Source organism: Vibrio sp. 10N.286.49.C3 (assembly GCF_041469545.1).
GTDB classification, from domain to species: Bacteria; Pseudomonadota; Gammaproteobacteria; order Enterobacterales; family Vibrionaceae; genus Vibrio; species Vibrio tasmaniensis_A.
In genome coordinates this window covers 1-42,063 of sequence record NZ_JBFRKT010000031.1, presented here as the reverse complement: position 1 = coordinate 42,063, position 42,063 = coordinate 1, and the positions used below count along the sequence as shown (strand labels likewise).

Genomic DNA, 42,063 nt, shown 5'->3' with positions numbered 1-42,063 from the left:
TACTTAACAAGGCGTTATATGTTTTTTCAGCATTGGAGAAATAATGGAAGTTTTAATTGAACAGGAAATCGCTCTACATCAGTATGAGATTAGGCAAGATCCTAATGAAGTAGCAAGGTTGCTTCATTCGAGCTTTAAAGAAGTTGGGCGTTCGGGGTGTAGTTTTGATTACTTTTCTATTTTGAGAATGATGCAAAGTGAAGAACCTTCAGATGGTTATATCCACTCTCAAGATTTTGAGTGTATCTTGTTGGAACCTTCAGTTCAGCTGCTTCTATACAAATCAGCATGGGTTTCAAAATCTGGTGAAGTTAGCGCATTTTCTAAGCGGTCGTCGATCTGGGCGTTCACTGGTCACGGTTGGCAGATGAAATATCATCAAGGAACTCCATGTGAAAAGTTTGAACTTCTGTAATTATTGCTGAAGTTTTAGAATTTTGGGTTGTGTACCCTACATATAACTAATAAGGATTAAGGTGTTGCGTAGCCAACACTAAATCCCAAGTGTTGAACAAGCCCGAAGCCACTTTATTAAGTAAATTGTACGATTGAACTTGAAGGGCACATCGCTTTGAGGCTTTTCTCAAGGCGAGCGAGGTCAAGATAAGGTTGCGATAGCAATCTTATCAACCAGTTAGCTGTTTTTCGTTTCTTTCGTTGTCACATCTCCTCTGTTTTCGTCAATGCCATTCTCCTTATTATCCAATGCCTTTCGGCTAGGTGGGTCGGCTTACTCCAACACATGCCATTTCATGTGCACAGCAAGGGCATACTCGTATCGCTTTGCTCCTTATCGGTGCTGTCACTGGCGGCATCATATAGAGTAGGTTCAACAGCAACAGCTGAATACGAACTCTTAAGGCGTGTGCTTGACCACGTAAAAATCCGTAGTCTCTTACTCGCTGTAACCCTTTGGGGAGCACGTGCTGCAAAATGAGCAGCAAGAACTTAAGGATGGGCAAAGTGCGCGTTCGCCATGTATTGGTTTGGCTCTCTTTATAGCGGAACGTGACCGTATCATCGGTGATATGGATGATGTCTTCATCAGGCAACACACCACGATAGAGATAGCGAGCTAAATAACTCAGTGCAGCCTGACCATAACCAACCTGCCTACAATCGACCACCCATTGCTTGGGTATGCCACTCGGCAGCCACAACGTTGGATGCTGATTAATGGCCTCTAGCATTCTTGCTCGCCAGACTTTGGCCAAAGCAAACGCGTTAAAAAGGTAATGCTTGTTGCCTTTGTGCCACGTTCGCCTTGATGGGTCGTATTGGCCTGCCGCCACAATAATGTGCAGGTGTGGATGCAAGTTTCGTTGTCGGCTGTGGGTATGCAGCACGGCTGTAAACCCAAGTTCACCTTGCATCTGTCTTTTCGCAAAGTCCTTTAAAACCCCCGATGCCACCTTAAACATACCGTTATATGTCGCTCTAGGTTGATGTCTTGCTAAGACTCTTAGTTGATACGGCAAAGTGAAGGTCACCATGAAATAGTGAACAGGTAACCGCTTTTGCTGCTGACGTTGTAGCCAGTCAGAAGTGGTGCGTTGTTGGCATTGAGGGCAGTGTCGGTGACCACAAGAAAGCGGTAATCGGTCGTCGTGATGACAGTGACTGCAAAACCATTGTGACCGACCTTGTTGCTCTGTTTTACAAAGGAGCATCGCCCCAATAGCCCGATGCATATCGCCATTCATCTGCGCATAATAGTGACGCTTAAGCGCAGAGTGATGTTGGCGAAGCAGTTCAATAAAGGTACTCATATAATGCTCCCCGTTAAGTCTAGAGCGTCAGTTAAATGGTTGATGGCCATCGCAGCATCGCGTTGTTTTAGCGTAGTCATTCGGGTGTAACGGGCAGTGGTATTAAGGCTTGCGTGACCCAGCAGCGTTTGCAGTGAACGCAGGTCGACCCCTTGCTCAAGCAAGTGCGTTGCAAAGCAGTGTCTGAGAGAGTGGGGGCTGGCGTGTTTTTGGATGTCACACTCTTTGAGCACAAGCTTCATGGTTTTTTGAATACCGCCTCTGTCCATCGGTGCGTCGTTACCTTTTCCAAGCCCGGGAAACAGTAAGCGAGGGTGCTTGTGGCTGAGCCAGTGTGTGCGGAGTGCCTTAAGCGTTCGCAGAGGAAGCGGCACCATTCGGTCTTTGCCGCCTTTTCCTTCGCGTATGTGAACCCGCATCGTTTGGCTGTCGATATCGTGAACCGTGAGATTGAGCCCTTCACCAAGGCGTAATCCCATGCTGTAAAGAGTTAAGAAGAAGACTTGATAACGGGCTTGTCGCGTGTGGTTAATCAGTGAGCTGACTTGTTGCGGTGTGAGTATGTCGGGCAGTCGTTTCACTTGTGGCGGCTTCACGATATTGAGCCACTCCCACTGTTTACCCTGTGTGTAGCGATAGAAAAACTGCAAGCCATTACGATCGAGTTTAATGGTGCTCCACGAGTGGGTTTGGATGAGAGAAGCGAAGAACTGTTTAAGGTCATTGGTGGTTAACGCATCAGGGACTCGATCAAAATGTGCGGTGATCCGACGAACCGCACGAGAATAGGCATCAATGGTCGCGGGTCGTTTACCTTGCAGCTTTAGGTTGGTAAGGTGTTGTTCATAAAGGGCGTTGTAGCGTTCTAAGTCGGTGGCATTCATAAGTTACTCCTGTCAACGACCGTCAGGGTGATGGTGTTACAAGAGTATGGCTTGCACTCGCTTTACTCTGCCGCGCAGCGGCTTCGTTCAACAAACTGTTCAAAATTGATTCTCAACGCGTGGCATTTTTACTGTGCGTTGGCTTAAGTGATTAAGGTGGTTGCTGCAGCTTCAGTATTGCGTTGCTCACCCCTTAATAGGGCGTGATACAGATAGAGGTGGCCATGTGAGAGATAGCATCTTTTCTTTAGTCTTTTTGAGAAGAAATAATGAGATTTCGTTGGGGAAGTGGATAAAATTCTTACTCTTAGAAATATACCTTGGTGAGCAGTTGCTTGAAATGATTTCCACTACTGCTGCTTATAATGAAGATGATCAATACGAAAAAACAGGTCAGGTTCAATTTGGTGACTCTCTAAATGGGTGGTCTAAACCCCTCGTTTACTACATCCCTTCAACTATGATTAATAAGTGGCTTTGTTCATCCATTCTTGAACTATTGGAATATAAATACGTCGCTCACTACCAGTTACTTACATCTAGAGACGATGTAGCAGATATTGAAAATTGCTATGGCTTAAATCATGATAACATTCATCAACTTACAGAGCTCAAGCTAGCTTATAATAGCATTTGGGTAACTATGAATATTATCGTTGATGTTGTTGTTTACTTGGTTACGAAAAATCTCTCAGCAACATTGGCAACGGGTGCGTTTATAGAGTTTATACGTAGATTTAAGTGGTAAGTATTTGTATGAAAAGCAATCTAAGAGGGATTCTCAACGCTTGGCTTTCTTGCTTTTACTTCAATTTTAGTGGTTACGGTAAAATGCTTTAGGTAGGGTGGTACCTTATTGGGCGTTAGAAAGCTTAGGAGGCTATTTTGGCAAGTATAGGTCAAGTCCGAGGTGCATTACTTGAAGAGTCAGTTTTGCATTTGTTGGGAAAAGTTGGTTACAAGATTATCAGAGAAAGACATGATTCAATTGATCCTAGTGATTTAAGATTGAATAGGGCGGGAATGGAAGTCCAAGGACGTGGTGCTTGGCACCAAATCGATGGTTTGGTAGAGCAATATCATACACCAGCATTCATATATCCGTTGCGTTTGCTCGTTGAGGCTAAGTGTTACCCTAGTGACCCTGTGGGAATTGGTATTGTAAGGAATGCTTTAGGCGTGCAAAAAGATATTGAAGAAAATTACTTCACGAAACATCTAGAACCTTCTGATACTAGCTCAATAAGGTTTAATTATCAGTCAGCGATATTCAGTTCTTCCTCATATACAAAGCCTGCAATGGAATATGCTCTTGCACATCAAATATTCTTAATTGAATATAAGTCGATCGCGATAATTCAGCCTTTGATCGAGGCAATAAACTCGTGCGAGCTAAGTCATTTTGCAGCTGGTCAGCAAGTCAATTTAAGAAGACTTAGAGAAGATTTTCACGGCTTAATCAACGGTACGTTGCAAGTTGATAGTGCGCAGACTATCAGTATTGATGGACGAGAGCATGTTAGAGCCGCTATTAACGGATTGCAGCAAATTCGTGGATCGTATTTTGGCATGCTTCAAGGTCGATGGCCGATGCATTTACTTACTGACAACGAGTTAACATCAGAACAATTTAGTCAGGACACAATAAGATGTGAATTGCACGGTGATGTGGATGGTTGGACGTTTAGTCCTTCTGGAATAGTTGACCGTAATGATCCAAGGTGGTTTGAGCTTCAATTTCATTTACCCCCGCAACTTGTTTTTAAGATGGAATCGCAATGGGGTGATCGTCGGAGAGTCGCACAAACCAAGTCTGAGAATTTTTCGTCTATCTCGTTATCCGGAAAGATTGGGGGGATTTGGAGAAACGTGCGTCTAGAATTAGATGAAGATTGGTTGAGGCGTTATTTATTGTCGACCGCTTTCTAACAAATAAGGATTAAGGTGTTGCGTAGCCAACACTAAATCCCGAGTGTTGAACAAGCCCGAAGCCACTTTATTAAGTAAATTGTACGATTGTATCTGAAGGGCACATCGCTTTGAGGCTTTTCTCAAGGCGAGCGAGGCTAAGATAAGGTTGCGATAGCAATCTTATCAGCCAGTTAGCCATTTTTCGTTTCTTTCGTCGTCACATCTCCTCTGTTTTCGTTGATGCCATTCTCCTTATTATCAATGCCTTTCGGCTACATGGGTCGGCTTACTCCAACGCACGCCATCTCATGTGCACAGCAAGGGCATATTCTTATCGCTTTGCTCCTTATCGGGGCGGTGAGTGGCGGCATCCTATAGACCAAGCTCAATAACAGCAGTTGAAGTCGAACTCTTAAGGCGTGTGCTTGACCACGTAAAAATCCGTAGTCTCTTACTCGCTGTAACCCTTTGGGCAGCACGTGTTGCAAAATAAGCAGCAAGAACTTGAGAGTCGGAAAGGTGCGTGTTCGCCATGCTTTGGTTTGGCTCTCTTTATAGCGGAAGGTGACGGTATCGTCGGTGATATGGATGATGTCTTCATCAGGCAACACACCATTTAGGTACCACATAAGTGTGGTAGATCCTCGGTAGGAGGAGTCTATGTCATTCGTTATATGTCTTATTGAAAGTTGCGTCACAATGCGCAACGCGCTACACTTTTCGTATGATTAAATCATTTAAGCACAAAGGTCTTAAAAAGTTTTTTGAGACTGGCAGTAAAGCGGGCATCCAAGCGAAACATGATCGCAAGTTGAGAATGCAATTAGCCGCGATAGATACTGCAACTATTATTGATGATGTTGATTTGCCGGGCTTCAAACTTCATCCTCTGAAAGGGGATAGAGATGGAATTTGGTCAATTACAGTAAATGGTAACTGGCGTGTTACTTTCGAATTTATCGATGGTAATGCTTACATTTTAAATTACGAGGATTACCATTAATGGCTATGTACAACCCCCCACATCCAGGTGAGTTTATCCATGACGTTTATATGGAACCATTTGGCTATAGTTGTCGTTTTGTGGCTAAACAACTTGATGTTGCTGCTTCAACTCTAAATCGAGTGATAAAGGGTAAGAGTTCAATTTCACCTGAAATGGCATTACGTCTTTCAAAATCACTAGGTCGTACGCCTGAAAGTTGGCTAACAATGCAAGATAATTACGATCTATGGCAAGCAAAACAAAACGTGAATCTAACTAAGGTGCACACGATCAATTTTGCTACGACGTAGTAAAATATAACAAACAAGGATTAAGGTGTTGCGTAGCCAACACTAAATCCCTAGTGTTGAACAAGCCCGAAGCCACTTTATTAAGTAAATTGTACGATTGCATTTGAAGAGCACATCGCTTTTAGGCTTTTCTCAAGGCGAGCGAGGTCAAGATAAGGTTGCGATAGCAATCTTATCAACCAGTTAGCTGTTTTTCGTTTCTTTCGTCGTCACATCTCCTCTGTTTTCGTCAATGCCATTCTCCTTATTATCAAATGCCTTTCGGCTAGGTGGGGCGGCTCACCCCAACGCACGAAAAGCTAGCATTCATAATGCGGGCATCGTGCCCCAATTTATTGAGTGTTCTTGCCCAATAATGTGCACCACCACACGCTTCAATGCCTATATGCACGAGTGGTATATCTGCTATTGTAGTCAGTAATTTAGAGCGGGTTACTGACTTATGAAGTAAGACCTTACCATTTTGGTCTACGGCATGAAGACTAAAGTGGTTTTTAGCTAGGTCGATACCGCAGAAATAAGAATAATCAGACATGCTGCCTCCGATGCATTTAAGTACCACATAAGTGTGGCAGATCCTCGGAAGGGGGAATCCATGTCATTCGTTATGTCTCAACGGGTATTGTGACTTTGATAGGAAAACCTCTATGGGTAGAGAGAAAGAAGAAATGATGCGGCAGGAAGAGCTGCAGCCGATGTATGACTGGATCGAAGAAAACTATGGTGATGACGCTGGTGAAGAAGGATCAGACGAATGGGAGGAAGCGGTATTAGCTTTCGAGGTATATTGTGAGGATCGATCTCGATATGAAGAAGAGTGGTATAGGCACGATGAATTGGAATGGTATATTTATAGCCAATCTCAAATTGGAATGTTTAATACTCAAATACAGAGTGTTAAAGCTCTTCTAAATGTCCAAGTCTATAATGAAACTCAATTTAGCCTGTTAGTGATGTTGCATGGTCATACTGTAGCTTCGCTTGAGTCGTATTTAGCATCCAAGTTCATTCAAAATGTAACTAACTCTCAAGAGTTGATACGAAAATTGGTAGAGACTGACCCAACGTTCTCAAAAATGAAGTTTACTCTGAAAGAGATATACGAAAAACAAGAGAGTTTAAAACTAACAGTGGCAACTTATCTAAAGGATCTTATATTCCATGATCTGAAGAAGGTTAAGCCGATGTTCAAAGATGTATTAGGTTGTGATTTTGGTGATATTTCATGGTTATTTTCAGCGGTAAACCTTCGCCACCACTGTGTACATCGAGCTGGTTTAGACAAAGAGGGTAATCGAATAGCCATATCAGTTGAATCAGTAAAGCTGTTGGTCGAAAAGTCTGAGTTACTTGTAAATTCTATTGAAAATCAGCTTTCTAAGCTTGAACAAGCAGAGTTTTGGTAAGACAGAGACATAACAAATAAGGATTAAGGTGTTGCGCAGCCAACACTAAATCCCGCGTGTTGAACAAGCCCGAAGCCACTTTATTAAGTAAATTGTACGATCGGATTTGAAGGGCACTTCGCCTTGAGATTTTATCAAGGTGAACGGCTAAGGTGTGGCATTTTAAGTTCCTATTGGGTTTTGTGTCTAAAGTGTGTGCCTTTAGGGTGAGTGTGCGTTATCCGCCACTTAGTAAGGTTTTATAAGTCATGAACTCGCTCGAAACTCTAGCTAGAAGATTTGATGTTTCTTTAATCGGCTTGTTTTATATCGGCTTAGTTAAATTTTACGAGGCAATTATGAAGTCTAGACAATGTCCCAAGTGTCGGAAAAATGTGGCATGTAGCTGGTTTTTCTTTAGTTCTCATTGGACTAAGTATCGTTGTATTGGATGTGGTTCGCTGATGAAATGGAGTCGTAGGCGAACCTATCTAGGAGCTGTTTCCGGTGGCTTCGCTGGTCCGTTTGTCATTTCAACACAATCTATTATCCCATCTACTTTTCTTAGAATCTCGATCGCGATTGTTTTTGCAATAGTTTTAGCCATTTTTGTGAATAAGCAGATTGAGTACATCGACGAAACTGAGTCATAACAAACGACTATGGCGTCAATGGCTATTTAGGCGCTATTCCTGTTTTATAGACCATCACTTTTTAGCTTTAAAGCTAAAGCCCTATAAGTTTTCTACTGCCACAACGCCAGCAGAAACACAAAAAGACCAATCCCAAGCGTGACCTTTAGAAGTAAGCCAAGAGGGGCACCACCTTTTGGCGCTTTATTGCAACATCCCATCATTGATTCCTAATTTGTCGTGAATGTCATATCACCTTAAACCTTTCCCTTACGGTAAGGTCAATGCTTTATTAGTCATATAATCTGGAATCCGAAAAACAAAAAAGCGAACCGTTCGGTTCGCCTTTTGTTATGTTGTTCTGCTTAGCGCCGCTACGAATTAGTCTTCGTAGTTGTCGATGCTTGGGCAAGAACAGATTAGGTTACGGTCGCCGTATACGTTATCTACACGGTTAACAGTAGGCCAGTACTTCGAGTTCTTGGTTGCTTTCGATGGGAAGCAAGCCAGTTCGCGAGAGTAAGGGCGATCCCATTCTGCGCCTGAAAGGTCAACTTGTGTGTGCGGTGCGTTCACTAGAGGGTTGTTGTCTAGTGGCCATTCACCCGCTTTCACTGCTGCCATTTCGTGACGGATTGCGATCATCGCTTCACAGAAACGGTCTAGCTCTTCTAAATCTTCAGATTCAGTTGGCTCTACCATTAGTGTGCCAGCTACAGGGAAAGACATAGTAGGCGCGTGGAAACCGAAGTCCATTAAACGCTTAGCAATATCTTCTTCGCTGATACCTGTATCTTCCTTAAGTGGACGAATATCGATAATACATTCGTGCGCTACGCGGCCGTTAGTGCCACGGTAAAGAACAGGGTAGTGAGGACGTAGTTTTTCCATCACGTAGTTCGCGTTCAGAATCGCTACTTTAGTCGCGTCTGTTAGACCAGGTTCGCCCATCATTGCGATGTAAGCCCAAGAGATAGGTAGAATTGAAGCACTGCCTAAATCTGCTGCTGATACCGCGTAGTCAGAACCTTGTACACCGTTTTCGATGTGACCGGGTAGGAAAGGTGCTAGGTGCGATTTAACGCCGATAGGACCCATACCCGGACCGCCACCACCGTGTGGGATACAGAATGTTTTGTGTAGGTTCAAGTGAGATACGTCTGAACCGATGAAGCCAGGTGAAGTTAGACCTACTTGAGCGTTCATGTTCGCGCCGTCTAGGTAAACCTGACCGCCCGCTGCGTGTACTTGTTCACACACTTCTTTCACTTGCTCTTCGTATACGCCGTGCGTAGAAGGGTAAGTGATCATGATGCTTGATAGGTTTTCTTTGTGCTTCTCGATTTTCGCTGCTAGGTCTGTCATGTCGATGTTGCCATCTTCATCACACTTAACAACCACAACCTTCATTGACACCATTGATGCTGTTGCAGGGTTAGTACCGTGCGCAGAGCTTGGAATCAGACAAACGTTACGGTGAGCTTCACCGCGGCTTGCGTGGTAGCGTTGAATCGCGATTAGACCTGCGTATTCGCCAGATGCACCAGAGTTAGGCTGTAGTGAGAAATCGTCGTAACCGGTAATTTCACAAAGCTTCTCTTTAAGATCTTTCGCTAGCGCTGTGTAACCTGCTGCTTGATCAAGAGGTGCGAATGGGTGAATAGAACCAAACTCAGGCCATGTTACTGGGATCATCTCAGCAGCAGCGTTCAGCTTCATCGTACAGCTGCCCAGTGGGATCATGCCGTGCGTTAGTGAGAAGTCTTTGTTCTCAAGCTGTTTTAGGTAACGCATCATTTGCGTTTCGCTGTGGTGCGTATTGAATACTGGGTGAGTTAGGAACTCTGATTCACGACGGCAGTTTTCTGGAATTGCTGCAAACTCGTTTGATGCAATGTCAGAAGATAGTACTTGAACGTCTTCTTTCACGTCGAAGATTGCGAACAGTGCGTTCACGTCGTCGATTGTTGTTGTTTCATCTAGGCTGATACCAATCTTACCAACAAGTCGGCGAAGGTTGATGTCTGCTGCTTGCGCTTTCGCGTACAGTGCATCTGTCTTGTCTTCTGTGTTCAGCGTGATGGTATCAAAGAAGCTGTTGTTCGTTAGTTCGTAACCCGATTTAGTCAGGCCAGCCGCTAGGATAGCTGTCATGTGGTGTGTACGACGAGCAATAGTACGTAGGCCTTCTGCACCGTGGTAAACCGCGTAGAACGACGCCATGTTTGCTAAAAGTGCTTGAGCTGTACAGATGTTCGATGTCGCTTTCTCGCGGCGGATGTGTTGCTCACGAGTTTGCATTGCCATACGTAGCGCTTGGTTACCGTGAGTATCGATAGATACACCGATTACACGACCTGGCATTGTACGCTTATGTTTTTCACGAGTACCCATGAATGCAGCGTGTGGACCACCGTAACCCATAGGAACGCCGAAACGTTGCGCTGAACCGATGACTACGTCTGCGCCCATTTCGCCCGCAGGCTTAAGTAGAGCGGAAGCAAGTAGGTCAGTTGCAACGGTTACAAGAGTCTTGTTAGCTTGAGCTTTCGCAATGATGTCTGTTAGGTCACGAACTTCACCCGTTGTACTTGGGTATTGAAGAAGCGCACCAAATACGTTTTGCTCTGGAAGTGTTTCAAGAGCACCAACCATTACTTCAAAACCGATGTACTCAGCACGAGTTTTAACAACTTCTAGTGTTTGAGGGTGAACATCGTCAGCAACGAAGAATACTTTGCTCTTGCTTTTGCCAGCACGCTTACACAGAGTCATTGCTTCGCCAGCCGCTGTCGCTTCATCAAGAAGGGATGCGTTCGCGATTTCCATACCGGTTAGGTCCATTACCATTTGTTGGTAATTGAGTAGAGCTTCAAGACGACCTTGAGAAATCTCTGGTTGGTATGGTGTGTAAGCTGTGTACCAGCCGGGGTTCTCTAAAACGTTACGTAGAATAACGTTTGGAGTGAATGTGTTGTAGTAGCCTTGGCCAATGAAAGTACGTTTCACTTGGTTTAGGTTAGCGATCTCTTTAAGAGAGGTCAGCATGTCCATCTCGCTCAGTGGCGCAGCAAGTGTCATTGGTTTTTCAAGACGGATTTGTGCAGGAACCGTTTCGTCGATCAGTGCGTCTAGGCTAGTCGCGTTGATCGCTTCAAGCATTTTTTGCTGGTCTGCTTTATTAGGGCCGTTATGACGAGCAACAAACTCGTTTTGCGTACCCAAGTCTTTCAGTAATTGGCTTTGAAGTAATTCAGTCATGATATGTTCTACTTTCTCTCTGGAGCCGTGAGCTAGCCCCTAAAATTAAGCTGCTCCAAAGAGCAGCTTTATCGTAATGAGGTTACCTATTAGTCTTCTTCTACAGAGCTTAGGTATTCTTCCGCATCTTTAAGGTTGTTTAGTTCAGACGCATCAGACATCTTCACTTTAACAATCCAACCGCCTTCATAAGGTTCTTCGTTGATTAGCTCTGGGCTATCTTCTAATTCTTCGTTGATTTCTACAATTTCGCCAGAGATTGGTGCGTAGATATCAGAAGCTGCTTTCACTGATTCAACCAGAGAGAAGCTTTCGCCAGCTTCAATTTCGTCTTCAGTGTCTGGCAGGTCAACAAACACAACGTCACCTAGTAGCTCTTGAGCGTGCTCAGAAATACCAATAGTTACAGTACCGTCTCCGTTGTCTTTAACCCACTCGTGGCTGTCTGCAAACTTTAGTGTATTGTCCATTGCTTATTCTCCAAAAATTTATGAGGTTTTAATTTAAATCTTAAAATTGGTTTAACGGTAAAGAGGGAAGCGTTTGCAAAGCTCTTTAACTTGCTTGCGAACACGTTGCTCAACTTCAGCATTGCCTTCAGGGCTTTCAACTAAGCCATCAAGTACATCGCCGATCCATTCACCGATAAGTTTGAATTCTTCAGTGCCAAAACCACGACTGGTTCCAGCTGGCGTGCCTAAACGGATACCAGAAGTAATCATAGGCTTCTCTGTATCGAATGGTATGCCATTTTTGTTACATGTGATCCCTGCACGCTCTAATGCTTCTTCAGTTACGTTACCTTTCAAGCCTTTAGGGCGAAGGTCAACCAGCATTAGATGTGTGTCTGTACCGCCAGTCACAATGTCACAACCGCGAGTTTGCAACACTTCAGCGAGAACTTTTGCGTTGTCGATCACTGAATCAATATAAGTATTAAATTCTGGGCCAAGTGCTTCGCCAAACGCCACTGCTTTAGCCGCGATAACGTGCATTAGTGGGCCGCCTTGAAGGCCAGGGAACACTGCAGAGTTGATCTTTTTGTTGATGTCTTCGTGGTTCGTAAGAATCATGCCGCCGCGTGGGCCACGAAGTGTTTTGTGCGTTGTTGTGGTAACAACGTGTGCGTGTGGTAGTGGGCTAGGGTGAGCACCTGTCGCGATAAGACCCGCGATGTGTGCCATATCGACCATTAGGATAGCGCCAACTTCGTCAGCAATTTCGCGGAACTTAGCGAAATCAATAACGCGTGGGATAGCACTACCACCTGCAATAATCATTTTAGGTTGGCTTTCGACAGCTAATGCGCGAACTGCTTCGTAATCGATTTCAAGTGTGTCGCGGTCTACGCCATATTGAACTGCGTTGAACCACTTACCAGACATTGCAGGACGTGCACCGTGTGTGAGGTGACCACCAGCATCTAAAGACATACCAAGGATTGTGTCGCCGGGTTGAAGTAGGGCAAGTTTTACTGCACCGTTTGCTTGAGCGCCAGAGTGAGGCTGCACGTTTACGTACTCACATTTGAACAGCTGTTTAGCACGTTCAATTGCGATAGCTTCAACGGTATCTACGTGCTCACAACCACCGTAGTAGCGACGGCCTGGATAGCCTTCTGCGTATTTGTTGGTTAGGCAAGTGCCTTGAGCTTGCATTACTGCTTTAGAAACGATGTTCTCAGAAGCAATAAGTTCGATTTGTTCGTTTTGACGAGTGTTCTCTGCTTGGATTCCAGCAAATACGGCGTCGTCAGTGCCTGATAGGTTCGTAGAGAAAAAACTGTCTAAGCTGTGGTTTTGGTAAGCGTTCATTGTCGAGACCTTTCATTAAGCTAATGGTGATTGTTTTTATAGTCCATTAGGTCTTACGTTGATTTCTGCATCGGTATCGTTTGCGCTATATAGGTACAGACATACGTTGATTGCGTATTAAATATACTCTTACAGCGTCTAAGCGATCGTTGTAGGGTCAATGCAGCACGAATTGGTTCCCAAAAAATCGGGTAAAAAACAGCTCTTACAAATGTTAAATCTATCATTTGCGGCAAGCCGAAGTAGCATCTCTTCATCTAACAAGTCGATAACATAGCTCCGTTAAAATCAATTTTCAACAAAAATTTCCAATAGGAAACAGATTTTCTTGTTTTGCTACGGGGAGCACGCTTTATTTCTCTGTGTGCTCTTTAATCAACAAAGCGCTTTATGCAACAATGAAATTAATAGACAGGAAGTAAAAAATTAGTGAGGGACCTATGTCAGAAGACATTTATGATGAGTACCCATCTCTAACGTTGGCGAAGGAAACGTTAGACCAGAATATTGAACCACTTAGGCTTGGCCAGCGCATTAAAGACATCCGCGGTAAGCTTGGGATCACGCTAGAAGAAGCAAGCCAAAGAACAGGCTTGGCGCGTTCTACGCTCAGTAAAATAGAGAATGAACAGATCTCTCCGACCTTTCAAGCGATGCAGAAATTGGCTATGGGGTTGCAGATAAATATGCCGCAACTCTTTGAACCACCAAGAAAAAAAGTCGCTACAGGACGTCGTGATTTAACCAAAGTAGGCCAAGGTAAACCACACCCAACACCCACTTATGAACACGAATTGCTTGCCACAGAGCTCTCTAATAAGAAGATGATGCCGTTTAAGAGTCGAGTGAGAGCTCGTACTTTTGAAGAGTATAACGATTGGGTGCGCCACGATGGTGAAGAGTTCTTAATGATCATATCGGGTGATGTGATGTTCTACTCAGAATTCTACGAACCCGTGCCAATGAGTGAAGGCGATAGCATGTATTACGATGCGAATATGGGTCATATGCTGATTTCAACTAGTGCTGAAGATGCACTCATTCTGTGGGTGACTGCAAAATAACTGTAGGTCACAGCAAAATAAGCTAACAAGTTTTGAATTTCTTATAGTGGATGCAAACGTTTGCTTTTGTTTTGAACGTTAGCTAATAGACGCGATATTGATGCGAAAATCATCAATATCGCGTTTTTGCATGTACCGAACAATTGTTTTTAAATTGTTAAATGTCACATTTTGAGCTGTTTGACTATTGTTAAGGGTGTAAAACTGACGCAGGCTTGTTTATTATAGTGAACATGGTTTACTCATGTTGATTGAAGTTTACTGAAGTGAATTCTTAGAAAGTGAGTTGTATGGGTTCTGTACAGTTATTCATAATTTATAGAGCCAACGATATAAGCCTATATAAAGGACATCACTTTTTACTATCTACTGTTTCTAACGTTAACCAGTATCGTTAGAGGCGACTCTAAATAGAGATATAAGCGGCAGACTCGATTTTGGACAGCCTGCAACGCTTCATGGAGAATAAAATGACTCAAGAACACGCTAATCAAGACCTACTAACAACACCACTGCATGCACTTCACGTTGAAGAGGGTGCAAAGATGGTTCCTTTCGCTGGCTACGATATGCCAGTCCAGTACCCACTTGGTGTAAAGAAAGAGCATTTACATACTCGTGATGCTGCTGGTCTTTTTGATGTTTCTCACATGGGGCAACTTCGTCTACATGGTGTAAACGCAGCTGCTGTCTTAGAATCGTTGGTTCCTGTAGATATTATCGACCTTCCTTCTGGTAAACAGCGTTATGCGTTCTTTACTAACGAGCAGGGCGGCATTATGGATGACCTGATGGTTGCTAATTTAGGCGACCACCTATTTGTTGTTGTGAATGCAGCTTGTAAGACACAAGATATCGACCATCTAACGGCGCACCTTCCAGCTGACGTCGAAATGGAAGTGATTGATGACCGCGCTCTATTAGCCCTTCAAGGCCCTAAAGCGTCTGAAGTTCTTGCTCGTTTCCAACCTAGCGTTGCAGACATGTTGTTCATGGACGTTCAAAAAGTCGATATCGATGGCGTTGAATGCATCGTGAGCCGCAGTGGTTACACGGGGGAAGATGGCTACGAGATCTCTGTTCCTAACGATCACGCTGAAGCACTGGCACGCAAGCTAACATCAGAAGCGGAAGTTGAGTGGATTGGCCTTGGTGCTCGTGACTCACTTCGTCTTGAGTGTGGTCTATGTCTATATGGTCACGATCTAGATACAACGACAACGCCAGTAGAAGCCAGCCTTCTATGGGGCATTCAAAAAGTGCGTCGTACAGACGGTGAACGTGCAGGCGGTTTCCCTGGCGCTGATATCATCCTTGAGCAAATCGCAACCAAAGATGTTCAACGTAAGCGTGTTGGTCTTGTTGGTCAAACTAAAGCGCCAGTACGTGAAGGCGCTGAGCTGTTCGATGCTGAAGACAACAAGATTGGTGTTGTAACAAGCGGTACAGCGGGGCCTAATGCAGGCAAACCTGTTTCTATGGCATATGTACGCACTGATCTAGCAGTAATTGGCACTGAAGTATTCGCTGAAGTTCGTGGTAAGAAGCTACCAATGACAGTAGAAAAAATGCCATTCGTACCTCAACGTTACTACCGTGGCTAATCTATTTTAAGAGAAACTATTGAGCTAAGCTAAGCTAAGCAAAGCCTACTGTTTGCTTCTCTGTGTAGAGAAGTTCAACGGTAGGCTTTTTTGTTTAAGCCTGTCTCCCTTTTTATGAACGTATCTATTTTTATAAACGTATCTAATTTTAAGAGCGTATAACTTTCTATATCGCTACAAGCCCAGATACCTGAAAGTTCGTTTTTTAAAACGAGACATATGGCTATATCATTAAAATTGCTTACTATAATATTAGTGGTACGTGTTATGGTGACGATTCATCATTTTTGTAAATAAGTAGTAGGGGTTACAAGGAGTTATCTATGAATGTTAACCATACAATGAGTCCGGTTCGTAAAGCCGTTTTAGGGCTGTTAGCTCCATTGATTTACACATCAAGTGTTATGGCGACGGAAAACTCGGTCGAAAGTGCTCCTAATGTCGGTGTTTCACCTTATATTATCAATGGTAGCCCCACAACAGATGCAGAACTAACTAATACTTATCCAACGTTTACTAGCCTGTACTTTCATGATGGTTCAAAATTTTCTAACTACTGTGGTGGAACCATTATAGATGCACAATTCGTGCTTACCGCTGCCCATTGTGTGTATGAAAGTTACGCGTGGATGCTTAATACTTGGGTTGTTCCAGGAATGGCAGATCAAACAAAATATAACAACGGTGGATACCAATCAGCACGAGTCGAAAAGATATATTATCCAAGTGACTATAGTAATAATCTTGATCCCATCAACGGGAAAGTATTACCAAACGATATTGCTATCTTGAAACTCAAAACAGCCTTAAATGTACGAGACTACTCTTCTTCAATTAACTCTACATTCGACAATGTCTATGCATTGAATCGTGGTCAAGATACGTTTAAGGCAGTTGGCCGAGGCTTGACGAGTCATATAACTGATGACCAAGGCAAAACTGTTTCTAGAACTGCTACCAATGTAGTAAATCAAGCGAATTTAACCTTCGATGCTACAAATAGCTGTAATTCAACAGACAAACAGCTTTGTTTTGATGGAGCGCAGTTCAATGGATACAAAAACTCGACCTGTAATGGTGATTCAGGCGGTCCTGTCTATTGGTGGGATGGGGTTAGCTATCAGCAAATAGGCATTACGAGTTACGGGCCAGCTACATGTGGAAGCCTTACTGAAAAATACACGTCTGTTTTTACGGAAGTTTATGATTATGCAGGATGGATAGATCGAGTTGTTTCAGGCACTGAAAACGCAACTTTTGAAGTTAGAAGTACACCGAGTTCTCGTGTTCTCGTACGAGTGAGCGATGGTGAAACCGTTGATTCATCTTCTGCTTTGTTAAATGAAACGTCAATGCCGAAGATAAGCCTATCGGGCGGGTCTAATTCAGGCACCAACTCAGGCTCTAGTAGCGGCGGTTCTTTGGGGTTCTTGTCGATATTCGCGCTTGGTTTACTTATTTTAAGAAGACAATCTATTTAAAGTTAAGTAGACGTTCATCAGCATGATTGAGGGCTATACCTCGACAGGTTGTTCATTTAAGCATTAATGAAAGAAGTCTTAGATTAAGTCGACGCTAAAAAGCATCAGCGTCGACTTGGTTATTTCGGTGTACTATCGCTTCAAACTTGTCGATATGCCTGCTTATTGATTTTCGCCTTCCTGCTATACCTTTCGACAATTTCATCCATTTGCTTTATGGCATCGTTGATATTTTGAATACCACCTTGTACAACACCTTTCTCGCTTTGGTTCAATGCAGAAAAGGCCTGTTTTAATTCTTTATCTTCCAGCATATTTCCGTGTAACAGCACTTCTTTGTAAGTCAGTAATCTCTGCTGTACCGCAACAATTTCATTACGGGTATCTTCTGATTCTAAAGCCTGTTGTATGCAAGGAAATGCCAATTTATAGAGATTCGCAATTTCCAATTTCACGCTATCATTATTCGCAATTTGCAATTTTTCTTATTTCCTAGCTCTTGATAATTCAAACTTATCTGCCCGTGAGTTAACGCCGTTGTAAGTATGAAAGTCCATGAAACGTAACGTTTTTATCGGCCGAATAATATGCCTTTAATCACTTATGTAAACTGTTCTAAGTCAATATGGTCTGCTTCTTGCTGAAATTAGGTCATAACTGTCTATTCTGGAGGTGCTTATGTCACAAGAACCTATAGTCATTGCGCTGATTGAGCGTAGGAAGCTAGGCAATTGGTCTCAAGAAAAATTAGCGGCTAGCGCAGGGATGAGCTTGAAAACCTATCAACGAATTGAGCGGGGAGAGGCTGATATCAAAATGTCTCAGTATCGTTCGATCACGAGAACCTTGAAAGTTACGGACTTGGATGTCGTACTCGACGTTGTAGGAGCGTCTGAAGCAGCAGCGGAAGATGTAGCTGCTGCTAGTCGTTTGTTAACCAGTGAAGAGCGAATGCTGTTGATTAAACTGATTTTGTCGGTCAAAAAACAGAAGTAGCGTTTTGTTCTAATAGACACTTTCTAATCAATAGTATTGCGAATATGTAGCCTCAAAGAACCAGTCTTCGAATAAATTGTCTACGAATTAATAATGTCAGGTATGATCTTTTGTCCAGCTAGTTAGAGCTAAAATGATTGTTTCATGGTGAGGTGCTCACTACGGACATGAAACAATTAGTCTACTCTTCCGCGAAGTTGTTTGGTGGTGCTTCTTTGCTTTTTACTTTCTAAACGTCTTTTTTGAGAGCCGCGTGTTGGCTTGGTTGCTCGTCTCACTTTTTGAACTTTTGTTGCTTCTAAGATCAGCTCTTTCAAACGTACCAAAGCATCGTCTCGGTTTTGCTCCTGAGTTCTGTACTGTTGAGCTTTAATGATAATCACACCATCTTTAGTGATACGACCATCTTTATGTGCCAGGAGTTTTTCTTTATAGAAATCGGGTAGGGTTGAGTGCTTTATGTCAAAACGTAAATGTATCGCACTCGATACTTTATTGACGTTTTGACCTCCGGCTCCTTGAGCTCTGATCGCGGTTAGCTGGAGTTCCCAGTCTTGAATTGAAACAGAGTTAGATATTTGTAACATAAACATCCATTTTGAACAGTAATATGGGGTCATGATACTGAATATTGGGTATGGTATCAGTAACTTTCTTAAAGAGTGGTAGTAGTGATGAAAATTGATTTAACGGCGTATGAAGGATTAATCTTTGATATGGACGGTACGTTGATCGATACAATGCCAGCACATGTGAAAGCATGGCAACAAACGGCGGAAGAGTTCGGCTTTTATTTCGAAGCGTCTTGGCTGCATAGCTTAGGTGGAATGCCGAGTTATAAGATCGCTGGTGAGGTAAATAGTAAGTACGGTTTATCGCTCGACCCACAAGCGGTTTCTACGTTTAAAATGGCTTCGTTTGCAGCTATTGAAGACAAAGGAGATATTATCCCTTGTACGTATTCTCTTTTGATAGACCATCTCGGTGACAAGAAGATTGCGGTTGGAACGGGCAGTCAACGCAAGAGCGCAGAACAACTGTTAGATAAAACGGATATCTTGAGTAAGTTGGATATCTTAGTGACAGCGACAGATGTGAAGAATCATAAACCAAACCCTGATACTTTCTTAGCTGCTTGTTTTGGTATGGGTTTACAGCCAAAGCAGTGTGTTGTGTTTGAAGATACTCACCTTGGTAAGCAGGCAGCCCATGCTGCGAATATGGATTGCATTCTGGTAGTCGAAGGGAATACGCTGGAGTTCTACCCCGCACCAAGTTGATTGTTGAGTGAACGACTCTAGAGTGAAATGAATAAGTTAGCGGGGCGGTGGTGCGATGCAGGCTCCCACTATGCAATTTCGCTCATTTCGCTATCAAGGAACAAACATACACTGTTTCTACCTACTGCTTTTGCTTCGTAAAGAGCTAAATCGGCGCACTTATAATTGAGTGCAGGTTCACCTGTTAGGTTGGTTATTCCGCCACTTATTGTAACGACGTTGTCGAACTCGATACTGATCGCGATTCTCAGCCTATTAAGCACATAGTCGGCTTCTTGTGGTGTCGTGTGAGGCAAGATAACCCCAAACTCTTCTCCCCCAATACGAGCCACGAAATCGGTATCTCGGCATTCACGTTGCAGTACCTGTGCTACGGTTTGTATGGCTTTATCGCCATAATCATGTCCAAATCTATCGTTAATGCGTTTGAAATGGTCAATATCCAATATGGCTAAGCAAGATTGCTCGCGAGTAGGGTAACGACTAACGCGAGAACACTCGTCACGAAGCTCCAGGTCGAACTTTCGTCTATTCCAACAGCCAGATAGTGCATCTTTTTCGCTAAGGTTTCTCAATTTATTCTCGAGCTCTTTGCGTTTGCTGATATCAACAAATGATGCAACATAAAATTGAATCACATCTTTTGAGTCTTTGATGGTTTGTATTCGAAGAATTTCCGTGATGAAGGTGCCATCCTTTCGTCGGTTCACCACTTCGCCTTCCCACATCCCTGTCTCTTTAATGACGCTCCACATTTTAGTGTAGAACTCTTCATTATATCGGCCAGCGTTAAACAATGAAGGCTGTTTACCTTTTACATCTTCTAACTCGTAGCCACTGACACGGGTGAACTCTTGGTTTACTTTTATGATTCGGTTATTTTTGTCTGTGATTAATAGGGCAGACATACCGTTCATTGCCGCTTTGGCGAGTTGGCTTTCGATACTGTTCTTTTTATGATTTCTGTTCCACAGTACGAAACCTGCAGATATCATTGAAATCAATATCGAGAGTATGATTATCTGAACGACTATGGCGTGATTTTCTTGTTGAAACTGAGTGTTAAATTGATGTTCTTCAATATGAAGAACCATATAAATTGGTCCTTCAAACTGCTTAATCTTAGGGCTGATGTCAGAGTGAAAATACCAGTTTTTACCATCAAAATAGCTGGATGAGGTGCCGCTTTGAATATTCTGCCACAGGCCTGGGGCTAGTTTTGCATACGTCTTGTCTGAACGTGATTCAATCACATGCCCAAATGAATCCTCAGGGTCGGGACCCATGATGACATGACCAGTATTATTAAGGATGACCGGAACTGTCGCTGATGTACCTATCTGGTAATGTAAGCGATCATAGATCTCGCGCATATTTAGGTTAGCAATGAAATAGCCAATAATGTGCTCCCCTACAGTGACAGGCGTCATAATGCGAAGTGTCGGCGAAAAGGGGCGAACTAACTCTCCATTTTCAACTTCTAGATCAATGCCTGTAGCTTTAACTTCTCCAATCTCTAATTCTTGTAGCTTTTTGTAGTAATCGCGAGAGGATTTGTTTTGTAACTCGTGGTCTGGAGTGACACTTGCGTGGCCATCTTTATAGTTGACGCGGAATACTTCATTAGCGTCTAGATCTAGGAAACGCAGTTGAGAGTAGTATTGTTGCCCGTGTGCCAATACAACCCACAGATCCTGCAGTGCTTGTTTGTTAGTAACTGAAGGCTCGGAAATGGAACGAAGTAGGGTCTGTGAGGCGGCAATAGAGGGAACCGCGTTTGATATTTGCTCAACAATAATAGCGAGTTGATGGAAGCTGTATTCGATTTGGTTTTGATTAGACTGTTTGATGTTTAGCGCATACTGGGCTTCAACCCGTTCAAATTCAGAGTTTATATAGAGAGCAGGGACTAATCCTAGGACAAACAAGGTACATAGAAATTGGCTGATCAGTTTTTTTATACTCGTATTCATCACTGTCCTCGAAAAATCAGCGCAATACTATATATTTTGTAGGCCTATTAATGTGATCTTGACCCAAAACTTATAATCAGATGTGCATATTATTTCGTTTTTAATGAAATTTATTGCACTTGGGGTGTTAATTGAGCAATTAGGTATCAGAAACGAGACCTGTCCGCAAATATAATGGGGAGCATAGTACGGACAGGTTATTCTAGATAAAGCGGATTTTTAGCCTATGTCTGGTCGTAATTAACTTAAGCCAACGATGTTTCCTTTGCTATCAATGTCCAACGACATAAAAGCCGGTTTATCCGGTAGGCCTGGCATGGTCATTACATTGCCGCACAGCGCGTAAATAAAGCCAGCACCAGCACACAGTTTTAGCTCCCTAACGGGTACGTCAAACTGAGATGGTGCACCTTTTACGTGTGCTTCTGTCGAGATCGATAGTGGTGTTTTTGCTAAACAAACCGATAGGTCGTTATAGCCATGCAGTTTGAATTCGGCCAGTTGTTTTTTAGCCAGTGGAGATAGCGAGATACTTGCTGCGCCATAGCCAACTTCAGCGACGGCCATCAGTTTTTCTTCTAGGCTTTGCTTTGAGTGATACAACGGCTTAAATTCACTCTGTTTTTGGCAAGCTTTTACTACGGCGTGAGCCAATTTAGTCGCCCCTTCGCCACCCTGACCAAATGCTTCGCTTACTTCAACACTAACGCTTGGGTCGAAGTCGGTGATCATCTGTTTCAAAGCATCGAGCTCTTGAGCTGAATCTTGTGGAAATCGATTGATCGCAACAACGGTAGGCACTTGGTATTGCTTAACGCTGTTGATGTGCCATTTAAGGTTCTCAAACCCTGCAATAAGCGCGTCTTGGTCATCATTAAAGATTGAATCTGGTAGCGGAGTTCCTGGTCTCAAATCGTATAAACCTGAGTTGGCTTTTAGACCACGTAATGTTGCGACAATAACAGCACAATCTGGATTTTTTTTCGATGCTTTCACTTTGATGTTACATGCTTTCTCAAAACCCATATCTGAGCCGAAGCCACCTTCCGTCACGACAAAGTCACTTAGCTTTAACGCAACCTTATCGGCAATAATAGAAGAGTTACCGTGTGCGATGTTAGCGAATGGCCCCGCGTGGATTAGGGTAGGAACCCCTTCAAGGGTTTGCATCAATGTTGGCTCTATGGAGTCTTTCATTGTGACTGTCATAGCACCTGCTACGTTGAAGTCATCTGCAGTTAATGGCAAGCCTTGGTTGTTGTATGCGAGTACCACTCGTCCGATACGCTTTCTTAAATCTTGGAGGTCATCAGTGAGAGCAAGAATAGCCATCAGCTCTGAAGCGGCTGAGATGTCAAAGCCATCCTCGCGCTCAAAGCCATTAATTGTTTTGTCTGCTTCGTTCTTGCCAACCGTGATCATACGCAGTGCGCGGTCATTGTGGTCAAGTACACGTCGCCACACGATTCTGCGTGGGTCGATATCCAGAGCTTTTAAGCCTGAGCGAGCCTCAAAGGCTTCTGACCCTTCACGTTGCTCATGATACAAACGAGCGTCAATAGCGGCAGATGCGAGGTTATGAGCGACTGTTACGGCATGAATGTCGCCAGTCAGGTGAAGGTTCAATTGCTCCATTGGGGCAACTTGTGAATAGCCACCGCCGGCTGCACCACCTTTTACACCAAATACCGGGCCCATTGAAGGTTGGCGAATGCAGGCCATAGCGGATTGGTTAATCTTTGCTAGACCTTGTGCTAGTCCGATAGTGGTGACGGTTTTGCCCTCACCAAGAGGCGTCGGTGTGATGGCCGTAACCACGACTAATTTACCATCTTGTTGGCTAGCGAGGCGTTCAAGTGATGTGAGAGACACTTTAGATTTGTATTGCCCTAATGGCTGATGTTCGTTGTGGTGCAGGCCAGCTTGCTTGGCAACTTCACTGATGTTTTTAAGGGGAGTAGAGCGACAAATATCAATATCAGACAGCATATTTGATCCTTATATCAGAACCGAAAGGTGGTACGTAAACGTTTGCGTGGCGATAGTACTGTATAAATTTGCCAAGTAAAGGCAAACCACATCAATTATGTGCTGGAAGATAACAGATCTAAAGAGTCATTGCGCGAGATCAAATCTTAAACGAGAAAAATATTCGATCTGATTACCTTCAGCTGCCGTTATATTGGTGTTGAATACAAAAAGGGCTGCATATAGCAGCCCTTCAAGGAATGGGTAATCCAACTTGGCGTTAACCTCTAAGAGTTAACTACCTAATAGAGTCGCTTAACGATCCCAGTATGTTTCTTCTAAGCTATCTTCGCGTTCAGGTAGTGCACGAGAAAGGCGAGGAGAGTGCTGAGTCAACACTTCATAGCTTACACGGTTTGAGTACTTACAAATTTGAGACAGAGAAGAATACGTTAGACACGAGTGCTCGTGCTTTTCTGAGTTTGGTACATTCACGTGGTGGTAGCTGTTTGCTGCCATGTCGTGTAAAAGTGCAGAAAGTGCACCATCACCAGCACCATTGGTGTTTTTAATTTCGCGCGGGCCACCAAGATAAGGGCCAATGTGAGAGTATACTTTTACCGGATCTTGACAGTCTTGCTTACGCATAGCACGGCTGAACTCGAATTTATTGAACTCAGGAATGTTACCCGGTAATAATGGCAGAGTGGTTTCGCGTTTCGCAGGCTCGTCAGTGTAGCCAGCCATGTATAAACCGATAGGGCCTGCAGTACAGAGAACGAGGTCAACCCACTCAAGTGCTTTGTTAGCAGCTAGAAGCGGATCTTTTTCACCCGTTAACGCTTCACCTTCGTCTTCGTTCATCGCGACGATGGTTACGTTTTCTTTCAGATATTCTTGCCACCATTCCGCATTACCTTCGATCACGTACTTAGTACCAAGTGTTAGTACAACTGGCACATTGTGCGCTTTCGCGTATTCAATCGCTTTTTGTACCGCTTTTGGCATCGGATCTTCAGGTTTGCCGCGCATTAGGTATGACGACACAACCAATGCTGATGCTTTCTCGAACACTTTTTCAGGAACGCTTTCAGGAAGCAGTTGGTTCATGTGGCCTTCGTTGATTGCAAACGTACGTTCACCATCTTCAGAAATAAGCGTGTAGCAACGACCAATAGGACCATCAACCGTTTGAAGGTGATTTAGATTCATACGAGAAGAAGTGCGGCAAAGGTAACGATAACCAAATGAGCCAACTTCAATCTTCTTAGACATAACGCCGAGCAATACAGATTTACTGTCTGCAAGTACGGAATAGTTGTGCAGTGTGTTGCCGATAGTATCGCCAGGGTATTGATGCGTGATCAAACCGCGCTCAACTAACTCTTCGTACAGCGCATCTGCTTTACTCTCTTCCAATACCAGTGAGTGACCTTTACTCAGCTCATATTTTTCAAGGAACGCGTTATCAACACGGGCTTCGATATCAACAATCGTTTGACCAACACCGACAATTGTTGCGCGGTGAAGCTTAGGCGTTTGTTGCATTTGGTTGACCAACGGATCACGTGCGTGAGTTGGAAAGTAGTGTTTAGATTTACGCTGTCCAGGAAACTTCATATGAAAAATACAGTGAAAAAATTTTGCCGAATGATATCACATTTTGTTTCTGATTCTTTCATTTTTATTACATTTAGAATCACCTGTACGATGTCTGTACAGGTGACTCGTTTTACTTTTCGCTTGAGGGCATTTACGTGAGCCTATTCCGCTGGGAGGAGTGTTGCTGGATCAACGTAAGCCTCAGTACCCCATAGGGGAACGGTTGAAAGGCTATGCTTGAAACTGCCTTCTGTTTCTTTGGTGGTGTATGACAAGTAAAGCAGCGATTGATTCTCTACATCGTAGATACGACGAACCTTCATTGTTTTAAAGAAGATACTTTTTGATTGTTTGAACACCACTTCACCAGATTTGCTTTTGTCTATTTTAGCAATCATTTCTGATGTAATTTCACCGGTTTGACGACAAGAAATAGAGCTATCGCTTGGATCGGAAAGGCTAAGGTTTGCTTCGATTGAAGCGATATGACAAGTCACACCTGCGATTTTATCATCATCTAAAGAAGACATTTTGATATCCTTCATTGTGAAGAATCCAAGAGAGACGTCGCCAACCTCGTTGTCCGAACAGCCAGCCAACATTGTGATGATACCCGCTGCTATTAAGGCTTTTTTCATAAGAAGTCCTTTTTATTTATAGAGTTCTGTTTACTATAAGGATATTGAAAGCTTGAATACGAGTGTAGAGCTTTTCGTTAAGTTCTTAAAGGATGTTGTTGGATAATGGAAAATATGAAGCATTTAAAGTACTTGTTGGCCTTGGTCATGCTCTGTATGCTCTGTGCTTGTAGCTCGGCACCTCAGTCGAATATATGTCTTCCAAATAGCTGTGACATTTGGGGATACTAACCGTAGGTACTAAAAGAATGAATAACGAAATACCTGAAATTGTACAGAAGAAAAACCAATGGCTGTTTAGTCAACTCGATATTGCCTACCCCGCAAAAGAGAGCCTGCTAGGCCGAGAACTTTATCAAAGCAAACTCCCGTCCAAGACATACCAACTCCTCACCCAAGATCAAACACCTTCCCAAATTGATGAACTGCATAAAGTCGACTTCCATAAACTGACCGTACTTTTTTCACTTAACCAAGCCAGCGCTTACCAAGATGAAACCGAAAGGGCGTACATGTTAGAGTTTTTGAGTCAGATTATGTTATCTGACGAACATGTCTTATACATAGGGACTCAAAATGGTGATGTAGCAGCGAGCGCTATCGTTACAGAAGCGGAGGATTCTCTGCTAATCTCAGACGTTGTGGTTGGAAGTGGTCAAAGTATCAACGCTTTTGCTAAGCAGATCCTTGATTTTTGGGCACAAGATCATGCTTCTCGCGATAAAGTGTGGGTCGAGAACTAAAGGTTCTTTGAGAAAGCGTTAATCTAAGTAAAATACCCCGTCTTATTTAAAGGGTATTGTATGTACAAGCTATTGTTCTCAATCGCTGTATTGTGTGTTAGCGCTTATTCTTCACTCAGTTTTGCTAATGACTGGGATATCAAACGCATCCTAGTTTTACACTCATACGAACCTTCTTATCAGTGGACCGCTGACTTCCAAAAAGGGATAGACAGTGCGTTCAGCCAATCTCAAGCCGAAGTTAAACTCTCAATCGAGTATTTGGATTCAAAGCGCGTCCATAGCCCTGAGTACTACGATTCTATCGCAAACTACTTACGTACCAAATATGCAGATTATAAGTTTGATGGTGTAATCGCGACTGACGACAACGCGGCTAACTTCCTTGAATCTCTGCCTAGTTTGATCGATCGCTCCACACCTGTCGTTGCTGCCGGTATTAACGATTTCAGTACCGACATGTATTCGGTGTCTGATAGAGCAACCGTGCTTTATGAGAACGATCAGATAGACGTCAATATTGATCTAATTTCGAAGTTAAGACCTAACCTAAAAATACTGTATTTCATCAATGATTACAGTGTCACTTCTGAGTTAATTCGCAAAGAGATGAATCGCGTGATGACTGAGTTCCCTAATATCACATTGGTTGAAATACGCGATTTATCGTTAGTGCGTACCCGTCAGTTTTTGGAAGGTATCTCTGCTGATGACGCGGTTTTGCTCAGTCATTACAATACCGAATTGAATCGAGGCGTGTATCATACTTATCAAGAGGTTTCGGATACTTTGTCTAAAGCAAGTGCTGCTCCAGTGTTTGCTTTGTGGCAGTTCTATATTTCGGGAGATGTACTTGGTGGCTATGTGAATCACTCTCAAAGCATGGGTGAAGAGACGGTTAAGGCGCTCGATAAGTACCTACCTCTTGGTTTCGACGAACCTTTAACTCCAGGTGAGAACAAACGTTTTGTTTTCAATTATCCAGCGATGACAAATTTCGGTATCCGTGAGAGTGCGCTACCTGATGAGGCTGTATTCATTAATGAGCCTTCATCCTTTATTCGTAAAAACTTTCAGTTGCTATTGGGATTGTCGATGGTCATTGCAGGTTTGAGCCTGATTATTTTGATGCAATTTGTCACTCTACGCCAAAAGAAAGAACTGGCTAAAAAGAGCAAACGAATCTTAAAACTTCAGAAGCAAACACTGAATATTCAAAAAGATATGATTCATGTTCTCGGAGAGGCGATTGAAACTCGCTCTGGCGAAACCGGTAATCACGTTAAGCGTGTCGCCAAGTTGTCTGCGTTGCTTGCTAAGTATCGTGGCTTGAGCCATCGCGAGGTCGAGATGATAGAGATCATTAGTCCGATGCATGATGTGGGTAAAATTTCAGTCCCAGAATCAATCTTGGATAAACCAGGTAAATTGACCGAGCAAGAGTGGGAAGTGATGAAGCTTCACACAACGGCAGGCTATAACTTATTGAAGAGTGGAGCCGGTGATATTACCAATCTGGCTGCTATCATTGCCAACGAGCATCATGAACGTTGGGATGGGGCTGGATATCCTAATGGCAAAGTGGGTGACGAAATTCACTTGTTTGCCCGTATTACGGCCGTCGCGGATGTGTTTGATGCACTACTCAGTGCCCGTTGTTACAAAGAGCCGTGGCCATTAGAGATGGTTATCGATTTGTTCGAGAGAGAATGCGGCTGTCAGTTCGACCCTGAGCTTACTCAGTTACTACTGAGCCACTTACCCGAGTTTGTTGCTATTCGTGATTCGTATCCAGATACCATCACCGCGGAATGTCGCATTGAATTAACGGATAAACCTATTGTTATTGAAGAATTGGCCGTGAATTAACGGTTTATTGGCAAATAAAGTCGTGATTGGTGACGCTCAAAGTATATTAATTTAATGAGTACTGTTGCTTATGGTTAGGCATAAAGTGATCCACTGCATATTTCGCGTAGAGAAATAAGAGGCGATAGGTAAAGTGTTACCTTAATCATCACGCGTATTGAAAGAACACTATAGGATAAAACTTGAATTCAATGCGAGTGAGAGAGCTATGCGGTTAGAACAAACTAAATGTGTAATTTTCGATTGTGATGGAACACTCATCGATAGCGAGAAGCTGTGTTGCCAAGCCTTAGTGAATGTGTTTTCTGGCTTTGGGGCTAAGTTAAGCGTTAATGACTGCTATGTGCACTTTCAAGGTGGGAAGCTAGCTGACATCTTAATGGATACGCAAGCACGTTTAGGGCTATCTATCTCCATCGATACACTCGAGCCGCTTTATCGCACTGAATTAGAAGCCTTGTTCCGACGCCATTTAAAGCCGATGGATGGTGCTATTGAGCTTATTGAATTCCTCAAGCAACAAGACATTGAGTTTTGTATCGCTTCCAATGCGCCTAAATCTCGAGTTGAATCCTCATTGGCAATGACAGGAATGCTCGACGACTTCAAAGGCAAAGTATTTTCAGCTTTTGATGCCAATAGCTGGAAACCGGAGCCCGACCTGATCATGTATACCGCAATGAATATGGGCTTTTTACCAAACGAATGTATTTATGTTGATGACACGGTGAAAGGCATTGAAGCAGGGGTTCGTGCGGGTATTCAATCTTTTAGATTGCGACCAACGTTTGAAGGTTCATTGAGTGATAATACCGAAGCCGACATAGCAGCTCAGGATATTTACAGTTTGGAAGAAATATCGATTTGGATTAATGGCAAGCGCTGCTCAAGTGGTGGTATACCGCACTCTGGAGCTTTGGTGGGGTAGAGCCTAATTGAAGGCTGACTACTTTGCTTAATTGTGTTGTGTGGAAACCACATGCAGCACAAGTGAACTTCTCTCCACTTTCTGAAAGTAGATATTCGTCATGTTGGCATAAAGGGCATGTGATGTCGTCGGTGTATGGTGCATCTGTTTTATTCATTATGTGTCACCTGCAGCAAAAGGGTAAGCGAAAATAAGACCCGTTCAAATAGATTACCCCTAAGCTCGATTATTAGACAGTTTTGGCTCCTCTTAATCCCTCCTTTGCGACTTACTTCATGTTAATAACTGAGGAGTATGGATTTACCATGGTTATTAATCGGCACCAATAAAAAGGACTCTATATGAGTCCTTTTTAGGTTTGTTCTTAATTCTGAGCAATAAGCATTAAGTGCAAATAGCTGATAGCTGATAGCTATTTGCTAAGTGCGGTATCTTGCCAAAGTTTGAGACAGAGAAACCGATGCTTCCGTCAGCTTAGATACGCCCTTTGAAGAGTTTTGAGCGACATCTTTGATTACGTCTGATTGGCCTCGTATATCATTAAGCTCAGCAGCGATGGTATTCGCTACGTTGCTTTGTTCATCAGCTGACGTTGCTATTTGTAGACTCATGTCCATTAGCGCTTGTGCGGAATCTGCAATCGAGTTTACGTCATCACCGATATGTGAAATGAGTTGGCTACTGGTTTGCGCTTGATCAACCGTTTGCACCGTGATCTTAGCAATATTTTGACTCTCTTGCTGTAAGCGTTCAATCATCGTTTGGATCTCAACCGTAGCGGATTGAGTTCTGCTAGCAAGCGTTCTCACTTCATCAGCAACAACGGCGAAACCACGACCTTGTTCACCCGCACGAGCTGCTTCAATCGCGGCATTTAGTGCAAGTAAGTTGGTTTGCTCTGAAATCGCGTTGATCGTGGTGATGACTTCGTTGATTTGGCTTGTATTTACATTCAAGCTCGTAACAGAAGATGAGGTTTGCTCAATCAAAGAAGAAAGGGTGGTTATCTCTGAGATTGCTTGCTGAACCATAGCATGACTATCATTGATTTGTTGAGCATCTTGCTCTGCTTGCTCTGTAGAGCGCGCAGAGATATTAGATACTTCATTCGCTGATGCCGTCATTTGGTCCATTGCCGTTGCAACAGAGTCTAGAGATGAATTCTGGCTCATAATCTGTGTTTCACTGCGCTTCATCTCTTTTTCGAAAGAAGCTGACGTTTCACTCAGTGTCGCTGCGTTTTGGTTTACGTTATTGACTAGTTCACTTAGCGTATCCATTGAACGGTCAAGGGCGCAACCAATCGTACCAAACTCATCTCGGCCTGGATGGAAGCCAAGGCGAGATGTTAAATCACCATCACCAATCTTTTGAGTGGTTGAGTAAAGAACCCAAAGTGCGCCACCTAGGAAGGTTGCAACCCAGTAACAGAAAAGACCAAAAGGCAAACACCATAAAAGACTGAGTAATAATGTGTACAGAGCTTGCTGCTTTTGGTTCTGTGTATCAGTAGTTGAAACGGTAAGAGAGTAGTGGTTGCCATCTTGTGCCAGTGCCGTAGCAGTCACCGAACCCGTGTTTGAAATAGTGGTTTCTTGAAGGCGTGTTTGTTGGCTAACAGAACGAACCGAAGTTGGGGAATCTGACGCTGATAAAATGCCTTGCAATTGAAACTCAACCTGCTGTTTTGCACTTGCGTCAATTTGTTCTAGCTTGTTGACATAGTTGAAGCCAGCGAGGCTTGCTACAGCGGCGAAAAAGATCAAGAAAATGACCCAAAACTTGTCGTTAATAGACATTTTAATAAACAGTTTGTCTATCGTTCTAAATTGTACTTCTTTCATAAAAACTCCACGGTAAATCCTTTACCGTGGACTCTAAATAACCGACCTTAATAAAAATGTGATTCCGATCGATTAATTATGAAAATTCATGATAGCAATATATCGTTCATGAGACATCAATCAAGTATTTTTGCTCTCGATGGGTTTATTAGCCTAATGATGGTAATAACCCTACTGAAATAAGGATTTGAATTGCAATGATAAACACGCCAACGCTACCCGCTAAAAACAGCGCTTTGCTTCCACCTAACACTTGGTAAGTTGATTCTGTAGCGTGAGGTTTTACTAATAAATCTGTGTAACGAACTTTGTATACCATCACTGTCGGCAGCAGAATTGCGAGCACTGAAAGTGCAATGGCAGCGTAACCCAAAGCCATGATAAAACCTTGTGGGTAGAACAAGGCAAAACCTAATGGTGGTAAAAAAGTGATAGCGGCCGTTTTAACGCGTTTGGCATTGCCTAGTTTCTTGCTTAGAGAATCACCCATGAATTCAAATAAGCCCAAGCTTACGCCAATAAAAGAAGTAAGAAGTGCAAGGTCCGCGAACACACCGACGATCACGCTCAGGTTGGATTGATGAACAGTTTGCGATAGTGAGACTAGAAGCGCACCCAAGCTAGTATCAGACAATAATTGCTCTTGGCTAACCACACCCAACGTAACACTCTGCCAGAAAACATAGATGACCAAAGGCAGTGCAGAGCCAATAATCATGACCTTACGTAAAGAGCGAACGTCACCATCCAGGTATCGAACAATTGAAGGGATGCTGCCGTGGAAACCAAAAGAGGTAAACACAACCGGTATCGCAGCAACAATCAGGCCTTGCTGCAAAGGCATGCTCATTAGGTATTGAGAGCTGATGTTTGGTGCTAGGAAGCTGAGTACCAGTACCATCGCAATCAGTTTAAGTCCGAATAAAACGCGGTTAACTTTATCAACACTGTGTGTACCAATCGTAACAACTCCCGCAACTAACAGTGTAAATAGGAGTGTAGTGACTTGGCCATTGAGTTCAATGCCTGCAATATCCGATATACGTTGGTTAAACTGCGCTCCGCCACCTGCAATGTATGCGGCACACAAAGCGTAGAAAAGAAACATCACGGCGAAGCTTGCGATCCACTTTCCTTTCGTTCCCAAAATCGTGTGAGCTAACGTGTGTAGAGTTGCGTCTGATTCAGCGAATTGATGAAGCTCTACCATTAATAATGCGGTGAAGGCCATGAGAGCCCATAAGCCAAGCATTAGAAATAGTGAAGTTGAAAAGCCAATTCCTGCAGATGCGAGTGGAAGAGCGAGCATGCCGGCACCAATGGTTGTGCCTGCAATGATCAAAGTACTGCCAAAAACCTTTGATTTATTCATTGTATATAATTCTTTACGTTAGGGTGGGTTTTCGTTGTATTTCTTCTGGTCTAAGAGAATAAACCCAAAGAATATCTCGATTTTCAAGTATCTTGATTGAGTTTAATTCCAAATGCAATGTTTAATGTAATTAAAAATATCCACTGTATATTAATATGTACAGTGGTTGGTGCGTAAGGAACTAAAAATGCTTAAGCAAACGTTTGAGTGTGATTTGCATCAAAATTTATAGGGTAATTTGTTGTAATTGGTGTAAGGTGGCAGTACATATGTCGTTCGCGTATGCCCCTTTAGCGTAAACAAGCGTTAATGATCGCGAGTAGCTTCAAGCTATAAATATGGAATGGGTAGAGTAGAGTGCGTTCATCAAAGTGACATAATATAAGTCCAAGATGGTGCACTAGTTAATCGGACAACATGTCCACACCAAGGAATAGAGGGGGCACTATGAGTGACCAATCTTATAATGACGAAAGTCTAGAGTTGTTAGATGCTATGGAAATTGGTATCGATTTATCTGACTATGAACAGACGGTTAAACAATTAGCAGAAGAGCTTTTCAAGTCTTCGAACTAAGTTTTTAAGATCTTTAATTAGGTTTTACTGAACTAAAGGTTTCTGTAGTTCAACGTTCTCAAATTAAACAATTCTTAAACTGAGCAAATCTCATTCGCTCACACGTCATAACAAAACTATCCTCATTAAAGTTCGCGAAGATAAACGAGTACGTTTACCATGTTACTTAGTTCTCGATACTTTAATGAGGTTCAATGAACTTTCTCGCACACCTCCACATCGCCAAGCATTGTAAAAGTAACTTAGCGGGTAATCTGTTAGGTGACTTCGTTAAAGGCGACCCTAGTAAATACTATTCAAACTCACTTTCAGACGGAATAAGACTTCATCGATTCGTTGATAGCTATACTGATCATCATGATGTGTCTCGTTCTGCAAAATCGCTTTTCTCACACCAAACACGACGCTTTGCACCTATCGCACTCGATGTATTTTGGGATCACTGCTTAGCCAATCATTGGGCTCAGTTCTCAACGCAATCACTTGAGCGCTTTTGCGTAGACAGCCATCAACAGATCTTTGAACACCAAGAGCCTCATTGGCCTGAGCACTTCATTACTGTTCACCAGAAAATGGCAGAACAACGTTGGTTGCTAAGTTATCAAGACATGTCTTCCATTGAGGTGGTATTGCAACGCATGGCTTTGAGACGGCCAAAGCTTGGGATGCTTAAATCTTGCTATCACGATCTAGAACATCACTACAACACGTTGCAGTGTCACTTTTATGAGCTTTATCCTAGTGTTTTAGAAGAAGCGAAGCAGTTTAATTCGCTTCAAATGAAGAAAAATCAAAAGGAAAGGTAAACAGCGTAATGCAGGTTTGCTACAATCCGCGCCTATTTAATCTTTGAGCATCATACTATGTCTGAATCTACAAAATCTTTTAACCAACTAGGATTATCTGAGCATCTTCTTGCTACGCTATCAGAGCTTAACTTTACGGCTCCTACCAGTGTTCAAGAACAAGCGATTCCATTGGTATTAGAAGGCAAAGATGTATTGGCTGGTGCTCAAACGGGTACAGGTAAAACGGCCGCATTTGGTTTGCCCATTATCCAAAGATTAATCGAGACAAAAGACAACGTTATTCCAAACCCGAAGCTAGTTCGTGCGCTTGTGTTGGTACCAACACGCGAACTAGCGCAACAGGTTTTCGATAACGTAACCAGCTACGCAAAGGGCACCGACATCAAAGTCGTGGTGGCTTACGGCGGCGTTAGTATGAAGGTTCAAACTGAAAACCTACGCGGGGGAGCTGATATTCTTGTCGCGACTCCGGGCCGTCTTATCGACCATATGTTCACTAAGAACATCATGTTGAGCCACACTGAAGTGTTGGTACTGGATGAAGCAGACCGCATGCTAGACATGGGTTTCATGCCTGATATCAAACGCATTCTTTCTCGTATGAATGAGGTGCGACAGACTCTGTTCTTCTCTGCGACGTTTGATAACAAAATTAAAGCTCTGGCACATCGAATGATGCAGTCGCCAAGCGAAATTCAAGTGACGCCAAAAAACAGTACCGCTGACACCGTTACCCAGATGGTTTATCCCGTTGATAAATCGCGCAAGAGTGAATTATTGGCTTATTTGATTGGCTCAAAGAACTGGCAACAAGTGTTGGTGTTTACTAAGACTAAGCAGGGCACCGATGCTCTCGTTAAAGAGCTTAAGCTAGATGGCATTAAAGCGGCATCAATCAATGGTGATAAGAGCCAAGGTGCGCGCCAAAAAGCATTAGACGATTTCAAGTCAGGCAAAGTACGCGCGTTAATTGCAACCGACGTGGCAGCTCGAGGTATTGATATCCAGCAACTAGAACAAGTTGTGAATTACGATATGCCATTTAAAGCGGAAGACTACGTTCACCGTATTGGTCGTACTGGCCGTGCTGGCAACAGTGGTTTAGCGATCTCTTTGATGAGCCAGGATGAAGCTTACCTACTGGGTGACATTGAACGATTGCTGGATACGCGCTTGCCTCAAGAGTGGCTAGAGGGTTTTGAACCAAGCCTAGAAAAAGATCTAGCCCCCGATCGAGGTGGTCGCAGTAAAAGTCGTTCATCAGAAAAACGTAAGATGAAAGCGAAACTTAAGATTCACCAAAACCGCGGTAAAGCACGTCGCTAAACTTGCTGGCGGTTGCATCGTTTGTGATACTGTAAAAACATAAGCAGACTTGCTCAGACATAAAAATGCCCCGCTACTGATATATTCAGTAGCGGGGCATTTTCGTTTTCGTTTTCGTTTTAAGCACTAAGCATGAAACTTAAAGCCGCGATTTTAGTGTTTGTTTTGCTAGTGTTCGCATTTCCACACACAAGGGACTTCATAAATAAGCTCTTCAATCGAACTCGTATTCAATACCCATTCATCACTGATATTGAACGTACTGATCATTTGCTTGTTGAACAATTGCCAATGATTTAACAATGCTTCTTCAGGTGTCGATTGCATGTCGCCTTCATTCCATGTGCTTTCCATGAAAGGAGTAAGGCATACCGCTCCGTGCGCATACATGATCATTTGCCATTTAATTTCGTAAATGTTGATCAAATTATCTGGATTCGCATCATTATATTCATCTGCCAACATATTGATTTGTTTTTCGATATCACCAACATTGTCGATAAAGTAATCGACCAAGTTGTCTTTTTGGCGAACAGAGTCGGTGATAAGTTGCATCGGTTTGCGTGAGTGAATCATGTTGCTAAAGAGGCGCATACTGAATAAATAGATAGTAATGTTTGGCGCGACGCCTTTTGGTAATTCTTCTACGATTTTAGCAATGTATGACTGAAAATAATCATGTAAACAATCACTTATAGCATGCCAGATTTTCTCTTTGCTACCAAAATGGTGGCGAATAAGGCTATGAGATACGCCTGCTTTCTCACTGATGTTACGAAGAGAAACACTGTCATAACCATGCTCACAGAACATATCCGCAGCTACACCCATGATCAAAAATCTCGTCTCTTCAGCGTCTTTCGCGCTTCTTCTGCCTTGTTTCTTTTCAGTCATCTTCATTTCTACATTTACCTGATTACCACATTCTACACTGTTTTCCTTGAAATAAAAAATACTGCACAGGTGGAAAGTAAATCTTGAGAATTCTTTAATAATAAATATACTGCCCACCTGTGTAATAAATCATAATAATTAAATGGAGAAGCATCATGCAATCCAATTTGTCTATCAAAGCGATACCGACCAAGCGTACGGGCGTGGTTATTGCCGCACTATTGCTCGCAAGCTCTCTAACTGGATGTAACAAAGTTCAGTCAGAGGAAAATGAGCAGGTAATCAAGCCTGTAAAGTTATTTGAGATTCCTCTGCAGGCAGATATCGAGCTTGATAGTTTTATCGCAAAAGTGGATGCAACCGACCGTGCTGCGCTTTCATTTCAAGTGGGTGGTGATATCGAAGTTTTCGATGTTCGTATGGGACAAGAAGTTAAGAAAGGTCAGGTGCTAGCCGCATTAGACGCGACGGATTACCGTATTGCCGTTGATGCAGCTCAAGCTAAATTTGACTTGGCGAACAGCCAATACAAGCAAGCTTCTGAGCTGTATTCGAAAAAGTTAGTCAGTACCGATTACTACGACCAAGCCGTCAACACCTTTACTGCCGCTGACGTTGAGTTGGAACAAGCAAAAACAAACCTTGGTTACACCACATTAGTTGCTCCATTCGATGGCGTGGTATCGATGGTGTTTGGTAAGCAATATCAGTTAATTGCTGAAAAGCAGCCAGTTCTTAATATTTTGAATCACAGTGAAATGGATGTGACGTTCTCTATTCCGGTATCTAAGCTTGAAGACCGTTCTATTCAAGACCTAACGAGCTCAAACATGTGGGTTGTAATGGATAGCCACCGCGGTATTCGTATCCCAACGCGTTTTAAAGAGATCTCTACACAACCAGATGAAGACACCAACAGCTACCAAGCGGTTGTATCTATCGACAAGCCGGTAGGCATCAATCTACTTTCTGGAATGACAGCGCAAGTTGAAGTTCAGAAGAGTAAGTCAGACTACGGTATTGGCATTGTTGATTCAGCTTGGCTAACCAAACAAGCTGACCATGGTGAGCTATGGCGCTATAACCCAGACTCTCGATCGATTTCTAAAGTACAAGTCCTGCTTGATGAGCAAGGTAAAGTTATAGAAGGTCTTTCTTCTGGTGATCTTATCGTTGAAGCCGGTGTGGATGTGTTATCTGACGGACAGCAAGTAAAAGCTTGGCTTCGTGAGGGGGGTATTTAATGAACCTTTTAAAATTATCAGTTGTTGTCGCGTCGGTTTTGTTACTTCAAGCCTGTAACAATGAAGCTGTACACCGTGAACAACCGCCTTTATTGGTTTCTACCTTTGACGTTGGCGCGCCGCTGACTGATCAGTTCAGAAGTTTTAATGGACAGGTGATGCCTGCAGAACTTACACCGTTGGCATTTAAGCTTGCAGGCGAAATTCAACAAGTATTGGTGGAAGCCGGTGACAAAGTCGAAAAAGGGCAGTTATTAGCCACCTTAGATAACGCAACGTACCTTCAAGATCTAACTGATGCTAAATCTCAATTCAAACTGGCGAGCAAACAGTTGGCCCGTGGTACGGAGATGTTTGGCAGCAAGATGTTATCGCAATCAGAACACGACCAACTTACGGCCAACTACAAACTAGCATCGGCGAATTTGGCGGCAGCAAAACGCAAGTTAAGTTACACAGAGCTTTTAGCGCCATTCTCAGGAACAGTTTCAACCGTAGATAAGCAACGATTCGAAAACACGACCCCTGGAGAAACACTCCTGAGTGTGTACCAGAACGATAAGGTGTATGTGCGAATTCAAGTGTCAGATTCGATCTTGGCGTCGATCAGCCCAGACATGCGTTCGAGCAGTTACCGCCCACAAGCAACTTTTGGAGGTCACTCGGGGGAATATCCTCTGACGTATCTAGAGCACACTAGCGAATTGCACCCACAATCACGTACCTACGAGTTTTGGATGCAGATGCAGCAGCCTGAAAGTGAAATTCTGCCGGGCATGAGCGTTACGGTCAATGTGGATATGGCGAAAGCGGGTCTGAGTGATGTTCAAGGTTACCAGTTACCAATGACAACGCTAGAAGCGGGCTCTGAAGCTAATCAGTTCTATGTGTGGAAAATGGAAGACGGACAAGCATTCAAAAGCGAAGTAGAAGTCGACAAAATCAGTGGCCAAGGCGCATTAATCGCTCATGGTGTTGAGCAAGGTGATCGACTCGTAAACTCGAATCTAAGAAAACTCCGTGACGGAATCGAATTGTCAGGAAAAGCAGAATGAACATCGCAGAATATTCAATTAAAAACAAAGTAATCAGCTGGCTGTTTCTAGTCATTTTGGCCATTGGCGGTGTGTCGTCTTTTGGCAACCTATCCCGTTTAGAAGACCCAGCTTTTACCATTAAAGATGCAATGATTATTTCAACTTACCCTGGCGCTACGTCTATGGAAGTTGAAGAAGAGTTAACGTATCCACTTGAAAAAGAGATACGACAACTGCCTTATATCGACAAGATCACTTCAACGTCGTCGAATGGTATGTCTCAAATTATGGTCAGCATGAAGATGGACTACGGTCCAGACGAGTTGCCCCAAATTTGGGATGAAATGCGTCGTAAAATCAACGACCTACAGCCAACACTACCCAGTGGTGTTAATTCAGTTCAGATTATTGATGATTTTGGTGACGTATTTGGTGTGATGATCATGCTGACCGGTGATGGTTACGATTATGTCGAGCTAAAACAGTACGCAGATTACCTAACGCGTGAAATCGAATTGGTTGACGGTGTTGGCAAAGTGAGTATTGCGGGTGACCAACAAGAGCAATTGTTTGTTGAGATGTCACTTGAGCGTTTAGCGGCGTTGAACCTAGATATGTCGATGGTAACGTCACTGTTAGCACAACAAAACAGTGTGGTTTCGGCTGGAGAGGTGATGCTGAATGGTCAAAGCCTAACGATCAAGCCTAACGGCACTTTGAGCACGGTTGAAGAGTTAGAAAACCTGATCATTCATGGTCGTGATACGGGCAACCTCATTCGCTTGAAAGATGTCGCTGAAGTGACTCGCGGTATCCAAGAAAAGCCAGGTAACGTATTAACTTACAATGGCAAACCAGCGATCAACCTAGGTATTGCGTTCTCTTCAGGCGTAAACGTCGTCGAAATTGGTAACGCGTTAGATGCCGAACTGGATCGTTTAGAAAGCATTAAGCCTGCCGGTGTAGAGCTGAACTACTTCTACAACCAAGCGCAAGAAGTAGACAAATCAGTGGCTGACTTTTTAATCAGCCTAGTAGAAGCCGTTGCTATTGTTATCATCGTACTGCTTTTTGCAATGGGTTTACGCAGTGGTTTGATCATCGGTCTAGTGCTTCTATTGACGGTATTTGGAACCTTCATCCTGATGGACTACAACGATGTCGAACTGCACCGTATTTCACTGGGTGCACTTATCATCGCTCTCGGTATGCTGGTGGATAATGCGATTGTTGTCGTTGAAGGTATTCTGGTTGGCTTGAAGAAAGGAAAGACTAAACTTCAAGCAGCGAAGGACATCGTGACACAAACACAATGGCCACTATTGGGTGCGACCATTATTGCTATCACGGCCTTTGCACCAATCGGTTTGTCGAAAGACGCGACAGGTGAATTCATGGGCTCACTGTTCTGGGTTTTGTGTTTTTCATTGTTCTTGAGCTGGGTTACAGCGCTAACGCTGACTCCGTTCCTTGCAGAAATGATGCTGAAAGAAGAAGACAAGGTCGATGAGAACGAAGACCCATACAAAGGTATTCTGTTCGTTGTATTCGGCGCGTGTCTGAAAGTAGCACTTCGATTTAGGTGGCTTACCGTAGTAAGTATGGTCGCGCTATTAGCAGTTTCTGTGGTTGGTTTTGGTATGGTGAAGCAGCAGTTCTTCCCGCCATCAAATACGCCAATGTTTTACGTCGATATGTGGATGCCGGAAGGTACCGATGTACGTGAAACGATTAAGCAGACAGAAAAAGTTGAAAGCTACATTCGCCAGCAAGACGACGTTGAGTTTGTAACTACAACAGTTGGCCAAGGCATGCAACGTTTTGCGCTGACATACCAACCCGAGAAAAGTTACGAAGCGTACAGTCAACTGCAGGTACGAACGACTGACCGAGACACCATGTTTAAAGTCCTAGAAGGGCTAGACAAGGACTTGGCCAATAAATTTGAACAACCTACGTTCCAATTTAAATTGATTGAGTTTGGCCCGTCGCCAGCGTCAAAAATCGAAGCTCGTATTAGCGGTGCAGACCCGCAGATCCTTCGCAGCATAGCTGTTGAGGTAGAAGATATCTTGTTGGCGGATCCTGGTTCTCGAAATGTGCGTCACGACTGGCGTGAACGCACCAAAGAGCTCGTGCCACTGTTTAACGAATCAAAGGCACGTCGCCTTGGTATTTCAAAGACGGATCTGTCTGAGACATTACAGATGGCGTTTGGTGGCTACAACATCGGTTTACTGCGCGATGGTACGCACATGTTACCTATCGTGGCACGCCTGCCTGAAGAAGAGCGTTTTGACTTTGAATCACTGAACAATGTGAAGATCTGGAGCCCATCACTGCAAACCTACATTCCTGTAGAACAAGTGATCGATGGGGTTGAGCTTCAATGGTCTGAGCCACTGATTCAACGTCGTGACAGAAAACGTACGTTAACGGTTCTGGCTGATCACGATGTATTGGGTGATGAAACACCAGCTAGCTTGTTTGCTCGCGTAAAACCACAAGTAGAAGCATTGGCTCTACCAGAAGGTTACAGCATCAGTTGGGGCGGTGAGTACGAGAGTTCTAAAGATGCACAAGAATCTCTATTTGGTTCACTGCCAATGGGTTATTTGTTGATGTTTATCATCACTATGCTTCTGTTCAACTCGGTTCGTAAGCCACTTGTGATTTGGTTTACGGTGCCACTCTCTATCATTGGCGTTTCGATTGGTCTGTTAGGTACTAATATGCCATTTAGCTTCACTGCGTTCTTAGGTCTATTGAGTCTAAGTGGCATGATTTTGAAGAACGGTATCGTACTGCTTGACCAGATCAACAGTGAGCTACAAACAGGTAAAGACCCATATTTAGCGGTTGTCGACAGCGCGATCAGTCGTGTACGACCGGTATCTATGGCAGCACTAACGACTATCTTGGGCATGATTCCCTTGGTATTCGATGCATTTTTCGGCTCGATGGCGATTACCATCATGGCAGGCTTAGGCTTTGCTACAGTACTAACGCTAATAGTAGTACCAGTGATGTTCGCCATTCTATATAGAATCAAACCGTCCACTGCGGGTTATTAGGGATTGATATAAAACAGATTCTTTTAAGCCAGCCCAGTCAATTTTGATTGGGCTTTTTTACGGATATGATTTGATAAAACAAGACGAAGATAGGTCCGAACTAAGAGGACGTTGCGATAGCAATGCGTGCCTTAACAAGGATCGTTTTAAAAGATAGGTATTATAAAAGTCGTTAGCCAATGGTAAAGCGGCTTCCGGTATAATAGAGAATAGGGGCTAGATTCTAGATTCTAGATTCTAGATTGCTAGGCGGATATCCAACTCAATCGGCTTTGGCATGGCTAAGTGATAGCCTTGATACATATCGAAGCCTAAACTTTGCATCGCAGTCAGTTGCTGTTGGGTTTCTATCCCTTCGATGACCGTCTTTGCACCGATTTGGTTGGCAAGCTTAACTACTAACTCCATTTTTTGAGTATCACCGTTTTCAAAATCCAACATCACAGAGCGATCGATTTTGATGATATGAGGAGTGATATGACGAACACGTTGCTCTGTTGACGCCTGTGCTCCAAAGTCATCAACCGCGATTTGAAAACCATTATCTGCAAGTGAGTGGGCCGCGTTTTTTAAACGTTCTTCACTTTCTACATTAAGTTCGACCAACTCCATGACGATTTGTTCGCACGATAAGTTAAGCTCGTGAAGACGTTTAGCTAACAGAGTGTCTTTTACTTTTTCTGATGCAAACAACTCACCAACGTTTGGAAGAACGTTCAAAAAAAGGTTTAAGTGACGGACCGTCGATTGTGCGAAGTTACGGATGTGAATGGCTTTGTTGCGTAATTA

At 43.3% G+C, this 42,063-nt stretch carries 35 protein-coding genes and 2 pseudogenes; 20 read left to right on the top strand and 17 right to left on the bottom strand.

Features of this window, described 5'->3' with window-relative positions:
* The first annotated feature begins 43 nt into the window (after window positions 1–43).
* A complete protein-coding gene (locus tag AB4180_RS14560; protein WP_102250373.1) occupies window positions 44–415 on the top strand; it encodes a DUF4440 domain-containing protein in 372 nt (123 codons plus the stop codon).
* A gap of 301 nt (window positions 416–716) precedes the next feature.
* On the opposite strand, the gene AB4180_RS14555 is transcribed toward AB4180_RS14560, so the two are convergent.
* Both AB4180_RS14555 and AB4180_RS14550 read right to left on the bottom strand, forming a co-directional pair.
* The gene (locus AB4180_RS14555; protein WP_102250374.1) at window positions 717–1,769 is read right to left on the bottom strand and encodes a transposase; all 1,053 of its coding nucleotides are present in this window, start codon (window positions 1,767–1,769) and stop codon (window positions 717–719) included.
* A complete protein-coding gene (locus AB4180_RS14550) occupies window positions 1,766–2,653 on the bottom strand; it encodes a site-specific integrase (protein ID WP_102250375.1) in 888 nt (295 codons plus the stop codon). The genes AB4180_RS14555 and AB4180_RS14550 overlap by 4 nt, the downstream gene beginning before the upstream one ends.
* Before the next feature lie 226 nt (window positions 2,654–2,879).
* Between AB4180_RS14550 and AB4180_RS14545 the strand changes: the two genes are divergently transcribed.
* Both AB4180_RS14545 and AB4180_RS14540 read left to right on the top strand, forming a co-directional pair.
* Window positions 2,880–3,401, top strand: coding sequence for a hypothetical protein (locus AB4180_RS14545; RefSeq protein WP_133151493.1), 522 nt, complete (start codon window positions 2,880–2,882; stop codon window positions 3,399–3,401).
* Between the two features lie 137 nt (window positions 3,402–3,538).
* Window positions 3,539–4,582 (top strand): hypothetical protein, encoded by a 1,044-nt coding sequence (locus tag AB4180_RS14540; RefSeq protein WP_102250377.1) that lies wholly within the window; start codon window positions 3,539–3,541, stop codon window positions 4,580–4,582.
* A gap of 254 nt (window positions 4,583–4,836) precedes the next feature.
* On the opposite strand, the gene AB4180_RS14535 is transcribed toward AB4180_RS14540, so the two are convergent.
* Window positions 4,837–5,193 (bottom strand): transposase, encoded by a 357-nt coding sequence (locus AB4180_RS14535; protein WP_241909288.1) that lies wholly within the window; start codon window positions 5,191–5,193, stop codon window positions 4,837–4,839.
* 95 nt (window positions 5,194–5,288) lie between these two features.
* Here AB4180_RS14535 and AB4180_RS14530 point away from each other — a divergent pair, with 95 nt between their 5' ends.
* A complete protein-coding gene (locus AB4180_RS14530; RefSeq protein ID WP_102250391.1) occupies window positions 5,289–5,567 on the top strand; it encodes a type II toxin-antitoxin system RelE/ParE family toxin in 279 nt (92 codons plus the stop codon).
* Window positions 5,567–5,860: a HigA family addiction module antitoxin gene (locus tag AB4180_RS14525; RefSeq protein WP_102250378.1), complete on the top strand. Its 294-nt coding sequence runs from the start codon at window positions 5,567–5,569 to the stop codon at window positions 5,858–5,860. The genes AB4180_RS14530 and AB4180_RS14525 overlap by 1 nt, the downstream gene beginning before the upstream one ends.
* A gap of 295 nt (window positions 5,861–6,155) precedes the next feature.
* Here the strand turns inward: AB4180_RS14525 and AB4180_RS14520 are convergent.
* Window positions 6,156–6,395, bottom strand: a pseudogene (locus AB4180_RS14520) (IS110 family transposase); the annotation flags it as partial.
* A 112-nt stretch (window positions 6,396–6,507) separates the two neighbouring features.
* Between AB4180_RS14520 and AB4180_RS14515 the strand changes: the two are divergent.
* The gene (locus AB4180_RS14515) at window positions 6,508–7,266 is read left to right on the top strand and encodes a hypothetical protein (RefSeq protein ID WP_102250379.1); all 759 of its coding nucleotides are present in this window, start codon (window positions 6,508–6,510) and stop codon (window positions 7,264–7,266) included.
* A 992-nt stretch (window positions 7,267–8,258) separates the two neighbouring features.
* Here the strand turns inward: AB4180_RS14515 and gcvP are convergent.
* From gcvP to AB4180_RS14500, 3 genes are all read right to left on the bottom strand, one after another.
* Complete coding sequence (gene gcvP, locus AB4180_RS14510; RefSeq protein ID WP_102250381.1) at window positions 8,259–11,138, bottom strand: aminomethyl-transferring glycine dehydrogenase; 2,880 nt, start codon at window positions 11,136–11,138, stop codon at window positions 8,259–8,261.
* An 89-nt stretch (window positions 11,139–11,227) separates the two neighbouring features.
* Window positions 11,228–11,608 carry a glycine cleavage system protein GcvH gene (gene gcvH, locus AB4180_RS14505; protein ID WP_009845137.1) on the bottom strand — a complete coding sequence of 127 codons (381 nt, stop codon included), beginning with the start codon at window positions 11,606–11,608 and terminating at the stop codon, window positions 11,228–11,230.
* Between the two features lie 51 nt (window positions 11,609–11,659).
* The gene (locus tag AB4180_RS14500; protein WP_017097964.1) at window positions 11,660–12,952 is read right to left on the bottom strand and encodes a serine hydroxymethyltransferase; all 1,293 of its coding nucleotides are present in this window, start codon (window positions 12,950–12,952) and stop codon (window positions 11,660–11,662) included.
* Window positions 12,953–13,392: 440 nt separating this feature from the next.
* On the opposite strand from AB4180_RS14500, the gene AB4180_RS14495 reads away from it, so the two are divergent.
* From AB4180_RS14495 to AB4180_RS14485, 3 genes are all read left to right on the top strand, one after another.
* Window positions 13,393–14,016 carry a helix-turn-helix domain-containing protein gene (locus AB4180_RS14495; RefSeq protein WP_017097963.1) on the top strand — a complete coding sequence of 208 codons (624 nt, stop codon included), beginning with the start codon at window positions 13,393–13,395 and terminating at the stop codon, window positions 14,014–14,016.
* A gap of 470 nt (window positions 14,017–14,486) precedes the next feature.
* A complete protein-coding gene (gene gcvT, locus AB4180_RS14490; RefSeq protein WP_029223950.1) occupies window positions 14,487–15,620 on the top strand; it encodes a glycine cleavage system aminomethyltransferase GcvT in 1,134 nt (377 codons plus the stop codon).
* 323 nt (window positions 15,621–15,943) lie between these two features.
* Entirely contained in the window at window positions 15,944–17,101 is a 1,158-nt protein-coding gene (locus AB4180_RS14485) for a trypsin-like serine protease (RefSeq protein WP_017097961.1), read from the top strand.
* Window positions 17,102–17,241: 140 nt separating this feature from the next.
* Here the strand turns inward: AB4180_RS14485 and AB4180_RS14480 are convergent, their stop codons facing one another.
* Window positions 17,242–17,580, bottom strand: coding sequence for a hypothetical protein (locus AB4180_RS14480; protein WP_009845170.1), 339 nt, complete (start codon window positions 17,578–17,580; stop codon window positions 17,242–17,244).
* A 199-nt stretch (window positions 17,581–17,779) separates the two neighbouring features.
* Here AB4180_RS14480 and AB4180_RS14475 point away from each other — a divergent pair, with 199 nt between their 5' ends.
* A complete protein-coding gene (locus tag AB4180_RS14475; RefSeq protein WP_009845174.1) occupies window positions 17,780–18,097 on the top strand; it encodes a helix-turn-helix domain-containing protein in 318 nt (105 codons plus the stop codon).
* Between the two features lie 176 nt (window positions 18,098–18,273).
* Here the strand turns inward: AB4180_RS14475 and arfB are convergent, their stop codons facing one another.
* Window positions 18,274–18,684 carry an alternative ribosome rescue aminoacyl-tRNA hydrolase ArfB gene (arfB, locus tag AB4180_RS14470; protein WP_012600691.1) on the bottom strand — a complete coding sequence of 137 codons (411 nt, stop codon included), beginning with the start codon at window positions 18,682–18,684 and terminating at the stop codon, window positions 18,274–18,276.
* An 87-nt stretch (window positions 18,685–18,771) separates the two neighbouring features.
* Here arfB and AB4180_RS14465 point away from each other — a divergent pair, with 87 nt between their 5' ends.
* Window positions 18,772–19,377 carry a beta-phosphoglucomutase family hydrolase gene (locus AB4180_RS14465; protein WP_009845180.1) on the top strand — a complete coding sequence of 202 codons (606 nt, stop codon included), beginning with the start codon at window positions 18,772–18,774 and terminating at the stop codon, window positions 19,375–19,377.
* 68 nt (window positions 19,378–19,445) lie between these two features.
* Here the strand turns inward: AB4180_RS14465 and AB4180_RS14460 are convergent, their stop codons facing one another.
* The 4 genes from AB4180_RS14460 to AB4180_RS14445 all read right to left on the bottom strand — a co-directional run bounded on the left by AB4180_RS14460 (window position 19,446) and on the right by AB4180_RS14445 (window position 25,558).
* Complete coding sequence (locus AB4180_RS14460) at window positions 19,446–21,350, bottom strand: diguanylate cyclase (protein WP_065678984.1); 1,905 nt, start codon at window positions 21,348–21,350, stop codon at window positions 19,446–19,448.
* A gap of 240 nt (window positions 21,351–21,590) precedes the next feature.
* The gene (locus AB4180_RS14455) at window positions 21,591–23,339 is read right to left on the bottom strand and encodes a formate--tetrahydrofolate ligase (protein WP_102250382.1); all 1,749 of its coding nucleotides are present in this window, start codon (window positions 23,337–23,339) and stop codon (window positions 21,591–21,593) included.
* Between the two features lie 294 nt (window positions 23,340–23,633).
* Complete coding sequence (locus AB4180_RS14450; RefSeq protein ID WP_017097957.1) at window positions 23,634–24,938, bottom strand: inosine/guanosine kinase; 1,305 nt, start codon at window positions 24,936–24,938, stop codon at window positions 23,634–23,636.
* 143 nt (window positions 24,939–25,081) lie between these two features.
* Entirely contained in the window at window positions 25,082–25,558 is a 477-nt protein-coding gene (locus AB4180_RS14445) for a CreA family protein (RefSeq protein WP_102250383.1), read from the bottom strand.
* Window positions 25,559–25,806: 248 nt separating this feature from the next.
* On the opposite strand from AB4180_RS14445, the gene AB4180_RS14440 reads away from it, so the two are divergent.
* The 3 genes from AB4180_RS14440 (at window position 25,807) to AB4180_RS14430 (ending at window position 29,098) form a co-directional block, all read left to right on the top strand.
* A complete protein-coding gene (locus AB4180_RS14440) occupies window positions 25,807–26,301 on the top strand; it encodes a hypothetical protein (RefSeq protein ID WP_029222777.1) in 495 nt (164 codons plus the stop codon).
* 60 nt (window positions 26,302–26,361) lie between these two features.
* The gene (locus AB4180_RS14435) at window positions 26,362–28,170 is read left to right on the top strand and encodes an HD domain-containing phosphohydrolase (RefSeq protein WP_017097955.1); all 1,809 of its coding nucleotides are present in this window, start codon (window positions 26,362–26,364) and stop codon (window positions 28,168–28,170) included.
* 208 nt (window positions 28,171–28,378) lie between these two features.
* On the top strand, window positions 28,379–29,098 hold the full coding sequence (locus tag AB4180_RS14430) for an HAD-IA family hydrolase (RefSeq protein WP_102250384.1): 720 nt from the start codon (window positions 28,379–28,381) through the stop codon (window positions 29,096–29,098).
* A 419-nt stretch (window positions 29,099–29,517) separates the two neighbouring features.
* Here the strand turns inward: AB4180_RS14430 and AB4180_RS14425 are convergent, their stop codons facing one another.
* The gene (locus AB4180_RS14425) at window positions 29,518–30,942 is read right to left on the bottom strand and encodes a methyl-accepting chemotaxis protein (RefSeq protein ID WP_102250385.1); all 1,425 of its coding nucleotides are present in this window, start codon (window positions 30,940–30,942) and stop codon (window positions 29,518–29,520) included.
* Between the two features lie 148 nt (window positions 30,943–31,090).
* Window positions 31,091–32,314: an aromatic amino acid transport family protein gene (locus AB4180_RS14420; RefSeq protein WP_102250386.1), complete on the bottom strand. Its 1,224-nt coding sequence runs from the start codon at window positions 32,312–32,314 to the stop codon at window positions 31,091–31,093.
* Between the two features lie 447 nt (window positions 32,315–32,761).
* Between AB4180_RS14420 and AB4180_RS14415 the strand changes: the two genes are divergently transcribed.
* The 3 genes from AB4180_RS14415 to AB4180_RS14405 all read left to right on the top strand — a co-directional run bounded on the left by AB4180_RS14415 (window position 32,762) and on the right by AB4180_RS14405 (window position 35,025).
* A complete protein-coding gene (locus AB4180_RS14415; protein ID WP_017059831.1) occupies window positions 32,762–32,890 on the top strand; it encodes a hypothetical protein in 129 nt (42 codons plus the stop codon).
* A 194-nt stretch (window positions 32,891–33,084) separates the two neighbouring features.
* Window positions 33,085–33,696, top strand: coding sequence for an ACP phosphodiesterase (locus tag AB4180_RS14410; RefSeq protein ID WP_102250387.1), 612 nt, complete (start codon window positions 33,085–33,087; stop codon window positions 33,694–33,696).
* Window positions 33,697–33,753: 57 nt separating this feature from the next.
* Complete coding sequence (locus AB4180_RS14405; protein ID WP_012600681.1) at window positions 33,754–35,025, top strand: DEAD/DEAH box helicase; 1,272 nt, start codon at window positions 33,754–33,756, stop codon at window positions 35,023–35,025.
* A 168-nt stretch (window positions 35,026–35,193) separates the two neighbouring features.
* Here the strand turns inward: AB4180_RS14405 and AB4180_RS14400 are convergent, their stop codons facing one another.
* Window positions 35,194–35,925 (bottom strand): TetR/AcrR family transcriptional regulator, encoded by a 732-nt coding sequence (locus AB4180_RS14400; RefSeq protein WP_009845253.1) that lies wholly within the window; start codon window positions 35,923–35,925, stop codon window positions 35,194–35,196.
* Between the two features lie 149 nt (window positions 35,926–36,074).
* Between AB4180_RS14400 and AB4180_RS14395 the strand changes: the two genes are divergently transcribed.
* Genes AB4180_RS14395 through AB4180_RS14385 form a run of 3 tightly spaced genes read left to right on the top strand, consistent with a single transcriptional unit; the run spans window position 36,075 to window position 41,274 of the window.
* Window positions 36,075–37,163 (top strand): efflux RND transporter periplasmic adaptor subunit, encoded by a 1,089-nt coding sequence (locus AB4180_RS14395; protein ID WP_102250388.1) that lies wholly within the window; start codon window positions 36,075–36,077, stop codon window positions 37,161–37,163.
* Window positions 37,163–38,218 (top strand): efflux RND transporter periplasmic adaptor subunit, encoded by a 1,056-nt coding sequence (locus AB4180_RS14390; RefSeq protein WP_102250389.1) that lies wholly within the window; start codon window positions 37,163–37,165, stop codon window positions 38,216–38,218. Before AB4180_RS14395 ends, AB4180_RS14390 begins: the two co-directional genes overlap by 1 nt.
* Window positions 38,215–41,274, top strand: a complete 3,060-nt coding sequence (locus tag AB4180_RS14385; protein WP_032555045.1) for an efflux RND transporter permease subunit — start codon at window positions 38,215–38,217, stop codon at window positions 41,272–41,274. Before AB4180_RS14390 ends, AB4180_RS14385 begins: the two co-directional genes overlap by 4 nt.
* 237 nt (window positions 41,275–41,511) lie before the next feature.
* Here the strand turns inward: AB4180_RS14385 and AB4180_RS14380 are convergent.
* Window positions 41,512–42,054 (bottom strand): annotated as a pseudogene (locus AB4180_RS14380) (EAL domain-containing protein); the annotation flags it as partial.
* Between the last annotated feature and the right edge of the window lie 9 nt (window positions 42,055–42,063).

Excerpts from the sequence above, each read along its gene's own strand:
- AB4180_RS14455 (WP_102250382.1), bottom strand. The coding sequence starts at position 23,339 with ATGCTGTCTGATATTGATATTTGTCGCTCTACTCCCCTTAAAAACATC.
- AB4180_RS14500 (WP_017097964.1), bottom strand. The coding sequence starts at position 12,952 with ATGAACGCTTACCAAAACCACAGCTTAGACAGTTTTTTCTCTACGAAC.
- gcvT (WP_029223950.1), top strand. The coding sequence starts at position 14,487 with ATGACTCAAGAACACGCTAATCAAGACCTACTAACAACACCACTGCAT.
- AB4180_RS14430 (WP_102250384.1), top strand. The coding sequence starts at position 28,379 with ATGCGGTTAGAACAAACTAAATGTGTAATTTTCGATTGTGATGGAACA.
- AB4180_RS14485 (WP_017097961.1), top strand. The coding sequence starts at position 15,944 with ATGAATGTTAACCATACAATGAGTCCGGTTCGTAAAGCCGTTTTAGGG.
- AB4180_RS14450 (WP_017097957.1), bottom strand. The coding sequence starts at position 24,938 with ATGAAGTTTCCTGGACAGCGTAAATCTAAACACTACTTTCCAACTCAC.
- AB4180_RS14420 (WP_102250386.1), bottom strand. The coding sequence starts at position 32,314 with ATGAATAAATCAAAGGTTTTTGGCAGTACTTTGATCATTGCAGGCACA.
- AB4180_RS14550 (WP_102250375.1), bottom strand. The coding sequence starts at position 2,653 with ATGAATGCCACCGACTTAGAACGCTACAACGCCCTTTATGAACAACAC.
- gcvH (WP_009845137.1), bottom strand. The coding sequence starts at position 11,608 with ATGGACAATACACTAAAGTTTGCAGACAGCCACGAGTGGGTTAAAGAC.
- AB4180_RS14405 (WP_012600681.1), top strand. The coding sequence starts at position 33,754 with ATGTCTGAATCTACAAAATCTTTTAACCAACTAGGATTATCTGAGCAT.
- AB4180_RS14410 (WP_102250387.1), top strand. The coding sequence starts at position 33,085 with ATGAACTTTCTCGCACACCTCCACATCGCCAAGCATTGTAAAAGTAAC.
- arfB (WP_012600691.1), bottom strand. The coding sequence starts at position 18,684 with ATGTTACAAATATCTAACTCTGTTTCAATTCAAGACTGGGAACTCCAG.
- AB4180_RS14415 (WP_017059831.1), top strand. The coding sequence starts at position 32,762 with ATGAGTGACCAATCTTATAATGACGAAAGTCTAGAGTTGTTAGATGCT.
- AB4180_RS14560 (WP_102250373.1), top strand. The coding sequence starts at position 44 with ATGGAAGTTTTAATTGAACAGGAAATCGCTCTACATCAGTATGAGATT.
- gcvP (WP_102250381.1), bottom strand. The coding sequence starts at position 11,138 with ATGACTGAATTACTTCAAAGCCAATTACTGAAAGACTTGGGTACGCAA.
- AB4180_RS14515 (WP_102250379.1), top strand. The coding sequence starts at position 6,508 with ATGGGTAGAGAGAAAGAAGAAATGATGCGGCAGGAAGAGCTGCAGCCG.
- AB4180_RS14535 (WP_241909288.1), bottom strand. The coding sequence starts at position 5,193 with ATGTGGTACCTAAATGGTGTGTTGCCTGATGAAGACATCATCCATATC.
- AB4180_RS14385 (WP_032555045.1), top strand. The coding sequence starts at position 38,215 with ATGAACATCGCAGAATATTCAATTAAAAACAAAGTAATCAGCTGGCTG.
- AB4180_RS14525 (WP_102250378.1), top strand. The coding sequence starts at position 5,567 with ATGGCTATGTACAACCCCCCACATCCAGGTGAGTTTATCCATGACGTT.
- AB4180_RS14460 (WP_065678984.1), bottom strand. The coding sequence starts at position 21,350 with ATGAATACGAGTATAAAAAAACTGATCAGCCAATTTCTATGTACCTTG.
- AB4180_RS14555 (WP_102250374.1), bottom strand. The coding sequence starts at position 1,769 with ATGAGTACCTTTATTGAACTGCTTCGCCAACATCACTCTGCGCTTAAG.
- AB4180_RS14435 (WP_017097955.1), top strand. The coding sequence starts at position 26,362 with ATGTACAAGCTATTGTTCTCAATCGCTGTATTGTGTGTTAGCGCTTAT.
- AB4180_RS14390 (WP_102250389.1), top strand. The coding sequence starts at position 37,163 with ATGAACCTTTTAAAATTATCAGTTGTTGTCGCGTCGGTTTTGTTACTT.
- AB4180_RS14425 (WP_102250385.1), bottom strand. The coding sequence starts at position 30,942 with ATGAAAGAAGTACAATTTAGAACGATAGACAAACTGTTTATTAAAATG.
- AB4180_RS14395 (WP_102250388.1), top strand. The coding sequence starts at position 36,075 with ATGCAATCCAATTTGTCTATCAAAGCGATACCGACCAAGCGTACGGGC.
- AB4180_RS14475 (WP_009845174.1), top strand. The coding sequence starts at position 17,780 with ATGTCACAAGAACCTATAGTCATTGCGCTGATTGAGCGTAGGAAGCTA.
- AB4180_RS14495 (WP_017097963.1), top strand. The coding sequence starts at position 13,393 with ATGTCAGAAGACATTTATGATGAGTACCCATCTCTAACGTTGGCGAAG.
- AB4180_RS14445 (WP_102250383.1), bottom strand. The coding sequence starts at position 25,558 with ATGAAAAAAGCCTTAATAGCAGCGGGTATCATCACAATGTTGGCTGGC.
- AB4180_RS14440 (WP_029222777.1), top strand. The coding sequence starts at position 25,807 with ATGAATAACGAAATACCTGAAATTGTACAGAAGAAAAACCAATGGCTG.
- AB4180_RS14465 (WP_009845180.1), top strand. The coding sequence starts at position 18,772 with ATGAAAATTGATTTAACGGCGTATGAAGGATTAATCTTTGATATGGAC.
- AB4180_RS14530 (WP_102250391.1), top strand. The coding sequence starts at position 5,289 with ATGATTAAATCATTTAAGCACAAAGGTCTTAAAAAGTTTTTTGAGACT.
- AB4180_RS14400 (WP_009845253.1), bottom strand. The coding sequence starts at position 35,925 with ATGAAGATGACTGAAAAGAAACAAGGCAGAAGAAGCGCGAAAGACGCT.